General features: G+C 56.9%; 54 protein-coding genes and 1 pseudogene (1 of these 55 running past the window's edge). 19 read left to right on the top strand and 36 right to left on the bottom strand.

All coding sequences use genetic code 11. The features are described 5' to 3' along the window. Positions 1-156 precede the first annotated feature (156 nt). The 4 genes from ACTNBK_RS02205 (at position 157) to ACTNBK_RS02190 (ending at position 4,071) form a co-directional block, all read left to right on the top strand. Positions 157-474 carry a DUF3847 domain-containing protein gene (locus ACTNBK_RS02205; protein ID WP_441143202.1) on the top strand — a complete coding sequence of 106 codons (318 nt, stop codon included), beginning with the start codon at positions 157-159 and terminating at the stop codon, positions 472-474. 2 nt (positions 475-476) lie between these two features. Next, a complete protein-coding gene (gene mobQ / locus ACTNBK_RS02200; protein WP_441143208.1) occupies positions 477-1,952 on the top strand; it encodes a MobQ family relaxase in 1,476 nt (491 codons plus the stop codon). A gap of 26 nt (positions 1,953-1,978) precedes the next feature. Next, entirely contained in the window at positions 1,979-2,341 is a 363-nt protein-coding gene (locus tag ACTNBK_RS02195; RefSeq protein ID WP_441143200.1) for a hypothetical protein, read from the top strand. Positions 2,342-2,418: 77 nt separating this feature from the next. After that, entirely contained in the window at positions 2,419-4,071 is a 1,653-nt protein-coding gene (locus ACTNBK_RS02190; protein ID WP_441143198.1) for a recombinase family protein, read from the top strand. 75 nt (positions 4,072-4,146) lie between these two features. Here the strand turns inward: ACTNBK_RS02190 and ACTNBK_RS02185 are convergent, their stop codons facing one another. From ACTNBK_RS02185 to ACTNBK_RS02160, 6 genes are all read right to left on the bottom strand, one after another. Continuing rightward, on the bottom strand, positions 4,147-5,148 hold the full coding sequence (locus ACTNBK_RS02185; RefSeq protein ID WP_441143197.1) for an NAD(P)H-dependent glycerol-3-phosphate dehydrogenase: 1,002 nt from the start codon (positions 5,146-5,148) through the stop codon (positions 4,147-4,149). Positions 5,149-5,154: 6 nt separating this feature from the next. After that, on the bottom strand, positions 5,155-5,835 hold the full coding sequence (locus tag ACTNBK_RS02180) for a glycerol-3-phosphate acyltransferase (RefSeq protein ID WP_441143195.1): 681 nt from the start codon (positions 5,833-5,835) through the stop codon (positions 5,155-5,157). A 3-nt stretch (positions 5,836-5,838) separates the two neighbouring features. Further along, positions 5,839-7,164 (bottom strand): ribosome biogenesis GTPase Der, encoded by a 1,326-nt coding sequence (der, locus tag ACTNBK_RS02175; protein ID WP_441143193.1) that lies wholly within the window; start codon positions 7,162-7,164, stop codon positions 5,839-5,841. A 29-nt stretch (positions 7,165-7,193) separates the two neighbouring features. After that, positions 7,194-8,561 carry a DUF512 domain-containing protein gene (locus tag ACTNBK_RS02170; RefSeq protein ID WP_441143191.1) on the bottom strand — a complete coding sequence of 456 codons (1,368 nt, stop codon included), beginning with the start codon at positions 8,559-8,561 and terminating at the stop codon, positions 7,194-7,196. Positions 8,562-8,863: 302 nt separating this feature from the next. Continuing rightward, the gene (gene rpmF, locus ACTNBK_RS02165; RefSeq protein ID WP_130849259.1) at positions 8,864-9,064 is read right to left on the bottom strand and encodes a 50S ribosomal protein L32; all 201 of its coding nucleotides are present in this window, start codon (positions 9,062-9,064) and stop codon (positions 8,864-8,866) included. A gap of 41 nt (positions 9,065-9,105) precedes the next feature. Continuing rightward, positions 9,106-9,615, bottom strand: a complete 510-nt coding sequence (locus tag ACTNBK_RS02160) for a YceD family protein (RefSeq protein ID WP_441143189.1) — start codon at positions 9,613-9,615, stop codon at positions 9,106-9,108. Between the two features lie 125 nt (positions 9,616-9,740). On the opposite strand from ACTNBK_RS02160, the gene ACTNBK_RS02155 reads away from it, so the two are divergent. The 5 genes from ACTNBK_RS02155 to ACTNBK_RS02135 all read left to right on the top strand — a co-directional run bounded on the left by ACTNBK_RS02155 (position 9,741) and on the right by ACTNBK_RS02135 (position 14,955). After that, positions 9,741-10,721: an RluA family pseudouridine synthase gene (locus tag ACTNBK_RS02155; protein WP_441143187.1), complete on the top strand. Its 981-nt coding sequence runs from the start codon at positions 9,741-9,743 to the stop codon at positions 10,719-10,721. 100 nt (positions 10,722-10,821) lie between these two features. Next, positions 10,822-12,027 (top strand): ABC transporter ATP-binding protein, encoded by a 1,206-nt coding sequence (locus ACTNBK_RS02150; RefSeq protein ID WP_441143185.1) that lies wholly within the window; start codon positions 10,822-10,824, stop codon positions 12,025-12,027. Then, entirely contained in the window at positions 12,014-12,871 is an 858-nt protein-coding gene (locus ACTNBK_RS02145) for an ABC transporter permease (RefSeq protein WP_441143183.1), read from the top strand. Before ACTNBK_RS02150 ends, ACTNBK_RS02145 begins: the two co-directional genes overlap by 14 nt. After that, positions 12,868-13,758 (top strand): ABC transporter permease, encoded by an 891-nt coding sequence (locus ACTNBK_RS02140; RefSeq protein WP_441143181.1) that lies wholly within the window; start codon positions 12,868-12,870, stop codon positions 13,756-13,758. The genes ACTNBK_RS02145 and ACTNBK_RS02140 overlap by 4 nt, the downstream gene beginning before the upstream one ends. 60 nt (positions 13,759-13,818) lie before the next feature. Then, the gene (locus ACTNBK_RS02135) at positions 13,819-14,955 is read left to right on the top strand and encodes an ABC transporter substrate-binding protein (protein ID WP_441143179.1); all 1,137 of its coding nucleotides are present in this window, start codon (positions 13,819-13,821) and stop codon (positions 14,953-14,955) included. A gap of 119 nt (positions 14,956-15,074) precedes the next feature. Here ACTNBK_RS02135 and ACTNBK_RS02130 read toward each other — a convergent pair whose 3' ends face one another. The 5 genes from ACTNBK_RS02130 to ACTNBK_RS02110 all read right to left on the bottom strand — a co-directional run bounded on the left by ACTNBK_RS02130 (position 15,075) and on the right by ACTNBK_RS02110 (position 20,038). Continuing rightward, positions 15,075-16,763 (bottom strand): recombinase family protein, encoded by a 1,689-nt coding sequence (locus tag ACTNBK_RS02130; protein ID WP_441143177.1) that lies wholly within the window; start codon positions 16,761-16,763, stop codon positions 15,075-15,077. Between the two features lie 88 nt (positions 16,764-16,851). Beyond that, a complete protein-coding gene (locus tag ACTNBK_RS02125; RefSeq protein ID WP_441143175.1) occupies positions 16,852-17,136 on the bottom strand; it encodes a hypothetical protein in 285 nt (94 codons plus the stop codon). Positions 17,137-17,185: 49 nt separating this feature from the next. After that, on the bottom strand, positions 17,186-18,538 hold the full coding sequence (locus ACTNBK_RS02120) for a relaxase/mobilization nuclease domain-containing protein (protein ID WP_441143173.1): 1,353 nt from the start codon (positions 18,536-18,538) through the stop codon (positions 17,186-17,188). Position 18,539: 1 nt separating this feature from the next. Beyond that, complete coding sequence (locus ACTNBK_RS02115; RefSeq protein ID WP_441143171.1) at positions 18,540-18,857, bottom strand: plasmid mobilization protein; 318 nt, start codon at positions 18,855-18,857, stop codon at positions 18,540-18,542. Beyond that, positions 18,845-20,038, bottom strand: a complete 1,194-nt coding sequence (locus ACTNBK_RS02110; protein WP_441143169.1) for an AAA family ATPase — start codon at positions 20,036-20,038, stop codon at positions 18,845-18,847. The genes ACTNBK_RS02115 and ACTNBK_RS02110 overlap by 13 nt, the downstream gene beginning before the upstream one ends. Positions 20,039-20,160: 122 nt before the next feature. Here ACTNBK_RS02110 and ACTNBK_RS02105 point away from each other — a divergent pair, with 122 nt between their 5' ends. Next, complete coding sequence (locus ACTNBK_RS02105; RefSeq protein ID WP_441143167.1) at positions 20,161-23,190, top strand: RNA dependent RNA polymerase; 3,030 nt, start codon at positions 20,161-20,163, stop codon at positions 23,188-23,190. Beyond that, a complete protein-coding gene (locus tag ACTNBK_RS02100; RefSeq protein WP_441143165.1) occupies positions 23,180-24,052 on the top strand; it encodes a hypothetical protein in 873 nt (290 codons plus the stop codon). Before ACTNBK_RS02105 ends, ACTNBK_RS02100 begins: the two co-directional genes overlap by 11 nt. 196 nt (positions 24,053-24,248) lie before the next feature. Here the strand turns inward: ACTNBK_RS02100 and ACTNBK_RS02095 are convergent, their stop codons facing one another. Both ACTNBK_RS02095 and ACTNBK_RS02090 read right to left on the bottom strand, forming a co-directional pair. Beyond that, complete coding sequence (locus tag ACTNBK_RS02095; protein ID WP_441143163.1) at positions 24,249-29,375, bottom strand: AAA domain-containing protein; 5,127 nt, start codon at positions 29,373-29,375, stop codon at positions 24,249-24,251. A 19-nt stretch (positions 29,376-29,394) separates the two neighbouring features. Further along, positions 29,395-29,613, bottom strand: a complete 219-nt coding sequence (locus tag ACTNBK_RS02090; RefSeq protein WP_441143161.1) for a helix-turn-helix domain-containing protein — start codon at positions 29,611-29,613, stop codon at positions 29,395-29,397. Positions 29,614-29,887: 274 nt separating this feature from the next. Here ACTNBK_RS02090 and ACTNBK_RS02085 point away from each other — a divergent pair, with 274 nt between their 5' ends. The 3 genes from ACTNBK_RS02085 (at position 29,888) to ACTNBK_RS02075 (ending at position 31,501) form a co-directional block, all read left to right on the top strand. Then, positions 29,888-30,040, top strand: a complete 153-nt coding sequence (locus tag ACTNBK_RS02085) for a hypothetical protein (RefSeq protein WP_441143159.1) — start codon at positions 29,888-29,890, stop codon at positions 30,038-30,040. A 581-nt stretch (positions 30,041-30,621) separates the two neighbouring features. Next, complete coding sequence (locus tag ACTNBK_RS02080) at positions 30,622-31,017, top strand: thioesterase family protein (protein WP_441143157.1); 396 nt, start codon at positions 30,622-30,624, stop codon at positions 31,015-31,017. Between the two features lies 1 nt (position 31,018). Further along, a complete protein-coding gene (locus ACTNBK_RS02075; RefSeq protein ID WP_441143155.1) occupies positions 31,019-31,501 on the top strand; it encodes a YbaK/EbsC family protein in 483 nt (160 codons plus the stop codon). Positions 31,502-31,730: 229 nt separating this feature from the next. Here the strand turns inward: ACTNBK_RS02075 and hisE are convergent, their stop codons facing one another. The 14 genes and pseudogenes from hisE to ACTNBK_RS02005 all read right to left on the bottom strand — a co-directional run bounded on the left by hisE (position 31,731) and on the right by ACTNBK_RS02005 (position 41,141). Next, positions 31,731-32,057 (bottom strand): phosphoribosyl-ATP diphosphatase, encoded by a 327-nt coding sequence (gene hisE, locus ACTNBK_RS02070; protein WP_441143154.1) that lies wholly within the window; start codon positions 32,055-32,057, stop codon positions 31,731-31,733. After that, on the bottom strand, positions 32,054-32,395 hold the full coding sequence (gene hisI, locus ACTNBK_RS02065; RefSeq protein WP_441143152.1) for a phosphoribosyl-AMP cyclohydrolase: 342 nt from the start codon (positions 32,393-32,395) through the stop codon (positions 32,054-32,056). The genes hisE and hisI overlap by 4 nt, the downstream gene beginning before the upstream one ends. 7 nt (positions 32,396-32,402) lie before the next feature. Beyond that, positions 32,403-32,660: a hypothetical protein gene (locus tag ACTNBK_RS02060; protein ID WP_441143150.1), complete on the bottom strand. Its 258-nt coding sequence runs from the start codon at positions 32,658-32,660 to the stop codon at positions 32,403-32,405. 12 nt (positions 32,661-32,672) lie between these two features. Continuing rightward, the gene (gene hisF / locus ACTNBK_RS02055) at positions 32,673-33,428 is read right to left on the bottom strand and encodes an imidazole glycerol phosphate synthase subunit HisF (RefSeq protein WP_441143149.1); all 756 of its coding nucleotides are present in this window, start codon (positions 33,426-33,428) and stop codon (positions 32,673-32,675) included. After that, positions 33,422-34,147 (bottom strand): 1-(5-phosphoribosyl)-5-[(5-phosphoribosylamino)methylideneamino]imidazole-4-carboxamide isomerase, encoded by a 726-nt coding sequence (gene hisA / locus ACTNBK_RS02050; RefSeq protein ID WP_441143147.1) that lies wholly within the window; start codon positions 34,145-34,147, stop codon positions 33,422-33,424. Before hisA ends, hisF begins: the two co-directional genes overlap by 7 nt. Beyond that, a complete protein-coding gene (hisH, locus tag ACTNBK_RS02045) occupies positions 34,144-34,752 on the bottom strand; it encodes an imidazole glycerol phosphate synthase subunit HisH (RefSeq protein WP_441143145.1) in 609 nt (202 codons plus the stop codon). Before hisH ends, hisA begins: the two co-directional genes overlap by 4 nt. Continuing rightward, on the bottom strand, positions 34,752-35,327 hold the full coding sequence (gene hisB / locus ACTNBK_RS02040; protein ID WP_441143143.1) for an imidazoleglycerol-phosphate dehydratase HisB: 576 nt from the start codon (positions 35,325-35,327) through the stop codon (positions 34,752-34,754). Before hisB ends, hisH begins: the two co-directional genes overlap by 1 nt. 12 nt (positions 35,328-35,339) lie before the next feature. Then, complete coding sequence (gene hisD / locus ACTNBK_RS02035) at positions 35,340-36,614, bottom strand: histidinol dehydrogenase (protein ID WP_441143141.1); 1,275 nt, start codon at positions 36,612-36,614, stop codon at positions 35,340-35,342. Continuing rightward, positions 36,611-37,066 (bottom strand): annotated as a pseudogene (hisG, locus tag ACTNBK_RS02030) (ATP phosphoribosyltransferase); the annotation flags it as partial. The gene hisD and the pseudogene hisG, both read right to left, overlap by 4 nt. Positions 37,067-37,103: 37 nt before the next feature. Beyond that, positions 37,104-38,726 (bottom strand): recombinase family protein, encoded by a 1,623-nt coding sequence (locus ACTNBK_RS02025; RefSeq protein WP_131796800.1) that lies wholly within the window; start codon positions 38,724-38,726, stop codon positions 37,104-37,106. A 100-nt stretch (positions 38,727-38,826) separates the two neighbouring features. Continuing rightward, a complete protein-coding gene (locus tag ACTNBK_RS02020; RefSeq protein ID WP_002334813.1) occupies positions 38,827-39,021 on the bottom strand; it encodes a hypothetical protein in 195 nt (64 codons plus the stop codon). A gap of 72 nt (positions 39,022-39,093) precedes the next feature. Further along, positions 39,094-40,038: a MobV family relaxase gene (gene mobV, locus ACTNBK_RS02015; protein WP_131796799.1), complete on the bottom strand. Its 945-nt coding sequence runs from the start codon at positions 40,036-40,038 to the stop codon at positions 39,094-39,096. A gap of 182 nt (positions 40,039-40,220) precedes the next feature. Further along, on the bottom strand, positions 40,221-40,616 hold the full coding sequence (locus ACTNBK_RS02010; protein WP_441143138.1) for a replication initiator protein A: 396 nt from the start codon (positions 40,614-40,616) through the stop codon (positions 40,221-40,223). Between the two features lie 111 nt (positions 40,617-40,727). After that, positions 40,728-41,141, bottom strand: a complete 414-nt coding sequence (locus ACTNBK_RS02005; RefSeq protein ID WP_058722955.1) for a cysteine-rich VLP domain-containing protein — start codon at positions 41,139-41,141, stop codon at positions 40,728-40,730. Positions 41,142-41,458: 317 nt separating this feature from the next. On the opposite strand from ACTNBK_RS02005, the gene ACTNBK_RS02000 reads away from it, so the two are divergent. The 5 genes from ACTNBK_RS02000 to ACTNBK_RS01980 all read left to right on the top strand — a co-directional run bounded on the left by ACTNBK_RS02000 (position 41,459) and on the right by ACTNBK_RS01980 (position 44,643). Further along, entirely contained in the window at positions 41,459-41,653 is a 195-nt protein-coding gene (locus ACTNBK_RS02000; RefSeq protein ID WP_441108228.1) for a helix-turn-helix domain-containing protein, read from the top strand. 13 nt (positions 41,654-41,666) lie between these two features. Beyond that, positions 41,667-42,302: a hypothetical protein gene (locus ACTNBK_RS01995; RefSeq protein ID WP_441143135.1), complete on the top strand. Its 636-nt coding sequence runs from the start codon at positions 41,667-41,669 to the stop codon at positions 42,300-42,302. Positions 42,303-42,326: 24 nt separating this feature from the next. Beyond that, positions 42,327-43,097, top strand: coding sequence for a nucleoside phosphorylase (locus ACTNBK_RS01990; protein WP_002578723.1), 771 nt, complete (start codon positions 42,327-42,329; stop codon positions 43,095-43,097). Between the two features lie 24 nt (positions 43,098-43,121). Continuing rightward, entirely contained in the window at positions 43,122-43,898 is a 777-nt protein-coding gene (locus ACTNBK_RS01985) for an ANT(9) family aminoglycoside nucleotidyltransferase (RefSeq protein WP_002578722.1), read from the top strand. Positions 43,899-44,097: 199 nt separating this feature from the next. Then, positions 44,098-44,643, top strand: a complete 546-nt coding sequence (locus ACTNBK_RS01980) for an AAA family ATPase (RefSeq protein ID WP_002578721.1) — start codon at positions 44,098-44,100, stop codon at positions 44,641-44,643. Positions 44,644-45,375: 732 nt separating this feature from the next. Here ACTNBK_RS01980 and ACTNBK_RS01975 read toward each other — a convergent pair. From ACTNBK_RS01975 to frr, 9 genes are all read right to left on the bottom strand, one after another. Continuing rightward, positions 45,376-45,585 carry a hypothetical protein gene (locus tag ACTNBK_RS01975; protein WP_441143131.1) on the bottom strand — a complete coding sequence of 70 codons (210 nt, stop codon included), beginning with the start codon at positions 45,583-45,585 and terminating at the stop codon, positions 45,376-45,378. Further along, complete coding sequence (gene hisZ / locus ACTNBK_RS01970) at positions 45,582-46,748, bottom strand: ATP phosphoribosyltransferase regulatory subunit (protein WP_441143129.1); 1,167 nt, start codon at positions 46,746-46,748, stop codon at positions 45,582-45,584. The genes ACTNBK_RS01975 and hisZ overlap by 4 nt, the downstream gene beginning before the upstream one ends. A 277-nt stretch (positions 46,749-47,025) precedes the next feature. Beyond that, a complete protein-coding gene (locus ACTNBK_RS01965) occupies positions 47,026-51,381 on the bottom strand; it encodes a PolC-type DNA polymerase III (RefSeq protein WP_441143127.1) in 4,356 nt (1,451 codons plus the stop codon). 36 nt (positions 51,382-51,417) lie between these two features. Next, positions 51,418-52,455: a flavodoxin-dependent (E)-4-hydroxy-3-methylbut-2-enyl-diphosphate synthase gene (ispG, locus tag ACTNBK_RS01960; protein WP_441143125.1), complete on the bottom strand. Its 1,038-nt coding sequence runs from the start codon at positions 52,453-52,455 to the stop codon at positions 51,418-51,420. Between the two features lie 70 nt (positions 52,456-52,525). After that, on the bottom strand, positions 52,526-53,611 hold the full coding sequence (locus tag ACTNBK_RS01955) for a M50 family metallopeptidase (protein WP_441143123.1): 1,086 nt from the start codon (positions 53,609-53,611) through the stop codon (positions 52,526-52,528). Between the two features lie 10 nt (positions 53,612-53,621). After that, the gene (locus tag ACTNBK_RS01950; RefSeq protein WP_441143121.1) at positions 53,622-54,770 is read right to left on the bottom strand and encodes a 1-deoxy-D-xylulose-5-phosphate reductoisomerase; all 1,149 of its coding nucleotides are present in this window, start codon (positions 54,768-54,770) and stop codon (positions 53,622-53,624) included. 3 nt (positions 54,771-54,773) lie between these two features. After that, positions 54,774-55,592, bottom strand: coding sequence for a phosphatidate cytidylyltransferase (locus ACTNBK_RS01945; RefSeq protein WP_441143119.1), 819 nt, complete (start codon positions 55,590-55,592; stop codon positions 54,774-54,776). Positions 55,593-55,595: 3 nt separating this feature from the next. Next, entirely contained in the window at positions 55,596-56,342 is a 747-nt protein-coding gene (locus ACTNBK_RS01940; RefSeq protein ID WP_441143117.1) for an isoprenyl transferase, read from the bottom strand. Positions 56,343-56,462: 120 nt separating this feature from the next. Beyond that, positions 56,463-56,803, bottom strand: partial view of a ribosome recycling factor gene (gene frr, locus ACTNBK_RS01935; protein WP_441143115.1) — the 3' portion only. 214 nt of this gene lie beyond the right edge of the window; the window shows 341 of its 555 coding nt (coding positions 215-555); its start codon lies beyond the right edge, outside the window; the stop codon is at positions 56,463-56,465.

The following is a 56,803-nucleotide window of genomic DNA, read 5'->3' as shown; positions in this document are numbered from 1 at the left end:
CCGGCTGCGGCAGCATCGCCCAGGATGGAAGCCAGCGGCTTCCATCCTGACCGACGCTCTGATTAACTAAGTTCTACCGTGCAGGTGTCCAGCTTGCACTTGCAATTTGCGGTCTCTTTTTATCCCATCCATCCCATCAAAAGGAGGTCATGTGCTATGCCAAAACAGAAAACCGTCCCCGAACTGAAAGCCGAGCTCGCCGCCAATGAACGCAAGCTCACTCAGCTCCAACACAAAAAGCAGCAGCTTGAAAACCGCATCATCTACTACGAAAAAGGAGAACGACGCAAGCGGGCACACCACCTTATCACCCGTGGCGCAGCCATTGAAAGCGTCGTACCGCTGACAAAGGTTTTGACCGAAACTGAGTTTTATGCCTTTGCAGAAAAAGCTCTTGCCGTCCCGGAGGTCAAGGGCTTGCTCATGGAAGCGGTCAATGAACACAACCGGGCTGAACAGAAAGAGAGGTGTTGAGTATCGCACTATATCATTTTCATGTCACACAAATCAAGCGCAGCGCCGGACAGTCTGCTGTGGCTGCCGCCGCCTATCGCTCCGGCGAAAAGCTGCACAGCGAGTATTACGGTGAGGACAGCGACTACGCCAAAAAGGGCGGCGTAATCTGTTCCGAAATCCTGCTGCTGCCCCATGCCCCACCCTCTTTCGCTGATCGGGAAACCCTATGGAATGAAGTGGAGAGAGCGGAACGGGGAAAGAAAGCGCAGCTTGCATACAGCTTTGACATTGCTTTGCAGAACGAGTTTTCCATGCAGGAGAACATCGAGCTCGCAAGGCAATTTTTATTGGACAATTTCGTGAGCCGGGGTATGGTGGTGGACTTCTCTGTTCATTCCCCCGACAAGGAGAACGGCGGCATTTCAAATCCCCATTTTCATGTCATGTGTCCCATCCGGCCTATCCTGCCAAACGGGAAATGGGGCAACAAGCAGCGGCGGGAATATCTGTTGGACGAGCATGGCAACCGCATCCGTGACGAAGCAGGAAACTATGTATTCAATGCTGTACCGACTACCGATTGGGGCAGTCCCGACACCTTAGAGCATTGGCGGCAAGCATGGGCTGATCTGTGCAATCAGAAGTTTGCCGAGAAGGGTTTGGATTGCCGCATCGACCACCGTAGCTTTGAGCGTCAGGGGGTAGAGCAGATCCCCACCCAGCATGAGGGACCAACCGTCCGGGCGATGGAAGCCAAGGGCATCCGCACCGACAAGGGCGATCTCAACCGCTGGATCAGGAAAACCAATGCCATGCTCCGGGAGGCAAAATGGAAAATCGCCGCCCTGATCGACTGGCTGAAAGCTGTCAAAACCGAGCTTCCCAAGCCCCAGCCGCCGACGCTGGTGGAGCTTCTGTCCGCCTACTATGACAACCGTAACAAGGGCGCATACAGCGGCAAGGCCAGAATCGCAAATCTGAAAAAGCTGTCTGAGGCAGTCAGCTATCTGGAATCCAAGCATCTCTACACCGCTGACGATCTGGACACAGCGTTGCATACCATGCAGGGCAAAATCGACACGCTGAAAAAGTCTGCATTCGGGAAACAGGCCCGCATCAAGGAACTGGACGAGCTGCTTCGCATGGCGGATTACTACAAAGCTGGAAAGCCCGTTGCCGACAAGCTGAACACCATCCGCTTTGAAAAATCCCGCCAGAAGTATAAGTCCGAGCATGACGATACGCTTCGCCTATTCTACATGGCTGAGCGCAAACTGAAAGGACAGGTGGTGGACGGCAAGCTGCCCGCTGCCTCATGGCGTGCGGAAAAGGCCCGTCTGGAAACGGAGTACAGGGATTTGCAGACGGAGCTTACGCCCCTGTATGCCGACACAAAAAAGCTCTGGGCCATCCATTACAGCATCTATGAGGTGCAACATGAACAGGAGCGCCAGAACGCCGCTGTGCGGCAGAAAAAGCAAGAAATCGAACACTAATCTTTACACAAAATCAGGAGGTACTTATGAAACAGAAATCGCAATTTGAACACCTACTCGACCCGGAACTTTTGGAGGAAATCGAGGAATGGGAACAGCAGGAACACACCGAGCCGGAGGAATATTACTTCTCTAACCCCGATCCCTATTTCAAGCCCGCACCGTTGCCGCCCAACCATCCCAAACTCAATTTCTGGTTTGATGAGGACGGACACATTTGCGTGAAAAATCCATCCGCTTTCTGGCTGCCGGAGTTCACTTTACAGAAAGAGATTGGTGGCACGATCTACTCCGTCACAGGCAGCTATGACGGGACAGAAACGCTGGACAGAAAAATGGAGCGCATTATGGCTGAAAAGTTTACAGAAAAGTTGGAGGATTCCGAATGACAAATTCACAGACTCTTGGTACAATAGAAGCAACCAATCCTGTACTGGCAGTTGCCCCTTTGAAGGAGGAAACAGAAATGTTACGGGCAACTGACAAAATCACCGCACTCTATTGTCGCCTTTCCGTAGAGGATATGAATAAAAACGGCGGCAAAGAGGATGAATCGAACTCCATACAGAATCAAAAAATGATCCTGCTCCAGTACGCTAAAGAGAATCGCTTTCCTAACCCGACCTTTTTCGTGGACGACGGATACAGCGGCACGAACTATGACCGCCCTGGCTTCCAAGCCATGCTTGCGGAGATCGAAGCGGGACGGGTGGCAGTCTGTATCACCAAAGACCTATCCAGACTGGGACGAAATTCTTCGCTGACCGGGCTTTATATCAACTTCACTTTTCCGAAATACAATGTGCGATATATTGCCATCAACGACCACTTTGACACCATCGACCCCAACAGCACAGACAGCGATATTGCCGGTATCAAAAACTGGTTTAACGAGTTTTTCGCCAAGGACACCAGCCGCAAAATCCGGGCTGTGCAGAAAGCAAAGGGCGAGCGTGGTGTACCCCTGACAACCAATGTTCCGTTCGGTTATCGTAAAAACCCGGAGGACAAAACGAAATGGATCGTGGACGAAGCGGCGGCAATGGTAGTGAGGCGTATCTTCATGCTGTGCATGGAGGGCCGGGGGCCGATGCAGATCGCCAAGCTCTTGCAGGAGGAAAAGGTTCTGAATCCCACCGCATATAAGCGGCAGATCGGCATCAAGACTCCAAGCCCGGAAACCGCTAATCCCTACCATTGGAACACCAATACCGTTGTCCACATTCTGGAACGGCGGGAATACACAGGCTGTACGGTCAATTTCAAGACCTACACCAATTCGATCTGGGACAAGAAGCAGCGGGAAACGCCCCTTGAAAATCAGGCGGTTTTCTACGACACCCATCCGGCGATCATCGAGCAGGAAGTCTTTGACAAGGTGCAGGAGATCCGGCAGCAGCGTCACCGCAGAACGAAAACGGGCAAAAGTAGTCTGTTCTCTGGCATGGTCTACTGTGCCGACTGCGGAGCGAAAATGCGGTACTGCACCACCAACTACTTTGAGAAGCGGCAGGATCACTTTATATGCGCTAACTACCGCAGCAACACGGGAAGCTGTTCGGCTCACTTCATCCGGGCGGTTGTTCTGGAAGATTTGGTCTGGATGCACATGAAAGCGGTCATTTTCTATGTGACACGGTATGAGAAGCACTTCCGGGAGGTCATGGAGCAAAAGCTCCGCCTGTCCAGCGAGGAAGCCATCCGTGGACACAGAAAGCGTCTGGCACAGGCCGAAAAACGGTTGACGGAACTTGACCGCCTGTTTATCCGCATCTATGAGGACAATGTGGCAGGGCGTATCACGGATGAACGGTTCTCTATGATGAGCAAGACTTATGAGGATGAGCAGACGCAACTCAAAGTGGAAATTCAGAGCTTACAGCAGGAAATTGAAGTACAGGAACGACAGATTGAAAACTTGGAGCAGTTTATCCAGCGGGTACACAAATATGAGGATTTGCAGGAGCTTACCCCTTACGCTCTTCGGGAACTTGTCAAGGCGATCTACATTGAAGCCCCTGACAAGAGCAGCGGCAAGCGGCGGCAGAACATCCGCATTTCCTATGACCTTGTGGGCTTTATCCCGCTGAATGAACTTGTGAAAGAGGAAACGGCATGACCGAAGCCATGCCGTTTCTGCAAAAAACGATATTACTTTCTTACGACCCCCGCCCATTGCCGGAGGGCCTTTTTGTCATACCCAGCTGTCCTCGATCTCGTGCTTCTTCTCCCGAGTCATGAGCTCCTGGAGCACTACCTTGGGGTCCTTGCCATGGTAGAGCACCTCATAGGCCGCGGCGGCGATGGGCATTTCCACCCCCAGCTTGTCCGCCAGGGTCTTGGCGTTGGCGGCGGCGTAGTAGCCTTCCACCACCGCGCCGATCTCCTTGACGGCCTTGGCGGGCTCCATACCCTTTCCGATGAGGATGCCGCAGCGGCGGTTCCGGGAGTGCATGGAGGTGCAGGTGACGATGAGGTCGCCCACGCCGGCCAGACCGGCGAAGGTCTCCTTCCGTCCCCCCATGGCCACGCCCAGCCGAGCAATCTCGGTGAGGCCCCGGGTCATGAGGGCGGCCTTAGTATTGTCTCCGCAGCCCATGCCGTCACAGCAGCCGGCACACAGGGCGATAACGTTTTTCAGCGCGGCGGCCAGCTCCACGCCCGTCACGTCGTCGGAGGCGTAGACCCGGAACCGGGGGCTCATAAAGAGGTCCTGGACCAGCTCAGCGGCCTTCTGGTTCTTGGAGGCGGAGACCACCGCCGTGGGGACACCCCGGCCCACCTCCTCGGCATGGGAGGGACCAGACAGAGCCACCACCGGATAGTCCGGGCCCAGTTCCTCATGGATGGCCTCGGTGAGAGTGGTGGAGGTCTCCTTCTCGATGCCCTTGGACACCGACACTACCACGGTCCCCACCGTCAGGTGGGACGCCATCTGCCGCGCGGTACTCCGTACGGCGAAGGAGGGAGTGGCCAGGACTACCACGCCGCAGCCGGCAACGCAGTCCAGATCGGTGGTGAACTTGAGCTCCTTGGGAAGGGGCACACCCTTGAGCATGGGGTTCTCCCCTGTCTCCCGCAGGACTTTCGACTCCTCCTCTGAATAGGACCAGAGCGTCACATCATTTCCATTTTCTAAAAGCAGCATTGCAAGAGCTGTGCCCCAGCCGCCAGAACCAATGACAGCTACCTTCACGGTTATTTATACCCCCGTTTCCTTTTTCTTATGAAAGGTAAGCTTGTTCTCCTCACCTTTCAAAAGTCGACCGATATTGGTCCGATGTTTCCAGAGAATGAGGCCGCCGATCAAGATGGCCAGCAGGAGCAGGATCACATCATGATAGACAAACCAAGTGGCGAACGGAAAGGACGCTCCCGCCCAGCAGGAGCCAAGGGACACCCAGCGGGTCAGCGCGGTGAGAATCAGGAATCCTCCCCACACCACCAGGGCAATGCGCCAATCCAGCATGAGGGCAATGGTACCGCCGGAGAGGATACCCTTTCCGCCCTTGAACTGGAACATGCAGGGAAACATATGCCCCAGCAGGCAGAAGAGGCCGGCCCAATACTTACCCAGAACGGGACCCATCCAGCCGCCCACTACCGTACCGATGACCATCGTTCCGATCAAAACGGCGAGGATCGCCTTGAGAACGTCACAGAGGATGACCACAAAGGTCAGTCCGCCTCCGAACACCCGGTGGAAATTGGTGAGTCCAGCGTTGCCGCTGCCGTGGTTGCGGATGTCATTGCGCAGAATATACTTGGAGACGATGACTGCGCCATTGAAGCATCCAAGGAAGTAGGCAACTGCCGCCACCCCCAAGAATACTCCGGCCAGTAAAAGAAAGCCCTGAGAGACCTCTGAGTTCATTGGTGCCATCCGTCATTCCTCCTTATCGCCTTTCTGCCGGATGGTCAGCCGCACCGGCGTCCCCTCCAGGCCAAAGGTGGCTCTGATCTGGTTTTCGATATACCGCTGATAGGAGAAGTGGAAGAGCTGCGCGTCGTTGCAGAAGCAGACGAAGTGAGGGGGCTTCACGCCCACCTGGGTGATATAGAAGATCTTCAGCCGACGGCCCTTGTCCGTGGGAGGCTGGACCCGCTGGGTGGCGTCGGCCAGTAGGGTGTTGAGCATGCCGGTGGTGATACGCATGGCCGCCTGGTCGTTGACGTAGTTGATGAGCTCAAAGAGCCGGTTCACCCGCTGGCCGGTGAGGGCGGAGATAAAGACGATGGGGGCATAGGTCATGTAGGAGAGGTCCCGGCGGACCTCCTCTCGCATGCGGTCCATGGTCTTGTCGTCCTTCTCGATGGCGTCCCACTTATTGACCACGATGATGCAGGCCTTGCCCGCCTCGTGGGCTAGACCAGCCACCTTGGTGTCCTGCTCAGTAAGCCCCTCGTTGGCGTCGATGAGGATGAGACAGACGTCGCTGCGCTCGATGGCCATGGTGGCCCGGAGGACGGAGAACTTCTCGATGCGGTCGTCCACCTTGGACTTCTTCCGCATACCGGCGGTGTCGATGAAGAGGTACTTGCCCTGCTTGTTTTCAAAATAGCTGTCCACGGCGTCCCGGGTGGTGCCCGCCATGTTGCTGACGATGACCCGCTCCTCCCCCAGGATGCGGTTGATGAGGGAGGACTTGCCCACGTTGGGCTTGCCGATGACGGCTACCTTGATCACGTCGTCGGGGGTGTCGTCGGCCTCCTCCTCGGGGAAGTACTGCACGCAGGCGTCCAGCAGGTCGCCGGTGCCGTGACCGTGGACGGCGGAGACGGCGATGGGGTCCCCCAGGCCCAGGTTGTAGAACTCATAGATGTCCGGGTTGGTGGCGCCCACCTGGTCCATCTTGTTCACCGCCAGCACCACCGGCTTCCGGGACCTCAGGAGCATGTTGGCCACCTCCTGGTCAGAGGCGGTGAGGCCGGTCTTGATGTCGCAGAGGAAAATGATGACCGTGGCGTTCTGAATGGCGATCTCCGCCTGCTTGCGCATGAAGGTCAGGATCTCGCTGTCGGTACCGGGCTCGATGCCGCCGGTATCCACAATGTCGAAGGTATGGCCGCACCACTCCGCCTCGGCATAGAGCCGGTCACGGGTGACGCCGGGGGTGTCCTCCACGATGGAGAGGCGCTTGCCCACCAGTTTATTGAACAGCATGGACTTTCCCACGTTCGGGCGTCCAACGATGGCCACAAGAGGTTTCATTGGCGGCACATCCTTTCTATTGATACTCCTTACGGATTATAGCGGTAGTATTCCTCCTCCGGCGGGAGGGCAGAGCCGGTGTGCTCCACCGGCAGGCCGAAGATGGCGTCCACCAGGTCAAAGCCGCTCTCCTCGTCCAGGGGGATGATGGGGACACCCAGGGCGGCCTGGGCCTCTTCCACCGTCATATCGTCCAAAAATACCCGCTCCCCGGACCGGAGCATGTTGGCGGGGATATACAGCACCTCCCCCAGCTCCACCCCTTTGAGCTGCCCCACCAGGTCGGTACCGGTGATGAGTCCCGACACCGTGATGGTCTCGCCGAAGAAGCGGTTACGGATGGGATAGACCTTTCCCCTTATTTTATCGCATTTTTCCCGGCACATGTCAACGATTTCCTGCACAAAAGGCGCCGCTGACACACCGGTGGCCACGGAAAAGGCGGGGGGCGCAGCTCCGGGGTCCTGGTCCTCCAGAGCCATGGCCGCCTGGCTCAACAGCAGTCGCAGCATGCCCACGCCGTTCTCCAGCTGGGCCATGTCCTCATAATAGGACTTCTCCGGCAGCGTCCGGCCGGCGATGAGGTAGAACTCGTCGGAGCACCAGGCCAGGGCGGTGCCGTGTCCGGCCTGGAAGGCCCGGCCGAAGGCCTCCACCTGGTCGATCAGAGCGGCAGCCTGGTCCGGCGTATAGGGGTCGATATGACACAGGCCCTCCCGGAATTTGGTCACCCCCACCGGCACCACCGCCACACTGTTCACCCGGGGATAGAGCTCCCCCAGCTCCCGTAGGGTGCGATCCAGGGCGGGGCCGTCGTTGACGCCGGGGCAGGCCACCACCTGGCAGTTCATCTCGATCCCCGCCGCCGCCAGCCGCTTCATGACGTCCAGGCACTCCCCCGCCCGGGGATTTTTCAGCATAGCCGTGCGCAGCTCCGGGTCGGTGGCGTGGACGGAGATGTTCACCGGGCTCACCCGCAGGTCGCAGATCCGCTGGATCTCCCGGGGCGAGAGATTGGTGAGGGTAATATAGTTGCCCAGCAGGAAGGAGAGCCGGGCGTCGTCATCCTTGAAATAAAGGGTCTTCCGCATCCCCGGCGGCATCTGGTCCACAAAGCAGAAGATACACTGGTTGGCGCAGGAGCGGGCCCGATCCATGAGGTAGGTCTCAAAGTTGAGGCCCAGATCCTCCCCCTCCTCCTTGCGGAGCTTTACCGTCCGCCGCTGGCCATCCTCCCCCTGAAGGGTCAGGGTGAGCCTGGCGTCGTAGCCGTAAAACTTGTAGTCCAGCACGTCCACCACCCGGTGGCCGCTGATCTCCAGCAGAGTCTCCCCCGGGCGGACGCCTGCCCGCTCCGCCGGGCTGCCGCTGTCCACCGAACGTATTTTCGTGCTCACAGGCTCACATCCTTTTCTCTCGCACGCGCAGGCGCGTGTGAGAAAGAGAATACAGCCCGCGGCGTCGCACTCGCTTCGCTCGCACGCTTGCGGGCTGATCGGTGTTTTTCCCGATGCACATGTCATCGGAAAAAACAAATTCTATTTTCTTCCGCCGTCTGCGGACGGCGGAACTCTTCGAGGCTCCTGCATAACCGATGGCCTATTGCAGCTTTTTTGATCTTCCGCCGTTTCTTGCCTTATTGTACCCGAATTGCGGGCAAAAAGAAAGAGGGGTTGCCCCCTCATTTCTTTTTGCCTGTTTAGTTGGCCTTGGACTCGGTGGCCTCGACCTTGCCGAACTCACGGCCATTGTAAGTCATGCAGGACTTGCACAGCCGGTGAGGCAGGCGGTAAGCGCCGCACTTGGGGCACTTGTTGAGACCGGGGGTCTCCAGCTTCCACACGGAGCTCCGGCGCTTGTTCCGACGCTGCTTGGATACTTTAGACTTAGGGACTGCCATTTGTGACACCTCCTTGAATACCCTGCGCGGGTACTGCTAGTTTACTCGCTCTCTTTGTCCTCCAAAAGCTTGGCAAGTACTGCCAGCCGGGGGTCTACCTCGGGCTTGCACCGGCATGCTTCCACGTTGAGGTCAACGCCGCACCCGGGACAGATGCCCTTGCAGTCCTCTGAGCAGAGGTTCTTGCTATCCATTGCGAGGACGAACGCCGTGGTAGCCACGTCGTCCAGATCCACCTCGTCTCCGTCCAGCAGGACGATCTCGTCGTCGCTCCGCTCGTCGGCCAGCTCCTGGGCCAGCAGCGTTTCCAAGCGGACCGTCTTCTCCCGGGCGAACGGTTTGGCGCACCGGTCACAGACAAGATGGAGCGTGGTGGCGGCCGTTCCCTCCAGCACCAGCGCACCCGCCATGTTGCGGACCTGCCCGGTCACCTGGACCGGCTGGTCGATGGGGTGGGCACCGCCGAACTCCAGGTCGGAGAAATCCAACTCGTAGGAGAAGGGGCACACGCCTCCGGGCACGTTGATGATGTTCTTCAGGTTCAGTCGCATGGCACACCTCGCATAATGGCACGTCAAATATTATAGTCAAGAGTTCTGTCAATGTCAAATACTTTCTTCACTTTTTTTCTGAAATATGATAGAGTGTATGCAACTACCACAATCGGGAGGTCCCCATGAGAGAGTTTACCGTGACAAAAAACGACGCCGGGCAGCGTCTGGACCGCTGGCTGGGCAAGACCCTGCCCCTCCTCCCCGCTCCCCTGGCCCAGAAATACATCCGTCTCAAGCGGGTGAAGCTCAACGGAAAGGGGGCCAAGCGGGACACCCGCCTGGCGGTGGGCGACCTTCTCCAGCTCTACATCAACGACGAGTTCTTTGACGCCCCCGCCCCCGAAAACGCCTTCCTCTCCGTCTTCAAGCCCCAGCTGGACATCGTCTATGAGGACGAGCACATCCTCCTGGTGAACAAGCGCCCCGGCCTGCTGGTCCACCCCGACCAGGGGGAGTACGTCAACACCCTCATCACCCACATCCAGGCCTACCTTTATCAGAAAAAGGAGTGGGACCCCCGTCAGGAACACTCCTTCACCCCCGCCCTGTGCAACCGCATCGACCGGAACACCGGCGGCATCGTCATCGCCGCCAAGACCGCCGAGGCCCTGCGTATCATGAATCAGAAGATCAAGGACCGAGAGATCGAAAAGTATTATCTGTGTGCCATCCATGGCCGCATGAACCCGCCCGAGGGCAAGCTGGAGGGCTTTCTCTCCAAGGACGAGAGCAAAAACCAGGTCACCGTCCACAAGACGCCGGTGCCCGGCGGGCGGACCGCCGTCACCCTCTACAAGACCCTGAGGGTACAAAATGGGCTCTCCCTGGTGGAATGCGAGCTCATCACCGGCCGCACCCATCAGATCCGAGCTCAGTTTGCCGCCGCCGGCCATCCCCTCCTGGGCGACGGCAAGTACGGCCGCAACCGGGACAACAAGCGCTATGACCGGAAGTTTCAGGCACTCTGGTCCTATAAATTGGTCTTTTCCTTCACCACCGACGCCGGCGTTTTGGAGCCCCTCAACGGAAAAAGCTGGCAGGTGGAACAGGTTGATTTTGTAGAGGAATATTTCCCCCGATCCCCCCGCAAAAATACCCCTTAAAATTACAGGAAATCCATTGACATTTCAGGGGAGACATTATATATTGTACCTTGCTATTTTCCGTCGGAATCTGGCCATCATTTGGAGAGGAGGGTGATAAATGTCCAAGGAGCTCATCCGTTTGACGGACTGCGTCATGTCTTACGACGATGACATTGTACTGGATCATTTAAACCTCTATATCAATGACAAGGAATTCCTCACGCTGCTGGGTCCCAGCGGGTGCGGCAAGACGACCACCCTGCGTATCATCGGTGGTTTTCTCACCCCCACCTCTGGCGACGTTTTTTTTGACGGCGTGAGGATTAATGATGTTCCCCCCCACAAACGGGCGGTGAACACCGTATTCCAGAAATATGCCCTGTTCCCCCACCTGAATGTATTCGAGAACGTGGCGTTCGGCCTTCGTCTGGGCAGCACCGAGACCAGCCAGGTCAACGGCAAGCCGGTTACCCGCAAGGTGAAGATTCCCGAGGCGGAGATCCGCCGCCGGGTCATGGAGATGCTGGAAATTGTCAACCTCAAGGGCTTTGAAAAGCGCTCTATCTCGGCCCTGTCCGGCGGTCAGCAGCAGCGGGTGGCCATCGCCCGGGCTCTGGTGAACCAGCCCAAGGTGCTCCTTCTGGACGAACCCCTCGGCGCCCTGGATATGCGCCTGCGAAAAGATATGCAGAACGAGCTCAAACGCATCCAGCAGGAAATGGGCATCACCTTTATCTACGTGACCCACGACCAGGAAGAAGCCCTGGCCATGAGCGACACGGTAGTAGTCATGGATGGAGGCCGTATACAACAGATCGGTACCCCTGAGGACATTTATAACGAACCCAAAAACGCCTTTGTGGCCGACTTTATCGGCGAGTCCAACATCATCGACGGCATCATGCGCGCCGACGGGGTGGTGGAGATCTTCAACCGGAAGTTCCAGTGCCTGGACAAGGGCTTTGCCAAGGACGAGCCGGTGGACGTGGTTATCCGACCCGAGGACGTGGATATCGTGGACGAGGCCAGCGGGCAGCTGAAGGGCACGGTCACTTCTGTCACCTTCAAAGGCGTTCACTACGACACCATCGTGGACTTCTACGGCTTCAAGTGGCTTATCCAGACCACCGACTTCTGTCCCGTGGACAGCCACATCGGCATCAAGATCGATCCCGACGGCATCCACGTCATGAAGAAGAGCGCCTATTCCGGTATGTTCGGCGACTATTCCTCCTATTCCGAGGAATATGATGAGATCGGCGATGTAGACTACGACCCTGAACAGGAGGAGAGCTTCCGGGAGGACGGCCATGAAGAAGAGTAAGCGCCCCCTCCTGGCCATCCCCTATGTGGTCTGGATGGCCCTTTTTGTTGTCGCCCCTATCATCATGGTGGTGATCTACGCTTTCAGCACCGCCAGCGGCGGCTTTACCCTGGATAATTTTGCCCGGATGGGAACCTATACCGTCATCTTTACCCGCTCCTTCAAACTGGCCATTATCGCTACCTTCGTCTGTCTCCTCATCGGCTATCCCCTCTCCTATATCATGGCCAAGGAGGGTCCCCGGTTCCAGCGGGTGGGCATGATGCTTATCATGCTCCCCATGTGGGTCAACTTTCTGCTGCGGACCTACTCTTGGATGTCCATCCTGGAGAAAAACGGTCTTATCAACCAGTTCTTCTCCGCCATCGGGCTCTTTGACCTTATCAATGCCATTTTCGGCACCGACATCCAGTACTTCCACATGATCGGTACCCAGGGCGCCGTAGTACTGGGCATGGTCTACAACTACCTGCCCTTCATGATCCTACCCATCTACTCGGTCATCGTCAAGCTGGACAATTCCCTGCTGGAGGCAGCCCGGGATTTGGGGGCTAACTCCACCGCTGTCTTTCGGAAGGTGATCTTTCCCCTGTCCCTTCCCGGTATCCTCTCCGGTGTGACCATGGTGTTCGTCCCCTCGGTGTCCACCTTCGCCATCTCCCGCCTGCTGGGCGGCGGCACCCAGATGCTGCTGGGCGATCTCATCGAGCAGCAGTTTTTGGGCGGAGCCTATAACCCCCACCTGGGCAGCGCCATCGCCCTGGTGATGATGCTCATCGTGATCGTCTGTATGTGGGTCATGAACCACTTCGGCGAGGGCGAGGAACAGGCGGTGTTGCTATGAGTCTGCAAAAGAAAAACGGTTTCATGAACCGGCTGTTCATGGGCCTGGTCTTTCTCTTCCTGTACGCTCCCATCCTCCTGCTCATCGTCTTCTCCTTCAACTCCGGCAACAGCAGCGTGGTCTGGAAGGGCTTCTCCCTCCACTGGTATGTGGAGCTCTTTCAGGACCGGTTGATCATGCAGAGTATCTACACCACCCTGCTGGTCTCCCTGTTGGCCACCGCCATCGCCACTGTGGCGGGTACCTTTGCCTCCATCGGCTTCTATGCCATGCGCCGCCGGTGGCGGGACCCCCTGATGACGGTGAACTCCATCCCCATGATGAACGCCGATATCGTTACCGGCGTCAGCCTGTGCCTGCTCTTTGTGGCGGTTTTCGGCTTCTGGAACGAGTTTGCCGAAAACTACCGCATCACCTTCAGCCTGTTCGGCGAGGTCTACCGCGTCACCTTTCCCAGGCTCACCCTGGGCTTTGGCACTCTGCTCATCGCCCACATCACCTTCAACATCCCCTATGTCATCCTGTCGGTGGGCCCCAAGCTGCGGCAGATGGACAAGAACCTGGTGGACGCCGCCCAGGATCTGGGCTGCACCTGGTTCCAGGCTTTTTGGAAGGTCATCCTGCCTGAGATCATGCCTGGCATCGTCTCCGGCGCCCTCATCGCCTTCACCATGAGCGTGGACGACTTCGTCATCTCCTACTTCACTGCCGGCTCTGCTACCTCCACCCTGGCCATGGCCATCTACGGCATGACCAAGAAGCGGGTGAGTCCGGAGATCAACGCCGTATCTACTCTGCTTTTTGTGACGGTGCTCACTCTGCTGGTCATCGTCAACGTCCGGGAGGCCCGGGCGGAAAAGGCCGCCGCCGCACAGCGGTTCGACTGAGGTCTTTTGGCCCAAAGGGCCTGAAGATAAAATCACCTATTCAACTGGAGGAATGATCAATTGAAGAAACTCGTAGCCTTGACCCTCGCCGGTTCCCTGACGATGGGCCTGTTCCTGACCGGCTGCTCCGTGGAGCAAGTGAGCACCGACACCAGCACGCCAGTCAGCAGCGGCAGTGAAGGCAGCGCCAATACCGGTGACCGCGTGCTCAATGTGTGCAATTGGGGCGAATACATCGACGAAGACCTGATCACTCAATTCGAGGAGAAGACGGGGATCAAGGTCAACTATCAGACCGCTGAGAGCAACGAGGCCCTGTACTCCCTGCTCAAGAGCGGCGGTGCCAACTATGATGTCATCTGCCCTTCTGACTATATGATCTCCCAGCTCATCGAGGAGGATATGCTCCAGCCCCTGGACTACAGCAAGATCCCCAACTTTGAGAAGATCGACGCCCGGTTCAAGAACCTGTCCTACGACCCCGAGAACCTCTACACCGTCCCCTACACCTGGGGCACCCTGGGCATCATCTACAACACCACTATGGTGGATGAGCCCATCACCAGCTGGTCCGCCATGTTCGACGAGAAGTACGCCGGTGACGTGCTCCTCATCAACAATTCCCGGGACGCCCTGGGCATGGCCCTCTACTACCTGGGCTACTCCGTGAACACCACCGATGAGACCCAGATCCGGGAGGCCTTCCAGCTCCTCTCTGACGCCGTGTCCAAGGGTGTCTACCAGGGCAAGGTTATGGACGAGGTGTTCCAGAAGATGGAGCAGGGCAACGCCGCCATCGCCACCTACTATGCCGGCGACTACCTGACCATGCGGGAGAACAACCCCGACCTGGCCTACGTGGTCCCCGAGGAGGGCTCCAACTGGTTCGTGGACGCCATGTGCATCCTCAAGGACGCCCAGAACGTGGACGAGGCCCACGAGTGGATCAACTTCCTGGCCTCCACCGAAGCCAACCTGGCCAACATGGACTACATCTGGTACGCCTCCCCCAATACCGAGGCTCTGGAGCAGTATCCCGCCTACTATGAGGAGACCTACGGCGAGCCCCTGGACATGGAACTCTATGAGATCATGGCCGCTCCTCAGGAGGTGCTGGACCGCTGCGAGTCCTACCTTGTCCTCCCCGAGGCCACCCGCACCCTCTACAACGATCTGTGGATCGAGCTGGGCCTTTGAGCCGACCTCTCACACACAAAGGAGACATCCCTCGGGATAGTTCCCATAGGTACACTATCTGAACCATGCGGATTGTCAGGCACACAGGCGGACAGCGGAAGCTGTCTGCCTGTTGTGTTTTATGCCAGCAATCGCTTGATTTTTTCGATATCCGTGATCTGCTTTGTGATGTTTGGCGCGTGCTCCCCCTCCTGCATGGGACTGTCCACACTGCCGATGTCCCGGTAGACAATCCGGACGCTCTGCCCTGCGGAGCGGGAATGCTTTTTGCTCCGCTCGCCCACCTCGATCCGCTGGATAAAGAGCCGCAGCAGCTCCGGCGTCAGTTCGTCAATGCTGGTGTACCGCTTGGCCTTCTCAATGAAGGCGTCCACATTGGCGGCTGAGGCTTTGAGCTTCTCCAACTGTTCCTCTTTCTCTGCGATAGCAACGGACAGATTTTTTTGCTCGGCATTGTAGTCCGCGGAGAGCATACGGAACTGTTCATTGGTCACCCGGCCCAGGACATTGTCCTCGTAGAGCCGCTTGAACAACACGGACAGCTCGTCATACCTCCGACGCATGGAATCCAGTTCCTTTTGCAGGCGGTTGATCTCCCGGCGCAGCTCGGCGGTGTTTTTCTGGTTGATATACTGGGCGAACTGCCGCTCCTTCATCCGTGCGAAGTGGGTGACCCTGCGCAGGTCATCCAGCACGATGGCTTTCAGATCCGCCTCCCGGATCTGGTGGGGCGAGCAGGCGGTTTTCCCGCGCTTACTGTAGGTGGAGCACCGGAAATAGTACTGATCCTCCCGCATCTTCTCGGTCCGACAGAGCACCATGTATTTGCCGCAGTCAGCGCAGTAGACCAATCCGGAGAACAGATTCGGTTCCTCCATGTGCTTGGGCGGCCGCCGCTTGTGCTCCCGCACATCCTGCACGATCTCCCAGACCTCCCTGGAGATGAGCGGTTCATGGGTGTTCTCCACGAGGATCTGCTCACTCTCCGGTTTCTGGATCTGCTTCTTGTTTTTGTAGGACAGCGTTGTTTTTTTCATATTGAGCGTGTGCCCGATGTAGACCTTGTTTTCCAGAATTTTGGCCACGGTTCTGCCGGACCAGGTGTAGGGACGGGTGGTATCCAGGTTGGTGCAGGCCGCTCCGGTAGCCTGGTAGTACTGATTGGTGGGATTCAGCACCTGCTCTCGAGTCAGGATTCTGGCGATCTGGTTCGGTCCCTTTCCCGACGCGCACAGGTCGAAGATCCGGCGCACAATGGGGGCGGTTTCCTCATCGGGGATGATCTCCTTGGAATCCTTGTCCTTCTTCTTATAGCCGTAGGGCGGTTTGCCGCCCAGCCGCTCTCCGCGCTCCGCCTGCATTTTCTTGATGGCGCGTACTTTCTTACTGGTGTCCTTGGCGTGGAGTTCGTTGGCCCAGTTACGGATAGGATTAAAGTCATTGCTACTCTCCACCAGGGAATCTACGCCGTCGTTGACCGCGATGAAGCGGACACCCTTCTCCGGGAAGTAGATCTCCGTGTACTGTCCCACCTGAAGGTACTCACGCCCCAGGCGGCTGAGATCCTTGACGATGAGGGTCTCCACTTCGCCGCGCTCGATCATCTCCACGATTTTCTTCCATGCGGGGCGGTCGAAGCTGGTGCCCGAGTATCCGTCGTCGGCCAGGAAGAGGGTATTCTCAAATCCATTGTCGGCCGCGTACCGTTCGAGGAAGAGTTTTTGATTGTGGATGGAGTTTGACTCACCCTGCCGCTCATCCTCCTGACTGAGCCGTCCGTATAAAATATTGTATTTCTGGCTTGCCATAATATTTGTAACCTCCTATTCCTCTGGGGCAAGCCGGTATGGGATACGAACAGTATACCCCACCGGCCCGCACAAGTCTACGGGAACCTTACGCACTGTGGGCTTCCTTGTTTAAATCCGCGTCAATGAGCGAGAGTAGCTTATCTGTGGGCGTGGCCGTGGCATCCACAGGAAACACAGAGGTCACATGAAAGACCTTCCCGCCAATGAGCATCTCCCTCTGGTTGATGATGTGATCGTCCTGGTGCTGATAGCAGGTATCGCGAAAGCTGGTCAGCACCTCGCCGCTTTCCGTTTCCTGCAGCATCGCTTCGCCGGGATCGTATCCGCCCAGCATGCCGGTGTCACGGTATTCCTCATATGCCTTTTTCATGGCACTCCTTTCCCCCGAAACCAAGTCGGGCAACAAAAACAGCAGACCGTCACATGGTCTGCTGCCAGGTTTGTTCTTCTTCGTGATCGTCCTCCTTGTGGCCAAGGGCAACTTTCTTTTGCCGTTCCTTCCGGAGCGTTTTTCGGTCCGCATGCTGGTGCACGGTGGTGGCGTCCCTCACGGGATCAGCAGTTTGACCGCGCTCCAGAGAGCGGCCAAGCCGGACCAGATCACCTGCAAGACCACCATCCCCACCATGGTCCCCAGCAAAATCAGGGCCAGCCATATCAGCACCGACAGCGCCGTTGCCAGACTGGGCGGCGAAACAGAACTTTCTTTCTTCTTCCCAGCCTGTCGCAGCAGCCGCTGTACTTCCGCCACATCCCGCGCCAGCGCCTCCATCTGCGCCTGGGTGGGGCACGGCTCCCTCCGGCTGGAAGCCTCCCGCAGAAGGGCTGTCTGGGCCTCCGTGTGCCGCTCCAGATTCTCCAGGGCGTTGCTCTGCTCTGTCGTCACCCGATACAATGCGCTGATCATCCGCAGCAGATCGTCCCACTCCTCCTTGCTGGGACCGGCCTGGGCGGGTGTCGGCTGCGGAGCGTTCCTCCGCTTCAATTCCTCCATGGACAATCTCCGCTCGGATTCTAAACTCATGTTCCATGACCTCCTTGGTGTATTTTTCCTCGTGGAGCCGGTCATCCCGGCACTTCATTCCCGTGGGCGTGGTGTAGATGATGTTCTTCCGGCTGTCCGTCCACCGCACCTGATACCCCTCACTCTCCATCAGAGAGATGAATTCCTCCTTGCTGGCAGCATACCGCATGCACTGGTCGATGGTGTTCATGAGCCGGAACTTCCAGCTCTCGCCCTTGGCGGCGGAGCGGTACTCCCTGGCGCTCATCCGCTTTTGCTTGACCTGCTTCTGCGGCGGCGGAAGGATCTCCAAACCGTGGGCAGCGCAGATTTCATCGTTGGCCATCCGGTGGGCCTGCAGGTCGGCGGCACTCTGGTGGAGCTTCTTACCATCCTGGAAGCTGACGCTGTTTACCACCAGGTGGCTGTGGAGATGGTCGGTGTCGATGTGGGTCGCCACCAATACCTCGAAGTTAGGGAACTCACGCTGGACCAGTTCCAGCGCAATGGCGTGGGCCTCCTGGGGCGTCAGTTCGTCCGTCTCCGCGAAGGACTGGACGAAGTGGTAGTACTGCCGCCCGTCCGTTTTCCGGTACCGCTCCTTGGTAAGCTGCATCTCGGAGAGGACAGACTGGGCGGTGCAGTTCCAGCCGGTCACCAATCGCTGTCCTTCCCACAGAGTCTTTTCGTCCTGCTGTGTGTACCGCAGCACACCGCCCAGCGCGCCCCGGCCTCCGCCTCGGTTCTTGACAGCGGTGAAGGTTGCCATCTCAAGTCACCTCCCGCAACAGCTCTCGGAGCTGTTCATAGATTTTTGCATAGTTCTCCGCCAGCGCCTCTCCTTTGACCACCGTCACCCGCCCCATGTTGGTCAGGGTGGTGAGCTGATTCAGGCTCCGCCCCTGGGCCTTCAGTTCAGACAGCACCTGCTCCAGCCCTTCCACCCGCACGATCTCTTTTCCCAATCCGCTGTAGCACAGGTAATCGGTGACCGTCAGACCGGCGGCCTTGGCTCGTTCCCGGATGGCTTCCTTCACACGGGGCGTCACCCGCATGGTGATGATCTCACTCTTTTTTATTCTCTGCATGGCTCCTCCTTTTCCCCCGCAGGGGCCGGGTACGGGGCAGCGCCCCGAAACTGTGCGCGGCGTATAGCCGGGCGCGATGCTTGCCCTCCCCGAAGGGAGGACTCCCTCTCCACGGCCCCCGCCGGGCCCTCTTCAGACGGCTGGTCAACGACAACAGGGGCGATAGGGACGATTTCTCCGGCACCCTCCAAATCGACACTATCGGCACGATTCAGCTCGATTACACGCTTGCCGTTGCTTCGGCGGACCACTGCAGCAATTCCGTTCTTCCTTAGGGCCTCAACGCTTTGCAGGATCATCCTTGAAATCTTTTTGGGCGTTACCCCTTCAGACTTATCAGGGTCGATCTTTTCGGAGAGTTCCGTGGGAGTGCCGATAAATATTGTTCTGCTGCTCATAAATGCAGAGAGGAGAACGACGATCCGATCCTCACGCAGCACGGGTTCTTCTCTGCTGTCCGAAACCAACTCCCACACATTTTCACCGCCGCGTTCCAATTCCAGCTCCCGGTATTCGATGTCCCGGCCCACGCAGGTCAGTCTGGCCCTGCCGCTGCCCCGCTTTTCTTCCACCAGCGTGAAGCTGGAATCCACTGCACCGCTGATAGCGGTGGTGCCAGAGATCCGATGGAACACATCTTCCGCCTTTTCTTTCCGCAGATGGTGGATGAGCAGGATGGCAATGCCGTGCTTGTCCGCCAGCCGCTTGAGCACAGACAGATCCCGGTAGTCATTGGCGTAGGTGGCGTCGTGGATCGGACGGACCATCTGCAGGGTGTCAATGATGACCAGCACGGTGTCGGGGTGTGCGGCGATAAATGCGTCCACCTGTTCCTCCAACCCTTGGCCGATGAGGACGCACTCCGTGCAGAAGTGGACGCTGTCTGGTGCATCCTCAGTGATTTCAAAGAGTCGATTCTGGATGCGGAGAACGGAATCCTCCAGACAGAGATAGAGCGTGGTGCCCTGCTTGGTGGTCATGTTCCAGACAGGTTCTCCCTTAGCCACCGTCACCGCCAGCCACAGAGCAAGCCAGGACTTGCCCACCTTTGGTGAGCCTGCCAAGATGTGCAGGCCCTGAGAGATCAGGGTGTCCACCACAAAATTGGGCGGCTCCAGCGGACGATCCATCAGGGTTCTGCCGTCCACTGTGATGAGGGGATGGTTCATTTTGTTGTTCATGTTTGGTACCTCCATTTCAAGAATTTGAATACAAAAAGCTCCTACCTCAAAAGAAGTGGGAGTAGTATTCATTTTGATTTTGAAATGGTTTATGATAGAATGGAGCAAACGGAGGTGAGCCAATGGCGACCTATCAGATCTACGAACTCTCTGCCCGGGCGGTGATGAGTTACGCCACGGAGCAAGACGGCGTTTACACCTTTGCTCTGAACCGCAGTGCCACCGAGCACTGCAAGGTACCGGGCGCCAAGCACGAGCAGGACAGCTGCGCCATGTTCCATCAGCTGATGTACCAACTCCACGGGAAAGGCTGGCGGGAGCGTAGCGATGAGAAAGTCACAGCTCTTTCCGATGTACTGTTCTATATGGACTTCGCCGGGATCTTTGACCGGCGTGGAACCGGAAGGACGCAGCAGGCCCGCCGGGAGAAGGCCAGAGACATGTTCCGTCCCGAGGGGATCACTCTGGACTTCGGCAGCGGCCCACACCGCTATGTGGCTTTTGAACGCTCCGCCAGCATGAGCCGCCAGTCCCGTCTCTCCTTCATCCGGGCGGATCTGTATGAGCCCATGCGCCAGCGGATCATGCTGAACATGGAGCTGGACCGATGCCAGCTCAGCAAACTCTACGCCTACAACGGTCTCATGTTCTCCAGCGGAACCCGGGTGGACGGCATCCGCATTGACAAAAATCACCGGGTCATCGTCATAGACAATCCATCAAAGAGAGTGGAGCGAGCCCCTGTCATCACCCTGCGGGAAGGCAGAGAGCCGGGAACCTTTTACCGGGCAGATACGCTGGAAGATCTGGACATCACCTGCTTTGACGGCGTGGGCCTTATCTCCAAAGAGTATGCGGAGGTGGTGGACAATGCTTGCTGCGGCAGCCACACCCACACCTCCTTCCAGATCCGGATGCCCTACATCAAAGGGATGCTCCATCAGGTGGACTTCAAGGACTTTTTGAAGCGCAGTGGCACTCAGACCATCGTGAACATCTGGGGCAAGGCGCACCCTGTCCGCAGTGTGGACATCATCCTCACCCGCAGTCAGTTCAAGGCGTATGGCTGGCTGCGGGAGAACGGTATGACCTGGGAGGACTACTGGGACGCCTTCCGGGACTACAATCACGCCCTGTACATCACCAACCTGAGCAAGACGGAGCCGGAAAAGCTGGTGGAGCTCAACTACCAATTCCTCTCCACCCTCTCCATCCAGCCGGAGGAGTTCCGCCCCGCCGACCTGCCGGAGGGCTGGAGCCACAGCCCGGAGGACGATCCCCGGCAGTGGCTGACCAAGGCCACCGAGACGGCCTACTATAACTTTCGTGCCAATGAGGCATATCAGCAGAAATACTTTCGCCGGGGCCTGAGCCAGCCCAGGGGAAGCCGGGCCAGCATCATGGCCCGGGTGCTGGAGAAAAACCCGAAGTTTATTCGGGAACCTATTTATGCGGAACAGCTGGATGGGCAGGCCCGGAAGATCCTCCGAGGCTACGCCGTGGGTCGTCTGCTGGTGCCGGGGGACGACCGTTTTCTCTCCGGTGACCTGCTGGAGTTGCTGCGGCAGTTAATTGCGCCCCGTGTGTTCCAGTTGCCCGGTGAGCGGGACTTCTGCAATCAGGTGATGGGAGATTTCTTTGCGGAGGACAGCTTCTTTGCCCCCAGCGCGGCCTATGACCACGAGGACAGCTGTACTCTGCTCCGCAATCCCCACATCGCCCGGAACGAGGAATTGCAGCTGTCGGTATATCCAGAGGGTGACGAACTGCGTCAACACTATTTTGGTCAACTCACAGATGTGGTTATGGTGTCCGCAGACAGTTTGGCAGCGGAGCGGCTGGGCGGCGCGGACTATGACGGCGACCTTGTCAAGACCATTGCTGATCCCATCCTGAACCGCTGTGTGAAGCGGAACTATGATTACGATGTCCATCAGCAGCTCTCCAACAACGCCAACCTGCCCCTGCTGAAAATTCCATCCTTGTCCGCACCCAAGTCCGACGCCAACGACTGGCAGGCCCGGTTTCAGACGGTGGAGAACACCTTTGCTGCCCGCATCGGACAGATCTGCAACGCCGCCCTGGATCGTAGTGTCATCGCCTACAACGAGCATACCGACCCGGAGGAGCGCAAGCGATACCGCCGGGACTTGGAAGCCTTGGCCATCTATAGTGGGCTGGAGATCGATGCGGCCAAGACCGGTGTGCGGCCCAACCTGGATGAATTTCTGGGCGGACGGAAGGTAAAGCGCACTCCTTTCCTCCAGTACAAATATCTGTTGGAGCGCGCGGAGGAGCGCCGCCGCGCCTGGTATGAGCCCACCCACCGGGAGCGGCTGGAGACCTTCTTTGCCGGGATTGACTGGGATCAGGTGGACTCTCCGGTGGAGCGGTTGCCCTGGCTGGCCCGCCAGCTGGAGCGCAACACGCCCAAGATTCAGGAGAAACCAGCGAAGGATAGCGAACTATTCACCTTCGCCCAGGAACGAAGTTGGAAGAAACAGCTGAATGAGAACATTCTTTCTTCTGTCTCTACCTTGCTGTGGGACTACGAGCACTGTCTCTCCCGCATCCGGGCCTGCCGCGCCCCCGCCAAGGGACAGCAGCGGAAAACGGACATTGACCGCATTCTCTACGCCAGGGGACAGGAAGAAGTCTACGACAGCGACGAACTGTATGCCTTCTTCCAGCAGCTCTCCCCGGAGCGTATCGCCGCTCTGCGAAAGGAGATTGTGGAACAGCAGTGGCACCTGATGACAGAAGCACAGAGAGAAACATTCCTGCGGGAGTGGCTGCCGGAGGGAGCCGACTACTACGATCTCCTGACCGACTTCCGCCATGGCGGGTTCCGTCTGCTGGGAGATCTGGTCTGTGATATGGACGATCTGGAGACAGCTCGGGAACGGAAGCAGCTCCGCCGCCCGGCAGATTCCCCGGCCTTCCGGAAAATGATGGAAGCCTATCTGTCCGCCCCTTTCAGCGGCAATGAGCGGGCCGTGGTGTCCAAGGTCTGCCGCAAGCTGCTGGACAAGATCGTCCGGCCCAGCCTGGCGGCGCTCTATGTGGTGGCCCTGGGTAAGAGGAACCTGCTGTGGGACCTGCTGCCGGACCACATCGAGGAACATGTTCTGGAGGTGGACCATGCTGAATGAGTGGAAGGAGTTTCAGGACTACACCGATGTGGTAAACTACACCGCCCGGAACAAGCAGGACACCACCTATCTGGGCCGGTTCACCTTCGACACCATTCTGGACTTTGAGGGGCTCAACCGGGTGCTGACCACCCTGGCAAGAGGATTTCTGTTTCATAATGAGGATGGCAGCCCAGCCGAAGCGCCCCGGGATCGCATCGACTATGCCAAGCGGGGCTTATGCGCCTGGTGCAGTGTGCCGGACAGTAAAACTGCCACGCCCCGGGAGGTGTGGCAGTTCGGCAGTGATTTTGGAAAACTCCATGGGGAGTTTCCCGGCCTTGTGGACGAAAACGGCAGCGGATGGTTTCATAGGCATGTGCATCGGGTGGCAGCCTTTGTGCGGGAAAACCCGGAGAGGGTATCCAGCAGCGCCCAGAAGAAGTGTTCCGCCATTGAGAGGGGCTTTGACCGGGCCTGGCGGGACAAGGTGATCCAGATGCAGATCCCCCTGTTCGCCCCCACCACCAAGGGGCAGTGGGGCCTGCGGTTTGACAGTTTTCTGGCCCAGGCGTTGGAACTTGGGCCGCTTCGAAGCAAAGAGCCGGAACTTTCGCCTGCGCTGGTGGAACAACTCCGCACGCTCACGCCCAAGGGCGTTCCCGTGGAGGTGGTTGAGACGCTGGCAGCCTACTACCTTGCCAATAAGCCGGAGGATTCCGACTGGGTGGTGCTGCCGGTGGCAAACTTCGACGCATACTTCGGCACCACCAGCTTTGGACGCAAGTATCTCAAGCAGATCCCGGAGGCCATCCTGGAACGCTCGGAGACTGGATTTGGACTATGCCGGTACCGACTGAGCAATACACTTGCAATCACATGATGATAAAGTTTGCTATCCTCTCCTAAACCTGTACAGGTTCACTAATTTTTGCAAATCCGCCCGATGGATGTATCAGCAAAAATAGCTTGCTGGGGAAGCATCCCCAGCTCCCTTTGAACAGCAACTACGTTGCTGACTCATGAGCTGATGTAAAATTACCTACCTCAATTTTACGCAGTGATGGATTGCATTCATATCACTTGGCCCACCAGCCCGGCTTATTCTTTGTGGCACGTCCGCCTTCTTTTTTGAAACGGAAGATACAGCCCAATGCTTTGGCTTTCCTAACCGTTTCGGCCAGCTCGTAGCCGCCAATAATCCAGAGGCTTCCACCAGTTGCACGCTTATCCACATACTGGGTTCCAGTTGCTTCAAGCAGACCAATGATGTCATCAATATCTGGTTTACGCTCTTCCATTCCAGTGAACATCATCTGCTCCGAGTCAGAATTCTGCTGTTTGGGCTTTAATAACTGCTCATGGACAGGCTTTATGGCCTTTTTGGAAAGAGCCACAGGCGTGTTCACAGGCAATATTTCGCTTTCAGCAGAGCCTTCTGCTGTATCTACAGCCTTTACCGCTGGAACCTGCTCTTTTCCTCCCGGAACGGTCAGGTCATTTGTTTTCTCAATGGGAATGCCAATCACATCGTTTTTAGGGTCCAGTGCGGCCTCGATGGCGCTCTCATCTAACTCAGCGGTTTCGTCATCATCCTGGTGAATGATTGCATAAGCACGCTGCTTCACCCGCTGCAGAAGTTCCGTTTCTCTGACACCGGTATTATCCTGAACGGCGGCAGCTTCTTCCGGCGCAATGCCATTGTCATTCAGTTCAGAAACAACACGCTCCATTGTCTTATTGGGATCACGGTAGTATTCACTGCCACGGATTCGGATAAACTGCCAGCCCAAGCGCTCCAAAATCGTCTGACGTTCCATATCTTCCCGAATCTTATCCTCGCCGCTATGCCAGCGCTCGCCGTCGCATTCGATTGCAACCTTTTTTCTGCCGTATACAGCAACCATATCCAGGCGATATGCGCCGACCTTCCACTGCTGTACCAGATGATAGCCTCTGACAGTCAGGAAGCGAGCCACCGCAGATTCAAAGGGAGATTCTGCCTTTTTCTCAATCTTGGCGTTGGTTATGGCGACAGATTCTGGATTCAGTGAATAGTCAATCAGCATTTTGCGAATATCGCCCGGCTTCAGGTCATTGGCAGGATCGAGGGAATCAACAACCCACAACTGATCTCTGGCTCGGCTGGCTGCGACATTATAGCGTTTTCTGTAAGCGTCATCCACGCCAAATGCTTGTTTTGCCACCGGGCCTGCGCCATTTGCACAGTCTACCACGCTCAGGAAGATAACATCCCGTTCATCACCCTGAAAATTTGAGGCATTACCGCAGAGAATTCTTCGCTCGTTGACATCCTTGGGATCAATATGGGAATAGATTTCTTCCTGGAGTTTTTTGACCTGTTCATCTCCCAGCAAAGAGATGATCCCGAATGTTTTTCCTGCATACTCCGGCTGCTCCATACAAGCCTGCATCAGTGCGACAACTGCTTTTGCCTCATTGGGATTGGTCTTACCGATGCGCACGCCGTTTGCGACCCGATAGTTTACAACAGCGGGCAAGAGAACACTATTGCTGCAATCCCGCAAGGGCTTGATTTTAAAGTCATAAGAGAGCCAGTTTGAAAATCCGATGATCTCCGGTACGCAGCGGAAATGTTCATGGAGCATCAGCGGCTGGAATGTGGTTGCCGCAATATCATAGATTGACGTCTTGGCATCATAGAGGTGGTCATTGGGAATCTTGCCGGCAATGTACATTTCTTTCAGCACATTCATCTTATCGACCTGAACGCCGACCGCCATAGGGCTGACCTGCTTATCGTCACCTACAATAACCAGCTTTTTGCCCATATACAAAATAGCCAGAGAAGAAATATCCGACTGACTGGCCTCATCAATGATGATAATATCAAACTTATTGGTGCTGGGATTCAGACTTTCCAGTGCCTTACCAATAGGCATGATCCAGCCGGGAACAGCGCTTTGGCATTTGACCATCAATTCACGGGCTTTGGCACGATACATCGGAGCGTTCTTGCCTGTTCCTTTGCCGATTTTCTTGACGGTCTGCTTCCAGCCGATCAGTGCCTGCTTCATGCTGATGTCATGCTCGGTTGTCCGCAAAAGATTATACCAGGCAGATTTCTCGGCATACTTTGCAGTAATCCTGCGATACTCTTTACTGAGGGTAAGACTACGCTTCTGAAGTGCCGGGAAAGGCTCCGCAGTAATCTCCTCAATGATCCCATAGTACTGTTTCCACTTCCACGCATTGTCGACGTCACTTGGAACAGTAGCTTTCCCATGGATACCGTTTCGAGTACGAATAGCGTCAGCCCACTGAGGTGCCACCGGAGCCAGCCGATTCAGATAGTCTTCACGCTTGGCTTTCAGACTTGTCTTGGCGTAGGTCTCCTCCAAGATTGCGAAGGCATTCCGATATGCATGAGGATCATAGCCTTCCGCAGCTAAAAGCAGCGCTTTGCAGACAGCGGAATGCATACGTTTCCCCATCTGAAGAATATTGCGGTTCTTCTCCAGTTCCTTCTGTGTGTCGGCAATCGTCTGAACCACTTCAAAAACATCACAGACTTTGGGAATGGTATTTCCAAGGGCTGCCAAAATTTTCTCAGCGGATACGATTTCAGAATCCAGCACATTGCTCTGGAAAATCACATCACAGGGCAAACCCACAGCACCCATTCGCATGGTCAGCACTTCATATTCTTTCTGAAACCAATCCAGATACCGTTGAATATAAGGGATATAATTTGCTGCGACTCGTTCCGGCTCAGATGCATCCAGATCGTAGAACACAGGAACACCATGCTTGGAAATCAGATCATTCCAGTAAGAGGCACACTGATCCCGCATGGACTTCATTTCCATAATATGGAGGATCAGCTGACAGTCTTCCGCAGTCTGTGGCTGCTGCCCGTTCACAGTTGCACCGTTCAACGCCGCCTCCAGCTGCTTATTGAAAAGCAGTGTCAGCTTGCCGATCTTTCCGCCCTGTTTGTATTTCTCAAGCAACTGCTTCATTGCTTCCGCAAAATTAGTGTCTTGACTGAGAATTCGGACGTCTTTACCAAACTTCTCAACGGTCAATTTTTCTGCGTACACAGAAGTGTTTTGGATCTGCTGAATCAGCCGAATCCACAGCTGTTTATACGCATCCCCCTTTTTGCCATCCACAGCGCAGTGCTCCATCCAAGGCTCTACTTTGGGGAATGCGGAAATATAGTTCCGCAGTTGGTCAACGGCTGCTGCTTCGGGATAATCCAGCGTCAGTTGGCCGAAAGGCGTAGTAATCAGTATTTTGTTTTCGGCGGGCAGATTCTGAATTTTCCACTGATTGTTTTCAGAAATAGTGTTCAGATGAGCCAGGGCTGAGCTTAGAGAATTGCATTCGTCTTCGAATCTATTCGGAGACATCACATCATTCGGATTTGGAAGATCGTGATCAAATTCAGATTCATCTTCTGCGGAAATAATACCGTTGCTCCGATACAGCTCAGATAGTTCTGTAAAAGTAAGCGGCAACGGCTCGTAAAGGCGGACTGTACCGGGAATGTAAGATAGGGTCTCGCTGTTTTCCTGAACGAATTTTGCAGCCATAGAGGGAGAAATTTCCTCTCCGTTATAGACAATACAGTTGCATTCCTGATTGATAATAGAAAACAGTTTTTTTCGGGTTTCCGCAAGATCACGAATGATTTGTTTCCGTTCCTGCCCCAAGGACTCCATTTCCTTTTTGAGCTCGAAAGAGGTGTACTGGGACATATAGGTTGTAATTCCATCAATAGATTTTTCCATATCTACATTGGAATCATCCAGCATGGAAACACACAGGCTTTGCAGACCCGGGGCGACCTTTTCTTTCAGAACACTCAATGCCTTTTGCGTATGACTGGTCACCAAAACGCTCTTGCCTTGGGCAAGGAAGTGTCCCATCAGATTTGCAATGGTATGTGTCTTACCTGTGCCGGGAGGGCCCTGCACCAAAACGGCATTATAACGCTCAATTCGCCGGGCGATCTCCAGCTGTTCCTTATTGGCTTCTTTGGAAAGCAGAATATCTACACTCTCACCGCCCACTGCTGCAAGCTGCTCCTCAATAGAAACTTCTCCGGTATCCTCGGGAATATCAATTTTCCCGCCCTCGACAATATCGCCGATTGGGGCAGGGACCTCCCCGGTTTCCTCGACATGCTCAATAATTTGCTCAATGGCTTTCAGCGCACCATCCATGCGTTTCCGCAGGATATAGCATGGATTACGGTACAGCAGGAGTCTTTCTTTTTTCTGCCAGTTATCAGGAATACCATCTTCGGCATAGATGCTCTCCGAAGAAAGCTGATGAATAAATATTTTAAGAAATACAGGCAGCTCATTACGATCCAGGGGATGATAATCATTCTGGTGGAGGTCGTCCCTCATATGGTTGATGGAAGACAGATTGATGCCGTCCATGCTCTGGAACATTACGGTGTACAGCTCAGTTTCCACATTGGTATCTTCGATATATATCGTGTTCGCCACTGCATCATGCCGAATCTTTACACGCCGGGTCAAAATAGGGTGATCCAGTTCGGGCACATCCCGATCCCGGAGAAAACCATCAGCGACCACCAACTCCAGGGTTTCAGACTCACGCTCCAAATCAATGCTGATCTTATAAAGCTCAGAGAACAGGTCTCTGGTTTTTGCCAGCATTTTCTGCTTTTCAGCCCACACATCTCGCTTTGCTGTCCAGGCATGAAATGTTGATACACGTTCTTCACTGTCGGTGAAAAACTCTTTATAGATTTGGTTTTCTTCGTCAATGCGCTCCCTGTCAGTTTCCGAAACTTCTTCCGAAAACTGGACTTGATCCAGAGGCCGAAGAATAAAATTCTTAACTCGGGCTTTATAACGGTAGTCGTTCCAGCCCCATTCCAGCCAATTTTCAAAGTTGGGATCAGGATCTGGACAATTCTGAAATTCAGGCTTATGGACGGCCAGCAGCACATCTGTCGTATTCTCAGTGTCTTCCTCTTCTACTCGATCCCGGTAATACACTTTGATGTTTTCCAGGTCATCAGGAAGGGAGCTGATGGAGTGGAACCACGGATAATCCGATACCCGAAGTACCACTTTTTGCTTTAATTTATTCAGCTCTTCAATGAATTTGAAGAGCGACAGTACTTTTTCCTGCTTGGTGATTTCCTGTTTTACCTCAGTGGTTGCAATCTTATCGTCCAAGATTACACCTCCTTTTCCGTTACACGTCTTGATCGGAGGTTTGAATGACCTCCATGATGTCGCCTATATCACAGTTTAGAGCCCTGCAAATTTTAACAAGTGAATCTGTTGATACATTTTCATTACGCCCCATTTTTGCAATTAAGGCAGAACTGACTCCAGCAGCTTGCTGTAAATCCTTCTTTTTCATATCCAAGTCAATCAAAAGCTTCCAAAGTTTTTTATAGCTAACCGACATCTTTATCTCCTTCCGTAATCCTGAATCGTTAAATTACTAAAATTATACAGCGTTTTGATCGAGACATCAATTTAATTATGTGATTCTAAAGAAAAGCTTTTAAGCATGAAACAAAAGCAGGCATCACCAAGATTTTTGCCTTAGTGATGCCTGCTTTGTCTTTCCACCCCTGTTAGACAGGTGCCTTACCGGCATGCGTCTCAAGACGCACCAAATTTTATTTTACTATCGCGCCGCCTTCATGCTGCTCAGCATGCAGTAGCACCCCGATGCCGTGATCTGCGGCAGCAATCTGCTGGCCTTCGGACTGTACCAGGTGGCCACGAAGCAGGGGCTAAACATCCCGGAGGAGATGGCTCTCATCACTTTCGACCGCTATCCTTACGGAAACGGTACAAATATTTCAGATGCCCTCCGTGCACTTTAACAAAACGAAATAGACAAATACTCTGTTTGCCAGTAGGAAGAAGTTCTGCTGTAACAACTTTCCCGAAGTTCCCAAATATCGCCCCAATCGACTTTTCACCGGTTTCTCCCTGTCTCCGGCAGGTGGTTGCTTATGATATTCCCGATTTATTTCTTGATTCAATTGCACCACTCAGTATCGCATTGAGGCCTAAGTTGTACTGTTCGTTTTCGCAAACCAAATACCTAAGTTCTAAGTTCATAGTAGAGAACTTACCACCTTGGAAGAGAAGGGAATCTTATTCAAGAAAGAAATGGTTCTGTTGCAAAATGCAGTTTTTAGGCCAGAAAACAAAATTTTTGCATTAAAAAAGTTGCTGAGAACCGCCGTTTAGACGGTTCTCAGTAACTTTTTCTTTGGCCCGATTTTTAAAATTCTATTTTGCGACAGACCCATTTCTCCCATACACGGCATTAAGCCCCATAGGTTCACATTGTGTACCTATGGGGCTTAACCCTCGGGATGTCTCCTTTTTTACTTGCCAAATGTCATGCAATGAGGTACACTGTTTTTATATTTCCGATACAAAGGAGGAACCTCCCATGTCTATTGAAGTTGGCGCCAAGGGCCGCGCCGAGACCGTCGTCACTGAGCAGAATACCGCCGCCGCCGTGGGCTCCGGCCTGGTGCCCGTTTTTGCCACCCCCTATATGGTAGCCCTCATGGAAAATGCCGCCGTCAACGCGCTCACACCCTACATGGAGGAAGGCCAGGGCTCCGTGGGCACTCATCTGGACGTCTCCCACGACTCCGCCACCCCCATCGGCATGAAGGTGTGGGCTGAGGCTGAGGTCACCGCTGTGGACGGCAAGGCCCTCACTTTTGCCGTCACCGCCTATGACGAGGCCGGTGTCATCGGCAAGGGCACCCACAACCGCTTCATCATCACCGTGGACCGCTTCCTGGCCAAGACGGAAAAGAAGAAAGAAGGCCGCTGAAATGGCCATCGAGAAGGTTCGGGCCTTCTTCCGCGCCAGAGGCATGGAGGACCGCATCCGGGAATTCGATGTGTCCAGCGCCACCGTAGAGCTGGCCGCCCAGGCTGTGGGCTGCGAGGGCGCCCGCATCGGCAAGACGCTCTCCTTTGTCCATGAAGACGGCGCCCTGCTCATCGTCTGCGCCGGCGACGCCAAGATCGACAACAGCAAGTTCAAGGCCCAGTTTCACCACAAGGCTACCATGCTCACCCCCGAGCAGGTGCTGGAATTCACCGGGGACATCATCGGCGGCGTGTGCCCCTTCGCTATCGAGCACCCCAACGTCACCACCTATCTTGATGTCTCCCTCCAGCGCTTCGATATTGTCTATCCTGCTGCCGGCAGCGCCAACTCCGCCGTAAAGCTCTCCCTCCCCGAGCTGGAGGAGTGCTCCGGCAGCGCCGGCTGGATCGACGTGTGTAAAGGCTGGCAGACCGAGGGCTGAACACCCTCTTTCAACAAAAAGGAGCGCCGGACGGTTTTTACCGTCCGGCGCTTTCCATTTTTCAACGTTCCATTTAATGGGAAGCAGGTCCAGTGTTGGCGGGGGAGTGCGAGGGGGCGGCAGCCCGCCTCGCGTCGGATCGAATGCCCTGCATCGACTGTGACGCAGTCGTTGCAGCGAGCATAGCGAGGACTTTTCTGGCCTGGATCAGGCCGGAAAAGTAACGGCATTATGTATTGTGGTCACTCTGGTGGAACTGCTTCAGGTTGCCGATCTTGTGGCTGCGCTGCTCCAGTTCGTCCATCACGGCCTCTAGGGGGATACCCTGCTGGACCATCATGACCACCAGATGGTAGATGAGATCGGAGATCTCCCCCACTGTGTCGCTCTCTACGCCGTTCTTGGCGGCGATGATGGTCTCGCTGCACTCCTCGCCCACCTTCTTGAGGATCTTGTCCAGACCCTTGTCGAAGAGGTAGCAGGTATAGGAGCCCTCCTGGGGGTTGGCCTTCCGGTCCAGCACCACCTTGTAGAGCTTTTCTAAGGTGTCGTTCATGGCACATCGTCCTTTCCGTTCATGGGGATCTCATTGAAAAAACAGCTCCGGGCCCCGGTGTGGCAGGTGGGGCCATCGGGCCGGCACTGGTAGAGAAGGGTGTCGGTGTCACAATCGGTACGCATCTCCACAACATGGAGGAAGTTACCCGAGGTCTCCCCCTTGTTCCACAGCTTCTGCCGGCTCCGGGACCAGAACCAGGCCGTCCCGGTCTTTAATGTCAGCTCCACCGCCTCCTTGTTGGTGAAGCCCAGCATGAGCACCTCTTTGGTCTCCGCGTCCTGGATGATGACGGGGATCAGGTCGCTCTTCTGAAACAGTTGGTCCAGATCAAACATCGGTCTTTCAGCCCTCCCAGGGGGGCTTCTCCTCCTTCCAGTCCCAGGGGTCCTCCCCTCCTTTCTCCCGTTTCGCGGTGGTCTTGCCCACCGTGCGGTTCTGGCGGGCAGTTGCTTTTTGGACCGGCTGGGCAGGGCGGCACCGCTCCCGGCTTACATACTTGGCGGCGGCGTTTCCCCGCCGCTTTCTTGTGCTGTCGCTCAGAAATTCCGCCGCCGAGTCCCCCACCAGGTCGGCGGCCAGCTCCAGCAGATCGTCCAGCATGGTCTTCCCTCCTCAGCGCACCGGGATGCCCTGCTCCCGGAGATAGTCCTTCACCTGGGGCACGGTCAGCTCCCCAAAGTGGAAGAGCGAGGCCGCCAGGGCGGCGTCACAGTTGCTCTTATCAAAGACCTCTGCGAAGTGGGCCAGGGAGCCGCAGCCCCCCGAGGCGATGACGGGGATGGATACGGCGTCGGTGACGGCCTTGGTCATGCTGAGGTCGAAGCCGGCCTTGGTGCCGTCGGCGTCCATGGAGGTGAGCAGGATCTCCCCCGCCCCTAAGTCCTCCCCCTTCTTCACCCACTCGATGAGGTCGATACCGGTAGGCTTACGCCCTCCGGCTACTACCACCTCCCAGGTGCCATCGCCCCTAGCCTTTCCGTCCACAGCCAACACCACGCATTGGGAGCCGAACCGCTCCGCCGCCTCGGAGATGAGCGCCGGACGGGCCACGGCGGCGGAATTCACCGAGATCTTATCCGCCCCCGCCCGCAAAAGCCGCCTAAAGTCCTCCAGGGTGCGGATACCGCCCCCCACGGTGAGGGGCACAAAGACCTGGGCGGCAGTGCGTTCCACCACATCGGCCACGGTATCCCGGGCGTCACTGGTGGCGGTGATGTCCAGAAAGACGATCTCGTCGGCCCCCTGGTCGGAGTAGTATTTGGCCAGCTCCACCGGGTCGCCGGCATCCCGGATGTTAACGAAGTTGACCCCTTTCACCACCCGGCCGTCCCGGACGTCCAGGCAGGGGATGATCCGTTTGGCTAGCATTGGCTCCCCGCCTCCTTTACGGCCTCTGCCAGGTCCAGCGTCCCGGCGTAGTAGGCCTTGCCGATGATGGCGCCGTAGAGCCCCATGTCCCGCAGGCGCTTGATGTCGTCCAGGGTGGTAACCCCACCGGAGGCCACGATGCGGCAGTTTACCGCCTTCTGGAGAGCGGCAAGCTGGTCATAGGAGGGGCCGGAGAGCATGCCGTCGGTGGCGATGTCGGTGTAGACGATGGTCTTGACGCCCAGCGCCTCCATCTGCCTGGCGAAGGCCACGGCGTCCAGGCCGGCGTCCTCCTCCCAGCCGGCGGTGCGGACCTTACCGTTCAGGCAGTCGAGGCCCACCGCCACCCGGTCGGGCCCCCACTGCTCAAGGGCGTAGGTGACCACCTCCGGGTGGGTGACGGCGGCGGAGCCGATGACGGCCCGGGCCACGCCGGACTCCACCACGGTGATGAGGTCGGGGACGGTCTTGATGCCGCCCCCCAGCTCCACCTTCAGGCCGGACTGCTGGATGACCTCATAGATGAAGGGAAAATTCTTCCGGGCGCCGTCCCGGGCCCCGTCCAGGTCCACCATGTGGACCCAGGCAGCGCCGGCGTCGGCAAAGCGGAGGGCGGTCTCCAGGGCGCTGTTGGCCACCTGGTGGACCGTGTCAAAATCCCCTTTTTTCAGACGGACGCAGCGGCCGTCCTTCATGTCGATGGCAGGCAGCAGGATCATCGGTTCAGCCCTCCAAAATTCTTCAGGATCTGCAACCCCACCTCGCCGCTCTTCTCCGGGTGGAACTGGCAGCCGTACACGTTCCCCTTCCCCACGGCGGCGGTCACCGGCACGCCGTAGTCGGTCTGGGCGATGACGTCGTTGGGATTGCTTGCCACGGCACAGAATGAGTGGACGAAATAGACGTAGCTCCCCGGCTCCACCCCGGCAAAGAGGGGCGACGGATTGGGGAAGGTCAGGCTGTTCCAGCCGATGTGGGGCAGCTTGTAGGGGGTCTCGATCTTTTTCACGCTGCCGCCCACCAAGCCCAGTCCGGCGCAGGGCCGCACCTCCTCCCCCAGTTCAAAGAGAAGCTGCATCCCCAGGCAGATGCCCAGAATAGGCTTTTGGGCCGCCTGGGCAATGATCGTCTGATCCAGACCCGTCCCCCGCAGCTTCTCCGCCGCGTCGGGAAAGGCTCCCACACCGGGCAGGATGATGGCGTCGGCCATTTCCAGCTCTCCGGCGTCGCCGGTGACCTTGCTCGCCAGGCCCAGATAGGCCATGGCGTTGGTGACGCTCTTCAGGTTGCCCACGCCGTAGTCTACAATGGCAGTATAGCCCATCAGAGCACCCCCTTTGTGGAGGTGACGCCGGTGCCGGTGATGGCTACGGCCTCCTTCACCGCCACCCCCAGGGACTTGAAGAGGGCCTCGGTGATGTGGTGGGCGTTTTTCCCGTAGAGACACTTCATATGTAAGGTCAGGCCGCTGTTCACCGCGAAGGCCCGCATGAACTCCTCGGTGAGGCAGGAGTCGTAGGCCCCGATCATGGGCTGGGGCATATCGGCGTCAAAGACCAGGAAGGGGCGGTTGGAGAAGTCCAGGGCGGTAAGGCACAGAGCCTCGTCCATAGGGATGTAGGCGGAGGCGAAGCGGCGGATGCCCTTCCGGTCCCCCAGGGCCTCCCGCATGGCCTGACCCAGGACGATGCCCACGTCCTCCACGGTGTGGTGGCCGTCCACCTCCAGGTCCCCCTTCACCTCCAGTTTCAGCCCCAGGCCGCCGTAGAAGGCGAAGGCGGTGATCATGTGGTCGAAAAAGCCGATACCGGTGGACACCGCCACCTCCCCGCCCTCCAGGGCGAGGGAGAGCCGGATGTCGGTCTCCTTGGTCTTGCGGCTCAGTGTGGCCTCTCTCATATTCCTCCTCCTTTACTCAAACCGCACCCGGATGGAGTTGGCGTGGGCGGTGAGCTTCTCCGCCTCGGCCAGGGTGATGATCTGGTCCTTGATGGGCTCCAGGCTCCCCTGGTCGTACTGGATGACGCTCATGGTCTTGAGGAAGCTGTCCACGCTCAGGGGGGAGAAGAACCGGGCGGTGCCGCTGGTGGGCAGCACATGGTCGGGTCCGGCCAGGTAGTCCCCCAGGGGCTCCGGGGACCAGCTCCCCAGGAAGACAGCCCCGGCGTTTTTGATCTTGGGCAGCAGGGCCCGGGGATCAGCGGTGACGATCTCCAGGTGCTCCGGGGCGATCTCGTTGGCCAGGGCGGCGCAGTCGTCCAGATCCTTGCAGACGATGGCACAGCCGAAGTCCCGGAGGGAACACTCCATGATCTCGGAGCGGCTGAGGTAGCCGGTCTGGCGGATGATCTCGGCGTCCACCGCCTGGGCTAGCTCCAGGTCGTCGGTGAGCAGCACAGCGGAGGCCAGCTTGTCGTGCTCGGCCTGGCTCAGGAGGTCGGCGGCCATAAACTTGGGGTCCGCGCTGCCGTCGGCGATGACCAGCACCTCGGAGGGACCGGCCACCATGTCGATGTCCAGCTCGCCGTAGGCCATGCGCTTGGCGGTGGCCACAAAGGCGTTGCCCGGCCCCACCAGCTTGTCCACCTTGGGGATGAAGCCCGCCCCGTAGGTAAGGGCGGCCACCGCCTGAGCCCCGCCCACGGCGATGCAGCGGTCCACTCCGGCGATCTTGGCGGCGGCCAGGACGGCATCGCTGAGGTTTTCGGTGGGAGGCGTCACCATGACAATCTCCCCCACCCCCGCCACCTTGGCGGGGACGGCGTTCATGAGGACGCTGCTGGGGTAGGCCGCCGTGCCGCCGGGCACATAGATGCCCACCCGGCTCAGGCCCCGGACCACCCGGCCCACGACGCCCCCGTCGGGGGAGGTCCACTCCTGGCTCTTCACCAGCAGCTTTTCGTTATAGTCCTGGATGTTGGCCGCCGCGTGCTCCAGGGCGGCAATGAGCTCCTTGGGGCAGCGGTCATAGGCCGCCTCCAGCTCCGCCTGGGTGAGCTCGTAGGGCTCCTTGTGGTCGAACTTGAGGGAGTACTCCTTGACCGCCTCATATCCCCGGGCCTTTACATCCGCCATGACGGCGGACACCGCCTTCTGGATGTCGGCCCCCACCTGGGCGGCCCTCGCCCGCATGGCGGCGATCCTGGCCTGTTCCGCCTGCCCGTCGGCTTTGATGATCTCGATCATGACCGTCTCTCCAATTCCCGCTCGCAGCGGCTGATAAAGTCGTCGATGGCCGCCTTGTGGAGCTTCATGCTGGCGGTGTTGACGATGAGCCGGGCGCTCACCTGGGCCACATCCTCGATGGGCACAAGTCCGTTGGCCTTCAGGGTGGACCCCGTCTCCACGATGTCCACGATGGCGTCGGCCAGGTCCAGAATGGGCGCCAGCTCCACAGAGCCCTCGATCTTGATGATATCCACGTCCATGCCCTTCTTGGCAAAGAAGGCACGGGCCACGTTGGGATACTTGCTGGCGATGCGCCGGGTCTTATAGGTACCGTAGAAGTCGGTGCCCTCCTTCACCGCCAGGGCGAAGCGGCACTTGCCGAACCCCAGGTCCAGCACCTCATAGAAGGACTTCCCCTGCTCCAGGATGGTGTCCTTGCCCACGATGCCCAGGTCGCACACCCCCGTTTCCCTTAGTTAAAGATATTGTTGGGTATTTCAAGATGTGTCATTCGATTTTGCCGATAAAGCGGTAGAAGATTTCCACCTCCTGTTCCCGGCTTCCGTCCTCACTTTTGACCGCTTCATGGACAAGGATTTTTTCAATCAGCGTATTCAGAAGTTCAGCCGTCAATTCTGTGGGATTGACATACTGTTTCATCAGACCTATCCACTTTTCAGCGTCAACCGCTGTCTGGGCGGCGGCCTCCAACGCTTCGTGAAGCCGTTCAATTTTTGCGTCCAATTCTCGCTGTTCGCCCTGATACTTTTCGGACAGCATATTGAAATTGTATTCTGTAATGCGTCCGGCAGACCAGTCCTCATACATTTTTGCAAACAGGGTGTCTACTTCTGCTTTGCGCTTTTCCGCCTTTTTCAGTTCGGCTGTCTGCCGCTTCCTTGCAGTATTGCGTTCCTTGTCGCTGGCGTTAAGTAGCCGTTTCAGAAGTTTGTCCCCGTCCTGCTGTGCCAGCACAGACCAGTATTGCAGACGGGAAAGGACATAGGCGTAAAGCACATCATAACGGATATAGTGCATGGAACACTGGTGCAATCCTTGCCCGTACTTGCTACAATGATAATGGCCGTAAGGCTTGCTGTTCTGCCTGTTCTCCCCATAGGCCAGCGACCAGCCGCAGTCCGCACATTTTACCAGCCCGGAAAATATCTGCGTTGTGCCGTTCTTCTGCCGTCTGCGCCTGTTGCAAATCTGCTCCTGTACTTGCCGGAACACATCTTCGGAAATAATCGCTTCGTGGGTGTTCTCCACACGATACCATTCCTCTTTTGGCTTGCGTACTTTCTTCTTGTTTTTGAATGAAATGTTGGTCTGCTTATTGTGGACGCTGTGTCCGATATAGGTTTCCTCTTTCAGAATACTTTTTACCTGCGCTATCGTCCACGCATAGGCTTTTTCCTCCGGCGCTCCGGCATAGATATTTGCGAAAGTGCCGTATCTCTGGAAATTCAGCCAGCCGGGAGTAGGCACTTTTTCTTCGACCAAAATCCGTGTAATGCTGGCGGCTCCCCGGCCATGAACGGCAAGGTCAAAAATCTTTTCGATAATCCACCTTGTTTCCGGGTCAATCAGAAGATGGCCTTTCTTATCCGGGTCTTTGACATAGCCCAGCGGGGCATAGGCTCCATAGTGTGCGCCATTTGCAAACCGTGTCCGCATGGCCGCTTTTACCTTTTTGCTGGTCTGGCGGGCGTGCATTTCATTCAGAATGTTGAGGAATGGGGCAAGCTCATTCTCTCCGTTGATGGTGTCCACATTGTCATTGACAGCGATATAGCGGACGCCTTTGCTGGGAAAGTAGATTTCCGTGTACTGGCCGGTCAGAATGTAGTTTCTGCCTAAGCGGGATAAATCCTTCGTAACAACGCAGTTGATTTTCCCGTCCTCAATGTCATCAATCATTCTCTGAAAATCCGGCCTGTCAAAGTTCGTTCCAGACCATCCATCGTCGATATATTCGTCTATGACATTCAGGCCATGCTCGGCGGCATATTGCCGGAGCATCATGCGTTGTGTCTGAATACTCCCGCTTTCTCCTTGCAGTTCATCGTCCCGGCTCAATCTCATATAAAGCGCCGTGTTGTAAATCGTAGTATTGTAAGGTTGTTTCACCGTTAAAAATCCTCCTTCTAAAGAAACAACCCACGCTTACAATACTTTTGCTCTATGGCAATTATATCATAAGCGTGGGCGTGTTATCAATGATGGGCTATCAGGTTGAAGCGGCTTTTTCTGCGGTATGCCGCACCACATCTACAATCAGATCACCGAGGGGCTTCCCGCCTGCGGCGAAGTGTTCGGAGATTTTTATACGGTTGTTCCCACATACAAAATACTGCGTGCCGTTCTCTGCTTGTATAACCTGCCCTGTTCGGGGTGTAAAAATATCGCTTTCACTTTTTGCCATCCAGTGTCCTCCATATTCAGTTTTCAAGGTACAATGCCGCACAGAGGCGGCGAAAATTTCTGCTTATATCTATCACCTTTCCTTTACCGTGTGCCGCTGCTGCCGTTTCAGCTCCGCCAGTATATCCGGCGGGATACGGTCAACCAGCCGCTGTAAATTGTCCAATTCGCTTTTCAGCTTTGCCCGTTCTATCGTATCTTTCATCTTGCCTTTTTCACTGGCCTTTGCCCTTGCTTCCAACTTCTCATTCTCCGCCAACAGGTCATTGATTGTGACCTTGTACTTTTTCAACTGCCCGGAGAAGTTCTCCATCTGCGGAAACCACTTTTTCAGCATGGAGAGGGCTTCCTCTTTTTTCTTTCCGGCGTTTAGTGGGTTAATGCCGTCAAGGGCGGCTTCAATGGCTCTGGCCTGTTTGGAGAGGGAAACCGCCTGTTTGAAAATCCGGGTGGGGATATGCTTCCGGCCTGTCTTGCTGGCACTTTCCCCACGCTCCAAGTCAGGATATTTCTCCACCATATAGGCGTGAAAATCATCCTGCCACTTCGTCAGGTTTGCCCGGTTGCCGATAATCTCCTTTGCACACAGGCGGTTGTCCTTTGTCAGCGGAACAAAGGTCAAATGCAGGTGGGGCGTTTTCTCGTCCATGTGTACCACCGCCGACACGATATTTTCCCGTCCTACCCGGCCAATGAGGAAGTCCGCCGCCCTCTGGAAAAACGCCTGTATCTCCTTTGGGGATTTCCTCTTGAAAAACTCCGGGCTGGCAGTTACCAGCGTATCGACAAACCGTGTGCTGTCCTTGCGGGTTCGGCACCCGGCCTGTTCAATGCGGTTTTGAATGAAATGATAGTACCTGCCCTCTGGCTTGACGATATGAAAGTTGTACTTGCTCCGGCTTGTGTCAATGTCGGGGTTGCTGGCGTATTGTTCTTTCTGTCTTTCGTGATGGGCTTCCAGCGGCCTTGCCGGGTTGCCCTTGTGCTTCTCAAACCGCAAAATTGCGTGTTGTGCCATTCTGCTCCTTTCCCCATTCCTTTCCTATCCGGGGTTTTCCACAGGGAAAATCCCGCAGAAATTAGCTCGGATAGGATTGGAATGGATAGAATATAAATCAATCTTTTTATCTTTGTATTTCTATATACCGTCCGGTTTTCGTACGTCTCAGGAGTGATTTCCGTACTTCATGGGTACGGTTTTCAGCCCTCCGGCGTACTAGAACCGGATTTCTTGAAGTCGGTGTTTGGAACCGCTTCATAGGATTTTGGGAAAATGCGGTTGGGTTTTCCACAGCCCTGCTTCTGGATCTCCACCAGTCCGGCGTATTGCAGTTCCCGCAGGGTATTCACCGCTTTCTGCCGCCCACAATGGAGCAGTGTGACCACTTCACAGATAGGGTAATACAGGAAAATCCGTCCGCAGTCATCCGCCCACCCATTCTTGCGGGATAACTCTGTCCGGCGCAGGATAAAGGCGTACAGAACCTTTGCCTCGTTGGACAGGGGCTTGAATGTGGGGGCTTCAAAGAGAAAATTCGGGAGCCGGGTGAAGCTGAACGCCTTTTCCGGCTGATGGATATAGATGGTATTTGTCATAGTGCGTTTTGTGGACGGTTAGAAGCCCGTTTTCCGGGGCGGGCGATACTTTATACCACCAGCCCCGGTTTGGGGCTTGCGAAGCCTGATAAATCAAGGCTTTTTTCGCTCCTAACTGTCCACAGCAGACCTCCTTTTCCGTTCACTTTCTGTTTTCTGCCGCCTGTGAACTCTGGCGGCACAGCCGGGGCAGTATTTTGCCCGGTTGGATTTGGGGACGAACACGCCACCGCAGACCGCACAGCGTTTCAAGTCCTTATCCCGGAAAATTTCCGCTTCCAGCGTCCCGTCCAGCGGCAAGACCGCCCAGCGGAACCACTTACAGCAGACCGAGAAAGAAATCGTCTGCGGGCAGGTGCAGGTGTCCCCATCATCAAGGACAATGCAGTTGCCGTCCTCACAGCAACAACACTCCCGGCGTATCAGGCTGGCCGCCTGTTTTCTCTGCGCCGGTGTCATGCGGTAAAGGGAACCGTCCGGCCTGCGTTCCAGTGGCGGCAAGTCTTTATAGGGGTTATCTCTCATGCGTTCCCTCCATTTTGCTTTCCGTTGCCGTTCTCCCCGAAAAGGTTTCCTGCCCCATTCCTGCGGCGTGTTCCGGCGTTGGCACGCTCCCCGCAGCTTCGGGACATTTTGTCTCGAAGTCCGGTTCCTTGCGGTGCTTCCCCAGCCGGGGTATTCCTTTTCGGACGGTCATTCTGTTTTCAAGGTGCTGTCCATCGATGAACTACCCTAAGTCTACACGAAAAAAATGCAATCCCCGGAATTTTGCGAGAATTGCATTTTGATGAAGTTTACACTTTGGAAATTGCATTTTTGCAATCATTCTGTATAATGGAAGTATGCGGAGGAGGTGCGTATCTATGGCTTTACCCGGAACACCCGGACAGCGGATTTCCGATTTATGCAACGGGAACCACATCACACAAAAGGAACTTGCGGAGAAGATAGGGGTTTCCGCTTCCCAGTTGAGCCGCATTGTCAGCGGCGAAACGAGAACGGTACATTCGGTCTTGACATTTTATAGTCAGCAGTGATATTCTCATAGGCGTGGCAAAGGAATTTAAGGTATCGACAGACTACATACTGGGCTTATCCACCGTGAGCGTCCGTAAAAGCTACGATATTTCTGAATTAGGCTTGTCCGAGGGAGCCGTGAGGGGGCTCGTGACGGGTGCTGTTGATGTGCAAATCCTCAACCGCCTGTTGGAACACAGGAATTTTCCTAAGCTGATAGATTTGATACGGATTTATTTTCAGGACACAGCGGCAAAAGGCATAACAGCAAGAAACCAGCTTATCGAGATAGCAACGGCTTCCCTGTCCGACCTGATGAAAGAACACCCGGAACACCGGGCGGAAGCAAAGCAGGATTTACAGCTTTTGAACGCCCAGAAGATGGGGGAACATGATGCGGAGATTGAGAAAATCAAAAATGTGTTCCTTGCTATCCTGCGGGATATTAAGAAAGACATTGACAACGGGGAACAGCCGGGAGAAGCTGTGACCGCCGCGATGTTCCAAGCCATGCGGGACGCATTGGCGGAACAGAAGCAAAACCCGCTTTCCATTGACGATGTAGCGGCGATGGTTGCCGGACAGATCGGACAGCTTACGCCGATGGATGAAGAAACTGCCGACCTGTTCAAGCAGTTGGCAAAAAAGATGATGAAAGGAATAGAATAATAGCCTGTTATTCGAGATAATAATATGCCATTAGTAAAGCATGACTACCCTGTTTTAGAGTACGATACCGCATCAAAAGCTGTTTTTCAGCCGGGAAATGGGAAAAAATGTTTTCCTGCAAAAGCAGTGTTTGCTTTTTTAGGAGACGAGGTTGAAAATTATGCACATACCCATGATGGAATACAGATAGATGAATTTGAAAGTGCAACAAGACGATATCCTATTTATGAATGTCTTTATAATCAGGAGAAAATATGTCTATGTCCGGCTCCTGTGGGAAGTGCTGCTGCCGTCCAAGTTTTAGAATATTTAATTGCAGGGGGTGTAACAAAGATTATTTCCGTCGGCTCCTGCGGCGTATTGGAAGACATCCCGGAAAATAGATTTTTGATACCTGTTTCTGCATTGAGAGATGAGGGAACATCTTACCATTATCTTCCTCCCTCCCGAGAAGTAGAGATTTCAAAGGCTGGTATAAATGCGATTGAATCTGCTTTAAGCCAAAAGAATATACCATATTGGGAAGTTAAAACATGGACAACAGACGGTTTTTATCGAGAAACAGTAGAAATGGTTCAGTATCGGAAAGAAGAGGGATGTCAAGTAGTAGAAATGGAATGTTCCGCATTGGCGGCGTGTGCAAAATTTAGAAAAGTTACATGGGCTATGCTGCTTTTTTCAGCCGATACTCTTGCAGACCCTCATAAATACCAAGAAAGAGAATGGGGAAAAACAAGTATATCCATAGCCTTAGAATTAGCCTTAGACGCTGTTTTATCAGTTGTTGAGGAGTAAAAATAAATACATATAGGAGTTACAATGAATATAAATGAATTTCCACAACAAGTAAATCAAGTTATTTCAATAGCAGAAACCATATTACAAGGTCAAATATTGGGGATATATTTATATGGTTCAGCAACAATGAATGGGCTGCGTCCAGATAGTGATATAGATATACTGATAATTACTAAACAAGAATTGAGTAATTCAATCAGAGCAGATCTAACAAAGCAATTATTGAAAATTTCTGGCTCCGTAGGCTGTATTGAAAAAAGACCTTTAGAGGTAACTATTATCAATCAATCTGATATTGTTCCGTTGCAATTTCCGCCAAAATGTCAGTATATGTATGGTGAATGGCTAAGGGGAGAGATGGAAGCAGGAGAATATCCGCAAGCCTGCAATGACCCAGATATAATGATTTTATTATGGCAAGCAAGAAAAAATAGCATAACTTTGAAGGGGGCGGAAAGCAAAGAGCTTATTCCCGCTATCCCATTTCACGAAATTAAAAAAGCAATTCGGTTTTCTTTACCTGGTTTGATTTCCAGCTTTAAGGGTGATGAAAGAAATGTGTTATTAACCTTATCACGAATGTGGTTTACTTTAGTAACAGAAGAAATCACGACAAAAGATGTTGCCGCAAAATGGGTAATTTTAAAATTGCCGGAGAGATTCCCCCCCCTGCTAACAACGGCAAAGGAAGCTTATTTGGGAAATTTGTCTGATGAATGGGAGACAGTAGAAAAGGAAGCGATGGCACTTGTAGAATATATGAAAAAACAAATTGAGGAATTACTTAGAACAGAGTAGCAAAGTTAGCGGGGCCAATCAACGGTCAAGATGAACGGCGCATAAATGCGCCGCCGTTGACAGTCCCGCCCGTCTTTGCTGATGGGCAATCAAGGCGGGAAAGCCCTAAAATGGCTTCCCGCCCATTTCAATCTTGAGAGAAGAAACGCTCCAAAACCAGAAAGAGAGCGGTAAATCTGAATTGCGAGGGAGAATGTAGATGAATCAAGGAAGAATTATTGTGATTACAGGTTCGCCGGGAACAGGAAAGACAACAACTGCGTCGATTGTCGCAAAAGAATCGAACATGGATAAATCTGTGCATATGCACACAGACGACTTTTTTCATTATTTAAGCAAAGGAGCAATACCGCCGCATTTACCAGAGTCCAACGAACAAAATTTAGTTGTCATTGAAGCCTTTTTAGAAGCTGCAAAGCGCTATGCCCGCGGCGGATATGATGTAATTGTAGATGGAATTGTCGGGCCGTGGTTTTTAGAACCATGGAGAGCCCTTGTTCGAGAAGATTATGAAGTACACTATATTGTTTTAAGAGCCAGTAAAGAAGAAACTATGAAACGAGCTGTGGAACGCTCAAAATTAGACAGAAAAACAAATGTTGAATTAGTAGAAACAATGTGGGAGCAATTTTGTAATTTGGGGATATATGAATCGAATGTTATAGAAACGACAACCTATTCTATCCAAGAGGCTGTTTTTGCAGTAAAAGAAAAAATTTCAAGTGGAGCCGCATTGCTATCTTAAACGATTTCTAAAAATCGAAATTTCATTTATCAGAGAAATAGCAAAGGCAGCCAAGCCAGTCAACGGTCAAAATGAACGGCGCATTTCATGCGCCGCCGTTGACAGTCCCGCCCGTCTTTGCAGATGGGCAATCAAGGAGGGAAAGCCCTAAAATGGCTTCCCGCCCATTTCATTATGAGAAAAGAAACGCTCCAAAATCAGAACGAGAGCGGCCAAGCACTTTGAGGGATTGGCCGCCTTGTCCACCCATTCAGCGGGACGGCGGGTGGCGGTCAAGGCCGGGTGTAAACCCGTTCATTTCAGCCTTGACGGTTGCCCGCTGTCCTGTTACTTTTCCGGGAGTGTAGCCACAACTTCGGGACACTTTGTCCACAAGTCGGAGCGTAGGACGAGGGACGGGGGCTTTCATATACGCCCAGTCTGCTGTTGAAACCAGACCTGTGCTTACGGCTCTACGCCACGCAAGCACAGCCCTGTTTTCCTGCCGCTTCAAATGCCCTTGCCCTCCCCGGCGGCAACGGCATTTTCACGGCAACGCCGACAGAGCGTATAACACACTACACTTTGCTTCGCAAAGTCGTGTGCCAAATGGGGGCGTTGCCCCCTTTGGAAACCCCCACAAGAAAAGGCGGTACGCTACCCCTCCACGGGGCGCATACCGCCTTTTCTTGTTATCCAGCCCTCCGGCTGTATCGGTTGAGCAAAAGTCAGCGTGGGATTGATGTGGTATCTTTATCTAAGTGAACCCCCGTGCTCCACGTAGGTGATGACGTCGGGGGCCTTGGCCAGCACCGCCTCCAGAGGGTAGTTGGGGATGGTGTGGATCAGCCGCCGGCCCGGGTTCTTGATGGGGGTGCAGTCCAGGCCCATGGCCTCAAAGAGCTCCACCGACTTGTCCTGAAGCCGCCCCTTGGTGAGGGCGATCCGTAAAGGCTCGCTCATAGCTCCACCCTCCTCTCGCTCCCGTTCTCCAGCACCAGCACGGCCTTTGCGCCCTTCTCCTTGGCCAGGGCGATGGTCTCCTCAACCTCACCTCGGGGGGAGAGCTCCACCGTCCCCGGCGCGGCGGCGTCCACCGCCGCCAGGGCCCGGCCCAGGTCGTCGGCGCCGTAGTGGATCAGGGTCTCCAGACGCGCCGTCGGCGCCTCCGGGAGGCAGCCGGCCACCGCGTCCACGTCCACGGCAAAGCCGGTGGCGGGGGCCGCCCGGCCGAAGGCCTCCACCAGGTTGTCGTACCGACCGCCGGAGAGGACGGCGTCCCCCGCCCCCTCTACATAGCCCCGGAAGACCACGCCGGTATAGTAGTCGATCTGGTGGACCATGCCCAGATCGAAGCGGATGTGGTCGCCATAGCCCGCCTTACAGAGGGCATTGTAGAGCTGCCGCAGGTAGACCAGCACGGCGCTGCCCCCGGCCAGCTCCTCGGCCTCGTCCAGCACCTCCGCCCCGCCGAAGAGGCGGGAGAGCCGCCGCAGGGCCTTGCAGGCTCCCTGCCCGGCGTAGGGCTCCAGCAGGTCATTGAGGGCGGCGAAGTTCTTGCCCTCGATGAGCAAGCGCATCTGCTCGATGACGGCGGCGGGCATATCCACCCGGCTGGCCAGATCCCGGAAAAAGCCCACATGGCCCAGCTCCACATGGTAGTCCTTCACGCCGCAGGCGCCCAGGGCGTCCACCGCCAGGGCCACCATCTCCAGGTCGGCCTTCCAGCCGGCGGCACCGATGAGCTCCACGCCGCACTGGGCGATCTCACTGCTGCCACCCTTGTGCTCCTGGCCGGAGCGGAATACAGTCTGGTCGTAAAAGAGCCGCTGGGGCAGGGGCAAAGCCTTCAGCTTGGTGGCCGCAACCCGGGCGATAGGGGTGGTGCAGTCGGGCCGCATCACCATGATCTTGCCGGAGCGGTCAATGATCTTGAGCATGCTCTCCTGGGGCATGGGGTTGCCCGACTGGAGGAAGAGGTCGTAGAACTCCACCTCCGGCGTGCTCACCTCGGCGTAGCCCCGCCGCTGAAAGAGCGCCGTCAGCTCCCGCTGGACCTGCCGCCGCTCCCGGCACTCGGCAAAGAGCCGGTCCCGGGTCCCCTCGGGGGTATTAATTGTATACAAGGGGGGTCCCCCTTTCCTGTAAAGTTACTTTCGTATAGTACCACGTTACTATGCTAAAGTCAACAACTTTTCCCTGTCCGCATAGGGACAGGGGAAAAGTCTTTCATAGGCGGACTGGGCCTTGTTTGAATGTAGGCAATATGCTCAGCGGCGCGGGATTTTGGCTGCTGGCAAGCAATTTTTTCGCGGGAATCCTGACGGATTTCAAGGAAAAATTGGGCAATCCAGCGGGCAAAAGGCCCGCCGATTGGGCGTGTTGACGATTTTCAAGCATGGCCTAGAATCCGTCAAACAGGGTCATTTGGCTGGTATCCGGCATGCCGGAAAGGGCGCCGCAGGACTTGAGCAGCTCGATATGGGCCTTAGTCACTTTGGGGCAGTCAAAAGAGAACTCCTCCACGGAGAGGTACTCCTTCCCCTTGCGCTGCTCCACGATGGAGACGGCCGCCGTCTCACCCAGGCCCGGAATGGCCATGAAGGGCGGGATGAGGGCCTTCTTCTCCTCGTCTACCTGGAAGCGCACCGCGTCCGACCGGTAGAGGCTCATAGGCTCAAAGGTGAAGCCCCGGATATAGAACTCGTAGACCACCTCCAGGGTGGTGAGCATATCCTGCTCCACGGCGGAGGCGTCCTTGTCCTTGACCCGGATCTCGTCCATCTTGGCCTTGGCCCGGTCCAGGCCCTGGCACATGACGGTGGCGTCGAAGGCCTTGGCCCGGATGGAGAAGTAGGCAGCGTAGAAGGCTAGGGGCCGGTGGACCTTGAACCAGGCGATGCGGAAGGCCATCATGACGTAGGCCACGGCGTGGGCCTTTGGGAACAGGTAGGCGATCTTCTTACAGGAGCCGATGTACCAGTCGGGGACGCCGTGCTCCCGCATCTCGTCCTCGGCCCCCTCGGGGAGGCCCCGGCCCTTTCGGACGGCCTCCATGATCTTGAAGGCCCGCTTCTCATTCATGCCGCAGGAGATGAGGTAGATCATAATATCGTCACGGCAGCCGATAGCCTGACCGACGGTGGCGGTGCCGGAGAGGATCAGATCCCGGGCGTTGCCCAACCATACATCGGTGCCGTGGGAGAAGCCGGACAGCCGCACCAGGATGTCGAACTCCGCCGGCTTGGTCTCCTCCAACATGCCCCGAACGAAAGAGGTGCCGAACTCCGGGATGGCGGTGGCACCGGTGGGGCCCAGGACCTTGTCGTCCTCATAGCCCAGGACCTTGGAGGTGATGAAAATGCTCCGGGTGTCCGGGTCGTCCAGGGGAATGGTCTTGGCGTCCATCCCCGTAAGGTCCTCCATCATGCGGATCATGGAGGGATCATCGTGTCCCAGCATGTCCAGCTTCAGGAGGTTGGACTCCATGGAGTGATATTCAAAGTGGGTGGTGATGATGTCGGTGTCGGTGTCGTCGGCGGGGTGTTGGACCGGACAGAAGTCGTAGATCTCTTTGTCCTGGGGGATGACCACCATGCCGCCGGGGTGCTGGCCGGTGGTCCGCTTGACCCCGGTACAGCCTTTGGCCAGCCGAAGCATCTCCGCCCGGGTGGCCGTCTTACCCCGCTCCTCCATGTACTTTTTCACGTAGCCAAAGGCGGTCTTTTCGGCCACGGTGCCGATGGTGCCCGCCCGGAACACGTGGGACTCGCCGAAAAGCTCAAAGGTGTGCTTGTGGGCGTTGGACTGGTACTCGCCGGAGAAGTTGAGGTCGATATCGGGGACCTTGTCGCCGCCGAAGCCCAGGAAGGTCTCGAAGGGGATGTTGAAGCCGTCCTTCTCGTACTTGGTGCCGCACACCGGGCAGACAGCGTCGGGCATATCGGCGCCGCAGCCCGCCCCCAGCGTCTTGGCCGTCTCGAAGTCGGCGTGCTTGCAGTTGGGGCAACGGTAGTGTGGCGGCAGGGCGTTGACCTCGGTGATGCCCGACATGAAGGCCACGATGGAGGAGCCCACCGAGCCACGGGAGCCCACCAGGTAGCCGTGGTCCAGGGAGTCCTGCACCAGCTTCTGGGCTGACATGTAAATGACGTCGTAGTGGCGCATGAGGATATCGTGGAGCTCAGTCTCGATGCGGTCCACCACGATCTGAGGCGGCTCCTCGCCGTAGAGGCGCTTGGCCTTGCCCCACACCAGGCGCTTGAGCTCCCCCTCCGAGTCCTCCAGCTTGGGGGCGAAGAGGCCGTTGGGCAAGGGGTTCAGGTCCCCGCACCAGGCGGCGATAAGGTGGGTGTTGTCCACCACCACCTCCCGGGCGGTCTCCTCCCCCAGGTAGGAAAATTCCCTCAGCATCTCGTCAGTGGTGCGGAAGTAAAGGGGATTGGGAGAATCGGCGTCCTCAAAGCCTTTTGTGTTGAGGAGGATGTGGCGGTAGATCTCATCCTCCGGGTCCAGGAAGTGGACGTCGCCGGTGGCCACCACCGGCTTGCCCATCTCACGCCCCAGCTCCACGATGGTGCGGTTGAAATCCCGCAGCTCCTCTTCGTCCCGGGCCAGGGTGCGGCCGGTCTTGTCAGGGCGGAGCATAAAGGCGTTGTTGCTGATGGGCTGGATCTCCAGGTAGTCGTACCAGGAGGCGATGCGCTTGAGCTCGGCCCAGGAGGCATGCCGGGCCACCGCCTGGAAGAGCTCCCCCGCCTCGCAGGCGGAGCCCATCAGCAGGCCCTCCCGGTTCTCGTCGATGAGGCTCTTGGGCATCACCGGATACTGCTTGCGCTGGAAATGCTCCAGGTGGGCCTTGGACACCAGCTTGTAGAGGTTGCGAAGCCCCGTCTGGTTCCGGGCCAGGACGATGAGATGACGGGCCCGCCGCTTGCCCTTGCGCTTCTGGTTTTGTCCCGCCACCCAACGGTTGATGGGCCCCAGGGAGTGGATGTCGTGGTCTTCCTCCAGCCGTTTGAAGAAGGGCACCAGCATGTAGGCCACGGTGGAGGCGTCGTCGGTGGCCCGGTGGTGGTTGAAGGCAGGGAGTCCCAGGTGACCGGCCACCACGTCCAGCTTGTGCTTGGAGAGCTGTGGCAGCAGGGCCTGGGCCAGGGGCAGGGTATCCACCGCCGTCACATCCAGGGGGATGCCCATGCGGCGGCAGCCCTCTGCGATGAAGCCCACGTCGAAGCCGGCGTTGTGGGCAGCCAGGGGCCGACCCTTCACGAAGTCCAGAAACTGCCGGATGGCCTCGGCCTGGCTGGGGGCCCCCTTCACCATGTCGTCGGTGATACCGGTGAGCTGGCTTACCTCATAAGGGATGGGCCGCTCCGGGTCCACGAAGGTGGAAAAAATCTCGTCGGTGACCTTGCCGTCCTTGTAGACCACGGCGCCGATCTCGGTGATGACGTCGTGGCGGGCGTCCAGGCCGGTGGTCTCCAGGTCGAAGCAGACATACTCCCCATGAAAATCGGCGTCCAGGTTGCCCCGGACGGCGGGCATGTCGTCCACATCGTTGATGAAATAGGCCTCCACGCCGAAGAGCATCTTGATGCCCGCCTTCTTGGCGGTGGAGTAGGCCGTGGGGAAGTCGTGGCAGACGCCGTGGTCGGTGATGGCAATGGCGGGGTGGCCCCAGGCCGCCGCCCGCTGGATCACCTTCTTGATGTCGGTGGTGGCGTCCATGGAGGACATTTTCGTATGTAGGTGGAGCTCCACACGCTTCTTCCCCGGGGCGGTGTCGGTGCGCTCGGGGGGACGCTCCCCCTCGGCGATGCCGGTGGGCTCGATCTGGAGCTCCCCCTGATAGGGGCTTACCCGGCCCTGGACAATGAGGTGCTGGCCCTCCTTCAGGGCCCCCGCCAGGGCCTTGCCCTCCTCCCCCACCAGGAACTTGGCCACCCGGATGGAGTTGGTCCGGTCGGTGATGTCGAAACGGACGATCCACGCCCCCCGCTTTTTCATCTCCACGTGGTCGGTGGCAAAGACATCGCCCTCAATGGTCACCATCTCGGTATCCAGGGTGATGTCGCTCATGGGGATGTGGCCAAATTTCTTTGTGATCTTCCCGAAGAGGAGCTTGCTGCCCCCCTTCTCCTTCTTCTTTTCACTGGGCGTCGCCGGTTTGATGTGCTTCAGCGCCTCCTGGCGGATGCGCTCGGTGCGGCGGAAAACCTCCATGGGGTCCACCTCCGTCGGGGCAGAGGGAGCTGGTGCCACGAAAGCCGTGGCCTCCGGGATGGTCGGTTCTTCCATCGGGGCGGGAGCGTCCACCTCCGGGGGCATGTCAGCCTCCGTGGGCATAGGCACCTCCTCCGACGGCATATCGGCCTCCGTGGGCATAGGCACCTCCTCCGACGGCATATCGGCCTCCGTGGGCATAGGCACCTCCTCCGACGGCATATCGGCCTCCGTGGGCAGGGGCGCCTCCTCCCAGGGGGGCAGGTCGTCCGCCGGACCCTCTACCGGGGCAGGCGTCTCTACGGTGAGGCTGAGGCGGGCGCTGCTCAGGCTGTAGACCGCCGCCAGCTCCGCTGACACCCGGTCCAGCACCCCGTCGGGAACGGGCCGGGGACCGGTGAGCTCCGCCTGGAGGCTGCGGCTGCCCTTGTCAATGACGGCAGAGCACACCGACGTCTCCCCCATGGGGCGTCTCAGCTCCGCCGGCGGGCTCCAGGCGGAAAAGAGGGTGAAAAATGGGATCTTGTCAGGCATGGTCGCTTCGGCTCCTTCTCCGGGGGTTTTTCAGGTTCACAGGGACTCGATCAGGCGGAAGAGCTCGTCCACCAGCTCCTCCTGGGGTACTTTTTTCACGATCTCTCCCTTGCGGAAGAGGAGGCCCACGCCGTCGCCGCCGGCGATGCCCACGTCGGCCTCCCGGGCCTCCCCGGGTCCGTTGACTACGCAGCCCATGACGGCCACGGTGATGGGCTTATGGACCGTGCGCAACCGCTCCTCAACCTCGTTGGCCAGGCCGATGAGGTCGATCCTGGTCCGGCCGCAGGTGGGGCAGGAGATGAGCTCGGGGGCGTCCTTCCGGAGGCCCACCACCCGCAGGATGTCCTGGGCAGCGTAGACCTCCTCCACCGGGTCGGCGGAGAGGGACACCCGGATGGTGTCGCCGATGCCCAGGGCCAGCAGGCCACCGATGCCCACAGCGGATTTCAGGATACCCATGCGGGGCGTCCCCGCCTCTGTTAGGCCCACGTGGAGGGGATAGTCGCTCTCGTCGGCCATCTTCCGGTAGGCGGCGATGGTGCCGGGGACGCTGGAGGTCTTGAGAGAGACGCAGATGTCGTCAAAGTCCCAGCGGTTGAGCAGTTTAATGTGGCCGAAGGCCGACTCCACCAGGGCCTCGGGGGTGGGACCGCCGTACTTGGCCAGCAGCTCCTTTTCCAGGGAGCCGCCGTTGACACCGATGCGGATGGGGATGCCCTTTCCGGCGCAGGCCTGGGCCACCGCCTTCACCCGGTCGGCGTCGCCGATGTTGCCCGGGTTGATGCGCACGGCGTCGGCCCCGGCGGCCACCGACTCCAGGGCCAGCTTATAGTCGAAGTGGATATCCACCACCAGAGGGATGTGGATGCGCTCACGGATGGCGCCCACCGCCTTTGCCGCCGCCAGGTCGGGCACCGCCACCCGGATGATCTCGCACCCCGCCTCCTCCAGGCGGAGAATCTGGGCCACGGTGGCCTCCACGTCATCGGTGCGGGTGTTGCACATGGACTGGACGGTCACGGGGGCGCCGCCGCCCACGGGCACACCGCCCACCAGGATCTGTTTGCTCATAAGTACGCTTCCTCCCCATAAACAGGTATGGCCGGCGGGTGGAAAACCACCCGCCGGCTGGCACTCATATTCAGGTCACGATGCGGACCACATCGTTGAAGGCCACCACCACCATGAGCAGCAACAGGAGAACAAAGCCGGCCATGTGGATATAGCCCTCGTATTTGGGGTCCAGCTTCCGGCGGGTCACCAGTGTAAAGATCCAGTTCACCACCAGGAAGAAGATCCGGCCGCCATCCAGGGCGGGGATGGGCAGCAGGTTCATCACCGCCAGGTTGATGGCGATGAAGGCGGACAGGTTGAGGATGCTGAAGAGGGCGCCCACCAGGGGGGACCCGCCGCTCTCCGCCGCCGCCTGAGCCCCCTCCTCTCCGGCCTGGCCCATGACGTCCATGATGCCGATGACGCCGGACATGTCCTTCACTCCGGCCTTGCCGGTAAAGAGGTCCACCAGACTCAGGCGGACCATACGCACCATGTCCAAAGAGGTGTACCAGCTCTGCTGGATGCGCACCAGGGGGGTGGCCTCCTCCACGGCAAAGGTGAGGCCGTACATCATCCTGGTCTCGCCTTCATAGTCATACTCCCTGGGGACCAGGGGGAAGTCGTTCAGGACGAGCTTCTCCCCATCCCGCAGGACCACCAGGTCCATGGGCTTTCCCCCAGCCCGGGAGAAAAAGAGGTCGATGTCGTTTTTGGAGTAGATCCGCTCCCCATTCACCGACAGGATGCGGTCCCCCACCATGAGGCCGTTTGTCCCCTCGTTGGGGAAGCCGTCCATGAACCCGGCGATGACCGGGGTGACAAAGCCCGCCGCCTGGCTGTAAACCACAATGAGCAGCACCAGTCCGGTGAGGAAATTCATAAAGGAACCGGCCACCAGGACGATGAACTTCTTCCAGCCGGGCTTGTTGGAGAAGCTGCCCGGGTCATCGGTGGCCTCGTCCTCCCCCTCCATGGCGCAGAAGCCCCCAATGGGGATGGCTCGGAGGGAGTACTGGGTCTCCCCTTTTGTGGCGGACCACAGCAGGGGCCCCATACCGATGGCGAACTCGTTGACCCGCACCCCCAGAAGCTTGGCGGTGATGAAGTGGCCGAACTCGTGGAGGGCGATGAGGATGCCAAAGACAACGATGGCGATGAGGATATAGAGCATATGGTTCTCCTTACTGGTTTTCCATGACGGCCGCGCGGGCTGCCTGATCGGCCTGGAAGATCTGCTCCAGATCCGGAGACTGGACCGCCGGGACCCGTTCCATGGCCAGTGCCACCTGCCAGGCAATGTCCATGAAGCCGATGCGCCGGTCCAGGAAAAGACCCACCGCCGCCTCGTTGGCCCCGTTGAGGATGGCCGTGGCGGTGCCGCCGGCGCGGGCGGCCTCCAGGGCCAGGGCCAGACAGGGGAAGGCCTCCGGGTCGGGAGCCTGGAAGGTGAGGCTGGGACACTGCAGCAGGTCCAGAGGCTCCGCCGGGCCTGGGGCGCGCTCCGGCCAGGTGAGGGCGTACTGAATGGGCAGGCGCATATCCGCCGCCCCCAGCTGGGCCAGCACCGCATTATCACAGTATTCCACCAGGGAGTGGACTATACTCTCCCGGTGGACCACAATGGAAATTTTTTCGGGGGGCAGCTCATAGAGCCGCATGGCCTCAATGAACTCCAGGCCCTTGTTCATGAGGGTGGCCGAGTCCACGGTGATCTTGGCTCCCATAGCCCAGTTGGGGTGCTTGAGGGCCTGCTCCAGGGTGACCCCCTCCAGCTCCTCCCGGCTCCGGCCGAAGAAGGGCCCGCCGGAGGCGGTGAGGATGAGGCGCTTGACCTCCCCCCGGTCCTTACAGCCCTGAAGGCACTGAAAGATGGCCGAGTGCTCCGAATCCACGGGGACGATCTCGGCACCCCAGCGCCGGGCCTCCGCCATGACCAGCTCGCCGGCACACACCATGGTCTCCTTGTTGGCCAGGGCGATGCGCTTGCCCGCCCGGATGGCGGCCAGGGTGGGCCGCAGTCCGGCGATGCCCACCACGGCGGTGACCACCGTATCGGCCGAGGGCAGGGCGGCGGCCTCCAGGAGCCCCTCCTCCCCGGAGAGGACCCGGACGGAGGTGTCCGCCAGTCGGGTCTTCAGATCGGCAGCGGCCACCTCGTCCACGCACACTGCAAGCTCCGGCCGGAATTGCCGAGCCTGCTCCTCCAACAGCTTGATGCTGTGGTGGGCGGTGATGGCTCGAACAGGCAGGTCCAGAGCGGCGGCCACATTCAGGGTCTGCCGGCCGATGGAGCCGGTGGAGCCCAGGAGGGAAATGCTTCTCTTCTCCATGGGTCAGCCTCCCTGGATGGCGGGCAGGAAGTGGACTAGGATCTCAATGAGGGGTGCGCAGAAGATCACACTGTCGAACCGGTCCAGCACACCGCCGTGGCCGGGGAAGATGTTGCCGAAATCCTTCAGGCCATACTGCCGTTTGATATAGGAGAAGGACAGGTCGCCGATCTGGGAGACCAGGCTGCCCAGGGCGCCATAGATGGCGAAGATCACATAGCTCACCCTGAGCTGGAAACCGAACTGCATCACCGCCCCGTAGATGAGGCAGCACACGATGGAGCCCACGAAGCCGCCCACGGCCCCCTCCACCGTCTTTTTGGGGGAGAGCTCGGGAGCCAGCTTGTGCTTGCCGAAGGCCATGCCCGCAAAGAGAGCGAAGGCGTCGCTGGTAAAGGCGGCCACCAGGGGAATGAGGATGAGGTAGTCCCCCAAAGGTTGATGGTCCAGCCGGACGAAGGAGGAGAGAAAATAGGGGATGAGCATGGCGAAGAAGAAGGACCCACCCATTTTCTCCAGGGTCACGGTATAGTGGCTGGAGATGGCCACCACAAAGATGAGCAGGAAGTAGAGGAAGATGCCTACCAGGGCCGAGCGCATACCCTCACCGATAAAGACCCAGAAGGGGATGACACCGGATAGGGCGATGGAGAGGGCGGAAATCTTGGGGTTCTTGACAAAGCCCGTGGACCAGAGCACCTCGTGAACAGCCACCATAGAGAGGGCCGAGATCATGATGGGCAGGAAGATGGGCGGCAGCAGGAAAAAGATCACAAAGATGAGTGGGATACACACCACCGCCACCATAATACGTTTACCCATGGGTCACACGCCTCCAAACCGGCGGGAGCGCCCCTGATAGGCCGCCAGCGCCTTGTTCAGTTCTTCCTTGGTAAAATCAGGCCAGAGCACGTCGGTAAAGTAGAATTCGGCATAGGCCGACTGCCAAAGCAGGAAGTTGGAAATCCGGATCTCCCCACTGGGCCGGATGACCAGGTCGGGGTCTGGGACACCGGCGGAGAAGAGGTACGAGCCAAAGGCCTCCTCGGTCAGGTCTCCCGGCTTCTTGTCGCCCCGGACACACTCCTCCGCGAAGGCTTTCACCGCCCGCAGCACCTCGTCCCGACCGCCGTAGTTCAGGCAGATGTTCACCTGGCAGCCCTCATAGTGGGTGGAGATCTCCTCCGTCCGACGGCACAGGGCCTGAAGCTCCGGGTCCAGGGGGGAAATATCGCCGAAAAAGCGCATCTTCACCCGGTCCCGCTCCATGCGGCTGATGGCCTCCAACAGATACTTCTTCAAAAGGCCCATGATGGCGGAGACCTCCTCCGCCGGACGCTTCCAGTTCTCCGTGGAGAAGGCATACACCGTCAGATACTCCAGGCCGATGTCCTTGCAGTAGGTGGCGATGGTACGAAAATTCTCGGCGCCGGCAGCGTGGCCCGCCGTGCGGGGAAGCCCCCTCTTTTTTGCCCAGCGGCCGTTGCCGTCCATGATGATGGCCACGTGGCGGGGCAGGTGGTCAAAATCCACCTGGTCTGCCGCCGCGGGTCTACGTTTCAAAAAGGCCATGTCAGCCTCCTAAATCCATTACTCGTGCCAACTCCCCGCCCCGCGGACGGGACGGGGAGCCAGTAAAGATGTGCGGGGCGCACAGCGCCCCGCACCTATCATGTCCAAAAGGTTCGGGCGTTACACCGCCATGAGCTCCTTCTCCTTCTTGGCGGAGAGGTCATCCAGCTCCTTGCAGCGCTTGTCGGTCAAGTCCTGGAGCTCCTTCTCAAACTCCTTGCAGTCGTCCTCGGTGATCTCGGACTTCTTCTGCTTGGCCTTGAGCTTATCCATAGCGTCCCGGCGGATGTTCCGGATGGCCACCTTGCCGTTTTCGGCATACTTCTTCACCTGCTTGGTGAGCTCCTTACGGCGCTCCTCGGTGAGCTGGGGGAAGCCTAGCCGAATGGAACTGCCGTCGTTCTGGGGGTTGATGCCCAGATCGGAGGTCTGGATGGCCTTCTCGATGGCCTTCAGAATGG

Source organism: Intestinimonas sp. HCP28S3_D6 (genome assembly GCF_052065695.1).
Taxonomy (GTDB): domain Bacteria; phylum Bacillota; class Clostridia; order Oscillospirales; family Oscillospiraceae; genus Intestinimonas.
The sequence above is the reverse complement of the archived record's forward strand: the minus strand, read 5'-3'. Positions and strand labels throughout refer to the sequence as shown.

What these genes read in the sequence shown, in the direction of transcription:
- ACTNBK_RS02205 (WP_441143202.1), top strand. Translation starts at nt 157, where the DNA reads ATGCCAAAACAGAAAACCGTCCCCGAACTGAAAGCCGAGCTCGCCGCC.
- ACTNBK_RS02195 (WP_441143200.1), top strand. Translation starts at nt 1,979, where the DNA reads ATGAAACAGAAATCGCAATTTGAACACCTACTCGACCCGGAACTTTTG.
- ACTNBK_RS02190 (WP_441143198.1), top strand. Translation starts at nt 2,419, where the DNA reads ATGTTACGGGCAACTGACAAAATCACCGCACTCTATTGTCGCCTTTCC.
- ACTNBK_RS02180 (WP_441143195.1), bottom strand. Translation starts at nt 5,835, where the DNA reads ATGGCACCAATGAACTCAGAGGTCTCTCAGGGCTTTCTTTTACTGGCC.
- der (WP_441143193.1), bottom strand. Translation starts at nt 7,164, where the DNA reads ATGAAACCTCTTGTGGCCATCGTTGGACGCCCGAACGTGGGAAAGTCC.
- rpmF (WP_130849259.1), bottom strand. Translation starts at nt 9,064, where the DNA reads ATGGCAGTCCCTAAGTCTAAAGTATCCAAGCAGCGTCGGAACAAGCGC.
- ACTNBK_RS02160 (WP_441143189.1), bottom strand. Translation starts at nt 9,615, where the DNA reads ATGCGACTGAACCTGAAGAACATCATCAACGTGCCCGGAGGCGTGTGC.
- ACTNBK_RS02155 (WP_441143187.1), top strand. Translation starts at nt 9,741, where the DNA reads ATGAGAGAGTTTACCGTGACAAAAAACGACGCCGGGCAGCGTCTGGAC.
- ACTNBK_RS02150 (WP_441143185.1), top strand. Translation starts at nt 10,822, where the DNA reads ATGTCCAAGGAGCTCATCCGTTTGACGGACTGCGTCATGTCTTACGAC.
- ACTNBK_RS02145 (WP_441143183.1), top strand. Translation starts at nt 12,014, where the DNA reads ATGAAGAAGAGTAAGCGCCCCCTCCTGGCCATCCCCTATGTGGTCTGG.
- ACTNBK_RS02140 (WP_441143181.1), top strand. Translation starts at nt 12,868, where the DNA reads ATGAGTCTGCAAAAGAAAAACGGTTTCATGAACCGGCTGTTCATGGGC.
- ACTNBK_RS02130 (WP_441143177.1), bottom strand. Translation starts at nt 16,763, where the DNA reads ATGGCAAGCCAGAAATACAATATTTTATACGGACGGCTCAGTCAGGAG.
- ACTNBK_RS02125 (WP_441143175.1), bottom strand. Translation starts at nt 17,136, where the DNA reads ATGAAAAAGGCATATGAGGAATACCGTGACACCGGCATGCTGGGCGGA.
- ACTNBK_RS02120 (WP_441143173.1), bottom strand. Translation starts at nt 18,538, where the DNA reads ATGGCAACCTTCACCGCTGTCAAGAACCGAGGCGGAGGCCGGGGCGCG.
- ACTNBK_RS02115 (WP_441143171.1), bottom strand. Translation starts at nt 18,857, where the DNA reads ATGCAGAGAATAAAAAAGAGTGAGATCATCACCATGCGGGTGACGCCC.
- ACTNBK_RS02110 (WP_441143169.1), bottom strand. Translation starts at nt 20,038, where the DNA reads ATGAACAACAAAATGAACCATCCCCTCATCACAGTGGACGGCAGAACC.
- ACTNBK_RS02105 (WP_441143167.1), top strand. Translation starts at nt 20,161, where the DNA reads ATGGCGACCTATCAGATCTACGAACTCTCTGCCCGGGCGGTGATGAGT.
- ACTNBK_RS02100 (WP_441143165.1), top strand. Translation starts at nt 23,180, where the DNA reads ATGCTGAATGAGTGGAAGGAGTTTCAGGACTACACCGATGTGGTAAAC.
- ACTNBK_RS02090 (WP_441143161.1), bottom strand. Translation starts at nt 29,613, where the DNA reads ATGTCGGTTAGCTATAAAAAACTTTGGAAGCTTTTGATTGACTTGGAT.
- ACTNBK_RS02080 (WP_441143157.1), top strand. Translation starts at nt 30,622, where the DNA reads ATGTCTATTGAAGTTGGCGCCAAGGGCCGCGCCGAGACCGTCGTCACT.
- ACTNBK_RS02075 (WP_441143155.1), top strand. Translation starts at nt 31,019, where the DNA reads ATGGCCATCGAGAAGGTTCGGGCCTTCTTCCGCGCCAGAGGCATGGAG.
- hisE (WP_441143154.1), bottom strand. Translation starts at nt 32,057, where the DNA reads ATGAACGACACCTTAGAAAAGCTCTACAAGGTGGTGCTGGACCGGAAG.
- hisI (WP_441143152.1), bottom strand. Translation starts at nt 32,395, where the DNA reads ATGTTTGATCTGGACCAACTGTTTCAGAAGAGCGACCTGATCCCCGTC.
- ACTNBK_RS02060 (WP_441143150.1), bottom strand. Translation starts at nt 32,660, where the DNA reads ATGCTGGACGATCTGCTGGAGCTGGCCGCCGACCTGGTGGGGGACTCG.
- hisF (WP_441143149.1), bottom strand. Translation starts at nt 33,428, where the DNA reads ATGCTAGCCAAACGGATCATCCCCTGCCTGGACGTCCGGGACGGCCGG.
- hisA (WP_441143147.1), bottom strand. Translation starts at nt 34,147, where the DNA reads ATGATCCTGCTGCCTGCCATCGACATGAAGGACGGCCGCTGCGTCCGT.
- hisH (WP_441143145.1), bottom strand. Translation starts at nt 34,752, where the DNA reads ATGGGCTATACTGCCATTGTAGACTACGGCGTGGGCAACCTGAAGAGC.
- hisB (WP_441143143.1), bottom strand. Translation starts at nt 35,327, where the DNA reads ATGAGAGAGGCCACACTGAGCCGCAAGACCAAGGAGACCGACATCCGG.
- hisD (WP_441143141.1), bottom strand. Translation starts at nt 36,614, where the DNA reads ATGATCGAGATCATCAAAGCCGACGGGCAGGCGGAACAGGCCAGGATC.
- ACTNBK_RS02020 (WP_002334813.1), bottom strand. Translation starts at nt 39,021, where the DNA reads ATGGCAAAAAGTGAAAGCGATATTTTTACACCCCGAACAGGGCAGGTT.
- mobV (WP_131796799.1), bottom strand. Translation starts at nt 40,038, where the DNA reads ATGGCACAACACGCAATTTTGCGGTTTGAGAAGCACAAGGGCAACCCG.
- ACTNBK_RS02010 (WP_441143138.1), bottom strand. Translation starts at nt 40,616, where the DNA reads ATGACAAATACCATCTATATCCATCAGCCGGAAAAGGCGTTCAGCTTC.
- ACTNBK_RS02005 (WP_058722955.1), bottom strand. Translation starts at nt 41,141, where the DNA reads ATGAGAGATAACCCCTATAAAGACTTGCCGCCACTGGAACGCAGGCCG.
- ACTNBK_RS02000 (WP_441108228.1), top strand. Translation starts at nt 41,459, where the DNA reads ATGCGGAGGAGGTGCGTATCTATGGCTTTACCCGGAACACCCGGACAG.
- ACTNBK_RS01990 (WP_002578723.1), top strand. Translation starts at nt 42,327, where the DNA reads ATGCCATTAGTAAAGCATGACTACCCTGTTTTAGAGTACGATACCGCA.
- ACTNBK_RS01985 (WP_002578722.1), top strand. Translation starts at nt 43,122, where the DNA reads ATGAATATAAATGAATTTCCACAACAAGTAAATCAAGTTATTTCAATA.
- ACTNBK_RS01980 (WP_002578721.1), top strand. Translation starts at nt 44,098, where the DNA reads ATGAATCAAGGAAGAATTATTGTGATTACAGGTTCGCCGGGAACAGGA.
- ACTNBK_RS01975 (WP_441143131.1), bottom strand. Translation starts at nt 45,585, where the DNA reads ATGAGCGAGCCTTTACGGATCGCCCTCACCAAGGGGCGGCTTCAGGAC.
- ACTNBK_RS01965 (WP_441143127.1), bottom strand. Translation starts at nt 51,381, where the DNA reads ATGCCTGACAAGATCCCATTTTTCACCCTCTTTTCCGCCTGGAGCCCG.
- ispG (WP_441143125.1), bottom strand. Translation starts at nt 52,455, where the DNA reads ATGAGCAAACAGATCCTGGTGGGCGGTGTGCCCGTGGGCGGCGGCGCC.
- ACTNBK_RS01955 (WP_441143123.1), bottom strand. Translation starts at nt 53,611, where the DNA reads ATGCTCTATATCCTCATCGCCATCGTTGTCTTTGGCATCCTCATCGCC.
- ACTNBK_RS01950 (WP_441143121.1), bottom strand. Translation starts at nt 54,770, where the DNA reads ATGGAGAAGAGAAGCATTTCCCTCCTGGGCTCCACCGGCTCCATCGGC.
- ACTNBK_RS01945 (WP_441143119.1), bottom strand. Translation starts at nt 55,592, where the DNA reads ATGGGTAAACGTATTATGGTGGCGGTGGTGTGTATCCCACTCATCTTT.
- ACTNBK_RS01940 (WP_441143117.1), bottom strand. Translation starts at nt 56,342, where the DNA reads ATGGCCTTTTTGAAACGTAGACCCGCGGCGGCAGACCAGGTGGATTTT.